Here is a 57,671-nt window from a genome sequence, read left to right as displayed (position 1 = left end):
CCGGTGACCTCGGCAAGCTCGACCGCAAGGACCGGCTCAAGATCGTCGGTCGGTCCAAAGAGGTGATCCTCTCGGCCTCGGGCGAGAACGTGTACCCCGACGACGTCGAGGTCATGCTCGGGCTGCCGAAATTCATCAAGGAGCTGTCGATCGTCGGGATCCCCGATCGCGAGAAAGAGGGCGCCGAGCGCGTCGCCGTGCTCGCGGTCCCCGACTACGCCAACCGCTCGCTCGACGAAGACAGCGAAGACACGGCCAGGGTCGACCGCGGCCAGCGCCGCCGCGAGGCCGAGTTCGAGCTGCGCAAGGACATCGGCGAGCTGCCCCGGCACATGCGCCCGACGGTCATCCACTTCACCGACGTCGACCTCCCGCGCACGGCCACGCGCAAGGTCAAGCGCAAGGAGGTCCGCACGATCCTCGAGACCCTGCGCGAGGCGTCCGAGGCCGTCGCCGCGGCCAAGGCCTCGGCCTCGGCCAACGACGGGGTCGGCTTCGTCCGCAGCGCGATCGCGTCGATCGCGAGGCGGCCCGTCGACGAGCTCCTGCCCAGCCACGACCTCCAAAATGACCTCGCGTTCGACTCGCTGATGGTCGTCGAGCTGACCTCGATCCTCGAGGCCGCCGCGCCCAAGCTCAGCAACGTCAACCTCTCGGATCTGCGCACGATCGCCGAGCTCGAAGACGCCGTGCGGACCGCCAACGGCGCCAAGCCCGAGCCGTCCGCGACCCGCCAGATCGAGAAGGACGACGAAGACCTCTACGTCCCCGACTTCATCCGTGATCCGGCCAAGGCCGCGCTGACCGTCGGTCAGCTGTCGTTCTACGACCGCTTCATGAAGGTCAAGATCAGCGGCAAGGCCAACATCCCGCACAACCGCCACACCCTGATCGTCGCCAACCACGCCTCGCACCTCGACATGGGCCTGGCCAAGTACGCGCTCGGCGGCTACGGCTCGAAGATCGTCGCGCTCGCGGCCGAGGACTACTTCTTCAAGAACAAGTGGATGCGGGCCTACTTCGAGAACTTCACCAACATGGGCGCGCTCGATCGGCGCTCGGGCCTGCGCAAGGCGATCGAGCAGGCGGGTGAGCACATCAGCCGCGGGCGCACGGTGTTGATCTTCCCCGAGGGCACCCGCAGCACCGACGGCGTCATGAAGGAGTTCATGCCGCTGATCGGCCACCTGGTCCTCAACTACAACGTCGACGTGCTGCCGCTGTGGCTCGGCGGCACCCACAAGGCCCTGCCCAAGGGCGCCTCCGTCCCGCGCAAGCGCAGCGTCGAGGTTCGGATCGGGCCGCCGCTCACGATCGAGCAGCTCGAGACCCGCGTGGCCGGGATGAAGCGCTCCGACGCCTACCGCGAGGTCGCCCACCTGGCCCACCGGGCCGTCGCCGCCCTGCGCGACGGCTGGCAGCTCGACCTCGAGCGCGAGGCCCTCGACGCCGCGGCCGCGGCCGAGGCCGGCAGCGGGGACGCCAAGCCCAAGCAAGCGCCCAGCCAGGCCAAGGGCAAGTCGGCGATGACGCAGCTCTTCGAGGGCCTCGAGGGCCGCTTCGTCCCCGGCGCGGTCGACAAGCCGACGAGCTTTTACTTCTCGCTCGGCGGCGTCGCCGACGGCAAGTGGACCCTGGCCCTGAGCCCCGAGGCCGCGAGCTTCCGGCCCGGGCGGCCCGAGGGCGGCAGCGCCGACTGTGTGCTCAAGACCTCGGTCGAGATCTTCGAGAAGATCGTGCGCCACAGCTACACGCCCTCGGTCGCCGAGTTCATGGCCGGCAAGGTCAAGAGCAACGACATCGCCCTGCTCCAGGTCTTTCAAAAGGCGTTCGATCTATGACCGAATCATCGGGGAGCAAGTCACCCGAGACTGAGTTCCAGCGCGTGTTGGTGACCGGCGCGACCGGCTTCCTCGGCGCCCACGTCGTCGCTTCGCTGCGCGAGCAAGGTCGCGAGGTCGTCGCCCTGGTCCGTGACCCGGGCACCGCGGCCGCCAAGCGCGTCGCGGCGCTCGGGGCCGAGCTCGCAACCGGCGACATCCTCGACGAGGCCAGCGTCGAGGCGGCCGCGCGCACGGGCGGCGGCTGCACGGCCGTGTTGCACTGCGCGGGCAAGGTCTCGCGCGACGGCGCCGAGGCGGTCTTGATGACCAAGGTCAACGTCGACGGCGTCGCCAAGGTGCTCGAGGCCTGCGAGCGGGCGGGCATCCGCAGGGCCGTGGTCGCGAGCACCAGCGGCACGATCGGCGTGAGCACCGACCCCGACGCCGTCGCCGACGAGACGACCCCGGCGCCGCTCGAGCTGATCAACAAGTGGCCCTACTACCGGACCAAGTACTACGGCGAGCAGGTCGCCCTCGACCACGACAAGCCCGGCTTCGAGGTCGTGATCGTCAACCCGGCGCTGCTGCTCGGGCCCGGCGACTACCAGGGCAGCTCGACCGAGGACGTCCGCCGCGCGCTCGAGCAGCGCACGCCGCTGGTGCCGGCCGGGGGCTACACCTTCGTCGACGCCCGAGACGCCGCCCACGGCATGACCCTGGCCCTCGACAAGGGCCGGGCCGGTCAGCGCTACTTGCTGGTCTCGTGCAACTGCCCGATCCGGACCTTCTACTCGCGCATCGCTCGGGTCGCGGGTCTCGACGGCACGGTCTTCTCGCTGCCCGATCACGCCGTGGTCGAGCGCGCGACTCGGTGGCTGGTCCGCCGCGCCCACGAGGTCCTCGGCGAGGACGACGCGCTGCCCGACGAGGTCAGCATCGAGATGGCCCAGCACTATTGGTATGTCGAGTCGACCCTCGCCGAGCACGAGCTCGGCTGGCGAGCGCGCGACCCCATGATCACCCTGGCCGACACGGTCGCGGACCTGCGCGCGCGCGGGGTCGTGATGATGCGAGCCCCGGACTGAAGCGATGACCGCCGCCGCCGCCTCGCCTTCGCCGCCCGAGTCTGGGCCCAAACCTGGGCCCATCGAGGCCCTCGGCAAGACCACGGCGATCATCAACCCGATGGCCAGCAGCGGCGCGGCCAAGAAGCGCTGGGAGCAGGTCCGCGAGGTCCTCGAGATCCAGTTCCCCGGCCTCGACGCCCGCTACACCGAGGAGCCCGGCCACGCCAGCGAGCTGTGCCGCGAGGCGCTCGAGGGCGGGGCCGACACGATCCTCTCGGTCGGCGGCGACGGGACGACCAACGAGGTCTTGGCGGGCTTCGTCGATCAAAACGGCAACAACCGCTTCCCCCGCGCGACCCTCGCGATCCTGGCCGCGGGCACCGGGGGCGACTTTCAGCGGATGTTCGGGCGGGGCCGGATCCAGCGCCAGGTCGAGCGCCTCGTCGCCGCCCAGCCCCGGCTCATCGACTACGGCCTCGCGCGCTACACCGACGTGGACGGCCGGCTCCGGACCCGCCCCTTTCTCAACGTCGCAAGCGTCGGGGTCAGCGGCGAGGTCGTGCGCCGCGTCAACCAATCCAACGCCCAGCTCGGCGCGACCTTCAAGTACCTGGTCGGCACGCTCAAGGGTGTACGCATCTGGCGCAACGTCCAGGTCATGATCCAGCACGACGACGAGATCGACACCGTGCCGGTCGACGGCGAGCCGCCGGGCCGCCGCGTGGATCTGACCCTCGGGATCGTCGGCAACGGGCAGTACTTCGGCGCCGGAATGTGGGTCTGCCCCGACGCCAAGATCGACGACGGCCAATTCGACTGCATCGAGGTCACCGGCATGTCGCGGACCAAGCTCACGGCGACGCTGGCCAAGGTCTTTCGCGGCAAGCACCTGCGGACCAAGGGCATCGCCCACCATCACGCGACGCGGGTCGCGTTCACGCCGATCTCGGACGACGCTGACGTGCCGATCGAGATCGACGGCGAACAGGTCGGCCGTCTGCCCGCGCGCTTCGAGCTCAAGGCCGGGGCGCTGAGGGTCCGGATCGGCTGAGCACCATCACCTGAGACTCTCCCATCGATCGGAGCACTCGCCATGTCCGACGCCATCTCCCATAAACGCGACGACCGGATCCGCTGGGGCGTCTGGAAGGTCCTGTGGACGATCGCCGCGGCCACGATCGCGCCGACGATCCGCGTCAACATCATCCGCACTGTCAAGTTCCCACGCCGCGGCCCGGTGCTGCTGGTCAGCAACCACCCGTGCCCCTGGGACGTGATGATGGTGCCGTGGTCGAACAACCGTCAGACCCACATCCTCGGCACCGACCAGCTGCTGCGCGTGCCCTACTTCGGCTGGATGATGCCCTACTTCAGCATGATCCCGTTCAAGAAGGGCATGAAAGATCCGGGCGCGCTGGCCGAGGTCGAGCGCCGCATTCGGCGGGGCGATCCGGTCCTGGTCTTTCCCGAGGGCGACCGGACCTGGACCGGGCGGACCAACCCCGTCAAGCCCGGCATCGGGCGCATGGCCAAGCGCCTCGGCGTGCCCGTTGGCTTCGTGCGCGTCACGACCGGGCACATGCAGTGGCCGCGCTGGGCCAAGTACCCGCGCTCGATGCCGATCAACATCGAGTACGTCGCCCTCGTCAATTACCCCGACAACGTCACCGCCGAGCAGATCACCGCCGACGTCCAGCGCTACATCTCGGTCGATCCCTACGAGGTCGAGGTCCCGCCGCGTTCGTTTGGCACCCGGCTCGCGCATGGTCTGCCCGAGTTCATGTGGGCGTGCCCGCACTGCTTTCATCAAGACGGCCTCGCGCTCGTGCCCGAGGACGACGACAGCGTCCACTGCCACGCCTGCGCGGCTCGCTGGCGCGTCGACCTGGGCTGCTGGCTGCGCGGCGAGGGCGGGCCCGCGCAGGACATGCACATCGACGCTGCCTACCGCCGGATCACCGAGCACTTCGGCGAGCTCCCGGTCCTCGATAGCGAGCGCTACGCGGCCGACGGCGTCGCGCTCGAGGGCGAGGCCGAGCTTCACCGCATCCATCCGGGCCAGGTCGAGCCCGAGCCGCTCGGCCTCGGCCACCTCGAGCTCCTCGGCGACCGCCTCCTGTTCACCGACCACCGCGGTCACGACCCCCTCGTGCTCCCCTTCGAGCCGATCAAGGCCGTGCTCATGCAGGTCGGCAACAAGCTTCAGATCCGGAGCCCCGACGACAACTTCCAGATCTCGCCGACGATCCACTCGGTCAACATGTGGAAGTACTTCCTCGATCGGCACCTGCGCGCCTACCGAGAAGCTCAGCGCAGCCGAAACTGAACCACGAGATCGCCCCAGGGGCTCTCGACGCAGCCGACCCACCAGCCGTCGGCGCCCGGGCTCGCCGGGAGCTCGACGTCGGCGCTGACGACCCCGACCAGCGCCGCGTCCCCGGTTCCGGTCGGCTCGTAGAGCGGCGTCGCCCGGGGCACGGTGATCGCGTCGCGCCCGACCCCCGCGCAGCTCGACACGGGCGCGGCCGCGTCCTGGACCACGGCGTAGCGGGTCGTGCTCTCGATGATGTCGCGCGAGCTGACCCAGCCGCTCACGTGGACCCCGCGGCAGCGCAAGGTGATCGGCTGGCGCCCGCGCTTGGCCGGACCGTCGAGGCTGACCCGCTGGGCCGCGCTCATCCGCTCGCCGTGGCTCGGGGTCTCGGGATCGAGGCGCAGGACTGGCGTTCGCGCGTCCTGCTCGGCGAAGATCTCGGCCCCCGGCGCGAGTCGTCGCGCGATATTGCCCGCGCCCGCGTCGCCTGGGAGGTCGCCGGGGACGTCGCTCGGTGGACCGGCCGGGCCCGGCTCGTACAGGGGGCCGAAGTCCTCGGTGTCGAGGGCCAGCTCGAGGCCAAAGCCGCACGCCGGGTCCGACCAGCTCACGCGCAGATCGTCGCCCTCGCGGCCGAGCGGCGTCAGCCCGACCCCCGCGGACACCGTTAGCCACGGCGTCGGGCGAAGCTCGCGGGTCAGGCCGGTCACGAGATCACCGGCCGAGAGCACCGCGACGATCTGGACCGCCGACCAGCGCTCGCGCAGCTTTGGATCGCCGACCAGGGCGTCGAGGGGCAAGAGCACCCGGGGACCCTCGGGATCGATGACGACCGCGTCCAGCGGGCGCTCGAGCGCGCCTCCGCGGAGGTCTGCGCTCGGGCGATCGGGGAGCTCGGGCCCCTTGGCCAGCCACCGCGCCGGACCCAGGCGCCAGATCCTGGCTCGCGCGACGTGGAAATCGCCGGGGTCTTCGGCCAGCAAGCTGGCGAGGAGCGCCTCGTCATCTGCGCTGAGCACAGGTGCAGGGGAGGGTCGCAGGCTGGTCGCAGGTGCCGCAGAGGGCTCGGGGTCGCGACAAGCGAGCAGCGAGAGCGCGGCTCCCAACCAGGCGAACCAGCTCAGATGCGCGCGCTCCGGCATGGTGAGCTCGCTCTAGCATGGTGACCGGCAACTGCCTCGAATGTCGCGCATCTCGACGCGTGAACAACGTCCGCGCGAGGCTGGGGCCGCGCTGCAGGCCCCGAGGGTGCCCAAGCTGTGCCCGCGCCCACGTCCGCGAGCTCGAATTACGCCAATCTAGCCAGTCTATCGGGGGTTCTGTGACTCTTGGCAGGTCGTTTTTTCTTGACGCAATCGTGGCCAAGCGCGATTCTCCATTGGTGATGCGCCGGTTTGCTTTCGTCCTTACACCTTGCTTGGTCCTCGGTCTGCTCGCGTGCGCCCCTGATCCACAAGAGCCCAACGCGTTCATGACTCAGGGCTACTCGACCCAACAGACCGGCGCAGACACGGACACCTCGGGCGACTCGGCCGAGTCGGGCGACTCGGCCGACACGGAGGTGCCCCAAGACCTGCCCAGCGGCGACGGCGACGGCGACGGCGACACGGACCCCGGCGACACCGGGACCGGCGACGGCGACGGCGACACGGGCCCGGGCGACGGCGACACGACCGGCAACCCGATCTGCGGCAACGGGCTCATCGACGACGGCGAGCAATGCGACGGCGGGAACCTCGGCGGCTTCACCTGCATGGACCTCGGCTACTCCGGCGGGACACTGGGCTGTGATCCGATCACCTGCACCTACGACGCCGCGGCCTGCGTGACCGACATGGACGGCGGCGGCGGCACCACCGGCTGAGTGACCCCGGTCTCCCGAATCCGCGAGACGACCGCGTCCGGGGGCCAAGGTCCCGTTTGAGCGACGAGCGACACAGGCGACGAGCGAGGCTCCTCGCCGGGCTGCCATGGCTGGCGCTCGTGCTGCTGTGTAGCTGCGTGTTCACGTGTACGGCGCCGGGGCGCATCAGCTACCCCGACGACGAGATCGTGTTCCAGACGACCCAGAGCCTGGTCGAGGATCACGATCTCACGATCGCCGGGATCCCCAAGCGGACCGGTGAGCGCGCCGACCGACAAAGCGGCACCTTCGGCTGGGCGCCGGGCCGCGACGGCCAGCGCTACGGCTTCTTCGGTCACGGCCTGTCGATCGTCGCAATGCCCCTTTACGCGCTCGCCAACGCGAGCGTCGACGAGGTCCCCAAGCTGTGGCGCTACGCCGTGCGCTCGGACCTGTTCACCTTCCACCGCCGGACCCACGAGGCCGACTGGCAGCGCCTGGTCGTGAGCCTGACCAACTGCTTGATCACGCCGCTCGCGGCCCTCGTGTTCGGGCTGTGGCTCCGGGTCCTCGGTCACGGACCGCGCGCGTCGCTGCTGACGGCCCTGATCTACGCGCTCGGGACCACCGCCTGGGCCTACGCCGGGACCCTGCTCAGCGAGCCCCTCAGCGCGCTCGTGCTGCTTGGATCGGCGCTCGAGATCAGCCGCTGGCGCGAGAGCTCCAAAGCTCGACACCTGTGGATCGCGGCGTTGCTGGCGGGGATCAGCGTCCATGTTCACGTGCTCAACTTCATCGCGCTCCCCTGCCTGCTCGGCTACGCCCTGGCGGGGTCCGGGTCGGGTTCGGGCTCGGGTTCAGGTTCGGGCTCGGGGCCCGAGCTCGCAGCCCACGATCACCGTCGGACCTGGCTGATCGCCCTGAGCCTCGGCGCCGCCGGCCTCCTGCTGCTCGGCTACTCGCAGTGGTGGCGCTTCGGCTCGCCCTTCGAGACCGGGCGCTTCGATCACTACGGCCACTGGGTCTGGCCCTTCGAGGGTCTGGCCACGATGTTGATCGCCCCGGGTCGCAGCTTGCTGTGGTACTCGCCGCCGCTGATCGTGGCCGGGCTGGCGTGGCCGGCCCTGCGCCGCCGCGACGCCGCGACGGCCTCCTTCGTGCTCGCCCTCGCGCTGACCCGGCTGGTGTTTGTCGCGTGCCGCAGCGACTGGCACGGCGGCTGGGCGATCGGTCCACGCTACCTCGTGCCGACGGTGCCCTTCTTGCTCGTGCCGCTCGCCGGCTGGCTCGAGCGCTGGTCGAGCCACGCCTGGCCCAAGCGCGCGGCGGCGCTGACCGTGCTCGGCGGGAGCGTGCCCCTCCAGGCCTGGCTGGCCAGCCACTCGGTGTTTCAGCTCTACTGGCAGCTCAATCAGGACTACGGCCGCGACCGCTACATGTCCGTGTCGGACTGGCGGCTCGAGGCGACCCCGGTGTTCAGCTTTTGGGCGCTGCAGCAGCCCGCGCTCGAGTTTTGGCGCGCGGGCAAGGCTCGCGCGGCCTGGACCGCGGCGCAGTTCGACACCCTCGGCTTCGGCGCCTGGCGGCTGAGCAAGGCGACCGAGGCCGACGGGCTGTGGCAGATCGCGCTCGGGCTCGGCGGCGTGGCGGTGCTCGCGGCCCTCGGCCTGGGCGGATGGTTACTCGGGCTGGCGAGGCGGCCTCGACGGACATGAGCCGCGGCGCTACGCTTGGGCCGTGCTCGAGCTCCCGCAGTGGTTCCACGAGCTGGCGACGATGACGACCCTGGTCGCGGCCGCCGTGTGGCTCATGGTTCGCTGGCTGCGTATCGGCAAGCCCGCGCAGGTCGGGTGCGCGCGCTGTGATCACAATCAAGCGAACTCGCTGGCGCCCGCGCGCGCCGCTGACCCAGACCGCGGCCTGCGCTCCCCGCGACTGCGTGTGATCCGTTGACCAAGGCCACCACGCGCCGGGCCAGCTTGCGCGTGGAGCTGATCGCGATGCTGGCGATCGTGCTGGTCATGGCCGTGGCCTCGCTCTCGTTCACGGCCGAGTGGCTGGGCCAGCGTCGCCACGACCAACAGGAGGTCGAGCGGCTCCAGACCCACGCGCGCGGGCTCGCGGTGCTCGCGTCGCGCTCGTTTCGCGGCGGCGACTTCCAGCCCGAGGCGCTCGACGAGCTCCTGCATGACTCCGCCGCCCAGCTCGGCGTGTCCTACGAGGTCCACCGCGTCCGCGGCGACGGCGAGCTCGAGGTCCTCGCCAGCGTCGGCGTCCACGCGGGCTTCGAGGCCTTGCCGACGCCCGCGACCGAGCTCGGCTCGCGCGTGGACGACGAGCTCCTCGACCGCTACCAGCTGCTGCTCATCGACGAGCCGATCCCGACCCGCGACAGCCAGCGCGTCAACTTGCGGATGATCGCCGAGCACTCGCCCTGGGCCTCGCGCCACGACTGGCGCGAGACGCTGATCGTCGCCGGGGGCGTGGGCCTGCTGCTGCTCGTGCTCGGCGGCCTCCTGCTCGAGCTCCAGGTGCTCCGGCCGATGCGCGCGCTCGAGCTCGCGGTCGCGCGCGTGGCCAAGGGTGAGCTCGACGTCGAGGCCCCGACCGACGGCCCCGCCGAGCTCGCCGAGCTCGCGCTCGCGTTCAACAACATGATCACCGCGCTGCGCGAGCACCAGTCGACGCTCGCGAGCCAGGGCGAGCGCCTCCAGCGATCCGAGCGCCTGGCCGCGATCGGTCGCCTCGCCGCCGGGGTCGCCCACGAGGTCGGCAACCCGCTCGCGGCGATCGTCGGCTACACCGAGCTGCTGCTCGACGAGCCCGCGCTCGCCGACGACGACCGCGATCTGCTCGAGCGGGTCCAGGCGCAGACCCAGCGGATTCAGGCCATCGTCGGCCAGCTCCTCGACTACTCGAAGCCGGCCAAGAAGCAGACCGTCGCGTTCTCGGCCGTCGCCCGGGCCCAGGAGGTCGTGTCGCTGCTGCGCGCCGACCCTCGCTGCGGCGGCGTCGCGCTCGAGGTCGCCGGCGATCCCGAGCTCGAGGCCCTCGCCGACCCGGGGCTGGTCGAGCAGATCCTGATCAACCTGGTGCTCAACGGCGCGCGCGCGGCCGCCGAGGGCGAGGCCGACGAGCCGCGGGTGCGGATCCGGGTCCGGGAGCTCGGGACCGAGCTGGCGATCGACGTGCGCGACAACGGCAAGGGTGTGCCCGACGACGTCCGCCCGCGCCTGTTCGAGCCCTTCTTCACCACTCGCGGCCCCGGGCAGGGCACGGGGCTCGGGCTCGCCGTCTCGCAGGGCCTGGCCGAGAGCATGGACGGGTCGCTCGAGCACCTCGACAGCGCCGACCCTGGCGCGGTGTTTCGGCTCCGGGTCCCCGCTCAGGGGCCGACGAGGTAGGCGCGGTTGAGGTCGTAGTCACCCCAGCCGGCCTCGATCGTGCTCGGATCGAGGCTGCCGGGCGCGCCCACGAACACAGGCGCCTGGTTCTCGGCCCAGCTGTCCCATATGAACGCGCCGTCAGCCCGGTAGACCTTGCCGTTGTCGAAGCCTTGCCAGGAGGTCCACCATTCGGCCTGACCCAAGAGCTCGGCATTGGCGAGGACCACCGCCCAGTTGCGCCTCGAGCTGCTCTGCGGCGGTCCGGGGAGCGGCTCGTCCATCATCTCGATGCTCTGGTCGTAGGTCGAGGACCCATCTTCGAACACCTCATAGACGTACGCAGTCGGCAGCGAGGTGAAGACCAGGACGGCGCTGCTGGAGCCGTTGAGCGGCGGCGTGTAGTGGACCGAGTCGAGGGGGAGGTCCGCGATCACTGCCCAGCGGTCGGCGATCGGCTCCGGCGGCTGCCAGGCCCCACCGACGCGTCGGTAGAAGAACCCGTCTGCGCCCCAGACCAGGAGCTGATCCCAGATCTCGAGGTAGTTCGTGGCCATGGGCTCGACGCTGCACGGCGGCGCGTTGGGTCCCGTCCACACGGCGTCGAGCGGCTGCGTGTCCCAGCTGTTGTTGTCGAGGTGGTGGACGTAGAGATTGCGATCGCAGACGTCGCCGTCGCCGGAGTCACCGTCGCCGTCGCCGTCGCCGGAGTCGCCGTCACCGTCGCCGGAGTCACCGTCGCCGTCGCCGGAGTCACCGTCGCCGGAGTCACCGTCGCCGGAGTCGCCGTCACCGTCGCCGTCGCCGTCGCCGACCGTGTCGCCGTCACCATCGCCGGAGTCGCCATCGCCGGAGGTCTCGGCGTCCTCGTTGTCGAGGGTCGAGAAGGTGTCGGTGCTGAGGGTCTCCTCGCCGGTCGAACACCCGACGAGGCACAAGGCGAGAACAGTGGCACGGCGATGCATGCCGGGAATCTACCTCACCTCGGATCGACCTCGGGCCATGGCGAACGCTCAGCTGTCGGTGTTGGCAGCCTCGGCGGCCTCGTCGGCTCGGCGCGCGTGCTCCATCAGCAGGTAGGTCATCGGGGTCGGATCGCCGGCGGGCGCGGGCATGTCGTGCTCGTCGGCCTGGGCGAACTCGAAGCTGCCGTTGGGCCAGTCGAGCAGCTCGAACACGCGGTCGTGCGCGTGCGCATAGTTGCCGAGGTTCTCGACCCCCGACAGCGCCCCGTTGACGATCTCGAGCACGGCCTGGTCTTGGCCGTTGTCGAGCAGCAGGCGGCCGCTGCGTTTCTCGGACTCGAGGAAGGACATCAAGCTGCCGAGCTTGACGTGGACGAGGTCGCCGCGCAGACCCTGGGCCTGGCTGGCGGCCGCGGCCGCGGCCGCGCTCGGGCGGTTCTGGTGGCGGGCGAGCACGCCCTGAAGGCGAGCGAGGACCTCCTCCGGTCCGGTGTCCTTGGACAGGAAGTCCTCGACGCCCATGCGGTAGGCCTGGAGGCGCGAGAGGTCGTCGGTCAGACGGGTGAAGAACACGAAGGGGATGTGGCTGAGCCGCTGGCGGGCCCGGGTCATGCGGAGGAAGGTCCAGCCGTCCATGACCGGCATCTCGACGTCGGACAGGATGATGTCGGGCGGCCGCTTGAGCGCGGCGGCGATCGCAACCAGGCCGTTCTCGGCCACGCGGACTCGCAGCCCGCGGTCGCGCAGCGCGTCGCCAAGCTCGATCCGGACGCCGACCGAGTCGTCGACCAGCAAGAGGTTGATCGGGCCGGTGGCCTCGGGCTCGGCTGCCTGCGCAGGCTCGGTCGAGATCGCCCCGCTCACGCAGCTCTCGAGCGCCTGGGTCTGCTCGGCCGAGAAGCCGACGAGCTGGACCTGGATCTCGTCGGTGTTGGCCTTGGACCCGAGCGTCGCGTAGGTCCCAGACGTTTGCTCCCGAGTCGTGCCCTTGATGTAGAGGACCTTCTCGTTGGGCAGCACGAGCTTGATGCGCACGTCCTGACCTGGACCTAGGCCCGTCTCACCAGGCAGCATCAGCACCCCCTTGCGGAGGTGGTCGCCGTACTCGACGAGAAAATCGTCGTAGGACTCGAACCCGATCTTGAAGATCGGTGGCTTGGCGCTCGGGGGCCCGGGCATTGGAACCGGTGGATCTTAGTGTGAAGCACACCGCGATCCAACCAATTGGTACGCCGCGTTGCTGACGATCTCGGCAATTCGCGCATCTCGGCGCCGCTCGGCGCGGGCGCCGGCGAGGCCGCGCAGGACCGGCCTGACAACCGGAATTGGACCAAAGGAGACGAGAAGGGCTTGGCGAGCGCCCGAACTGCTACATTTTGGTCCACGTGACCGAGCCCAGCCCACGGCAGGTGGCCTCGAGCCGTCCGGTCGACCCGATCCGCCCGCTCCGCCCGATCATGGTCGCGCTCGGCTGGGTCGTGCTCAGCTTGCTGTCGGTCGCCGTCACCGTGGTCGCGCTGGTCACCGCGTTCTCGCTCGCACACAGCGCCAACGAGGGCACGCACCCGGCGTGGCTGTGGCTGCTGGCGATCGCGCTGACCTTTGGCCTGCCCTTCGTGATCGCGGCCTGGAAGCACCACGACCGGCCCAAGCGCATCAAGGCCGTGATGGCCTGGCTGCCCGGGGTCTGGAACGCGAGCGCGATGATGATCGCGGTCTTGCTCGTCCCGGATCTGGTCGGAACCGCGCTTCGCAGCTGCGAGTGGGTTGTCCAGGGTCGCCTCGGTGACACGCACCCGGCGACGCGGGCGCTGAGCGCGTTCGGGCATGAGGCCGCCGACACGATCGACCCCGGCGGCGGAGAGTTTCCCGTGCCCGAGATCGAGAACACTCGGGTGGCCCTCGACGGCGACATCGTGGTGCCGTTCACGGAGCAGGGCGCGGCGATCTTCTTGTCGGTCGAGCTCGAGGGCGCGGACGGCCAGACCAAGCAGCTCGACTACCTGTTCGACACGGGTGCGTCGTACACGACGATCACGTCCGCGACCGCGCGCGAGCTCGGGATCGAGGTGCCCGACGACGCCCCGAGCCTCGAGTTCAACACCGCGAGCGGCCTGCGCGAGTCTCGGATGGTCCACCTCCCGGCCCTGAGCCTCGGCGGCACCCGGGTACCCGGCTTGCTGGTCTCGGTCTGCGACTCGTGCGCCACCGATCGGACCGGGGGCCTGCTCGGGCTCAACGTGATGCGCGAGTTCCTGGTCCAGATGGACTACCAGGGCAACCGCATGCGCCTGCTGCCGCGCATCCACGAGGGCCGGCCCAACCGCGCCTACGACATCGGGCCGATGCTGAGCATGCAGGTCGAGGGGCGGCCGGAGATCTGGCTCGGGCGCATCCGCTGGGTCGTGACCATGACCAACAACGGCAGCGTGGCGATCGAGGACGCCATGCCGCGGGTCGACTTCAAGGACGGGCCGCGGCTCTACGGCGAGCGGGTCGCGCGGATCGAGCCGGGGGAGACCGGGCGCTCGCTGCTGATCGGCCAGGTCGTGGAGGACGGCGAAGACACGGGCCCGGTCGAATTCACCCTGATGCTGGTCGAAGCGCACTGGTAGCAAGGCAGCGCGAACATGCTCATCTCTTGTCAACTCGCCCCGGCCTGGATCGCCGCTCGAGTCCTGACCCTCGCCTCGGCCCTCGGCCCGCCGGACCTCGGCGGCACCCCGGTCCCCGACGACGAGGGCGAGATCAACTGGCTGCTCGACGCGCCGTGGGCCAAGGTCGCGCTGCTGATCACCCTCGCGGTCGGGGTCATGATCCTGACCAACTCCTTGATGCGCAAGAAGAAGGGCGCCCGCGGTCTGCGGCGCAAGCCCGACTTCGACCTGCGCGTGGCCAAGCTCGAGGAGCTGCCGATCACGACGATCGCCGCGGCCAGGGCCGGCGAGGTCCACCTCGCCGGGGACCTGCGCGTCGGCGAGGGCGCGCTCGGTACCGGGGCGCACGCCTGCGTCTACCAAAACCGCGCCCGGTCTTCGCGGGCCACGGCGATCGCCGCCGAGCTGATCTTGCTCGAGGACGAGAGCGGCCTCGTCGGTCTCGAGCAGCTCGAAGACGCCCGGGTCATCGCGCCCAAGGAGGAGCGCGGCGCCCACGACACCATCGCGCTCTACGCTGGCGACCGCGTGGAGGTCGTCGGCGAGCTGATGATCTTCGACCAGCCCCAGACGGTGGCCGGGCAGCCTCTACGGGGCATGCTCGGGTCTCTCGGCCAGATCCAGGTCCGGGTGCTCGAGCGGCCCGAGCACGAAGACACCCGCCTGGCTCGACACCGGGCCCCAACCCGACGACTCTCCAACCCCGAGGCTTTCCCCTCGACCGACGACTTCGAATCCCAACCTGACGACACCGGGACACCATGAACACGCGCTCCTCTCACTCGACATGCCTCGGGCTCCTCGCCCTCGGCGCCCTGGTCCTGACCCCCGCCTGCAAAAAAGAACAAGAGACCACCAACCCCGACGAGGTCGAGACCGCCGCCGAGGGTGGTGACGAGACCCCCGAGGAGACCCCCGAGGTCGACGCGCTGCCCGAGCAGGAGCCCGACCCCGAGGAGATCGCCGCGCTCTACCAGCGCTACCTTCAGGGGGACTACGAGGCTGTCCGCCAGGAGGCCGACGCCCTGCGCGAGGGTCTGACCGCCGACACCCAGATCCGCGCCCGCGCGCTGGCCTCGTCGCTCGCCGCCCTGGCCGCGGCCGAGAGCGTGCCCGAAGACGGCAAGGCCACGTCAGAGCAGGCCGTGGCCGACGGCGAGCGCCTCGACGACGCCGAGGTCCGTCAGCTCGCGCTCATCGCCCACGCGACCTACCTCGTGCGCGTTCACGAGGCCGCCGCTGGCCAGGCCGAGCTCGAGAGCGCCCTCGAATTGGGCGGACCCTACGCCAGCCTCAATCAATTGATGCTGGCCGAGGCTCACCTGAACCAGGCCTTTGGTGTGGGTGAAGAAGACTCCCAGCTCAAGCACCCCGAGCGCCTCGACGACGCCAAGCTGGCCTACGAGGCCGCGATCGACGGCAGCACCCCCATCCTCGCGGGCCACGCCCACGAGGGCCTCGCCGCGATCGCAAAGTATCAGCGCGAGACCGAGCTGATCTGCGAGCACGCGCAAAAGGCCGAAGACGTTTACGCGGCCGAGGGCGCGACGGATTACATTCGCGAGGTCCCGTCGCTGCTCGCGAATGACGCGCGCTGCAAGGACTTCAAGAAGGCCGAGTAGCCTTCGCTTCGCGATGAAGAACAGCTCCGCCCCCATTTGGGGCGGAGCTGTTCGAGTTAAACGGGATTTGTGCGGTCCTACGCGTGGTCGGTCACGCGACGTCCGCCGAGCACGCGGCGCCGGGGTTTGCGGCGCAGGTCAAAGGAGTACCCATCTCCACGGAGCATGACGACAGCTCCGGCAATGAGCATGAGCGAACTGGCAACTGCAGCGATATTTCCGATGTTCGACATGAGTCGTTCCTGGTGTTGGCCCCAGGTAGTAGCGAATCCCACACCAACTCCCATCGCCCTACATAATTGAGCAAATTCAATCACTTGGGAGAGAGTCGCCAAACCCTCCTTGGTGGGGAGAATTCCCCGATGGCCACGAATGAAACCACCCCACCGGCCATAGCGCTATCCGTGCGCCTCGATGCCGCCGCGGTTGCGCGGGGGGAGCGGCCCCGGGTCAGCGTGAGCTGTTGAAGGTGTCGACCGCGAGCTTGCCGTTGCTCGCGAATTGCTTCTCTGCGGCCCGCGCCTCGGCCAGGCCCGAGGTCCGCAGCACCCACATGCGCTCGACCCCGGTGACCTGCTCGTTCTCGCGGGCGTGGATGTCGATGATGTTGTTGCCGGGCTGGAGCGGGACCTCGGCGGAGAACTCGAGCCGGCCCGTGGTCGGATCTTGCGAGGCCTCGTAGTAGACCTTCTCGGCGCTGCCGAACAGGTTGCGCGAGGGGTTGTAGACGGTGATGTAGACGTCGCGGACCTGCTCGCCGTCGACGGCGGTGCCGCTGACCGTGATCGTCTCGGCCGCGGTCTGACCGGCGATCCCGCTGCTCAGCTCGATCCGCGGGGGCGAGACCGCGTAGACGGCGGCGGCCTTGCCGGGCTTGCGCGGGGCGCTGCCGTCGAGCTCGACCTCGCTGTCTTTGACGTAGCCGAGCTGCCCCTTGCCGAGCTCGACTTGATGCCAGCCGTCCTTGGTCGAGCCGGTACAGGTGAAGCGCGCGCCGTCGCTGGCCTCGGCCACGACCGGCGCGCCGTCGCGGGGGCTGGCGTAGATCGTGGCCGAGCCCTTGGTCAGCGCGCCCTGCTTGGTGTCGTTGAACGCGAGCGGCGCGCTGATCGGGAACACGATCTCCTCGGTCACGTACTCGCCGATCTTGTTGTCGCTGACCGTGAGCTGGAGGTCGACCTCGCGGGTGGCCTTTTGGACCTCGAAGTCGAGGTCGACGTAGTCGGACTTGCCGACCGCGAGCGCGCCGATCTTGGCCCGGCCGTCGTGGAGGAAGACCGCGTCGCCCGAGCCATTGCGCATCTGCACGCGGGCGTCTTGGGCGTCGCCGGGGCCGGAGTTTTGGACCCACACGCGCAGGTGCACCCGCTCGCCGACCTGAAGCAGGCCGTCGCCGTTGCCGCTGATCTCCTTGTCGAGGCTCGGGTCGTCGAGGATCTGGTAGCCGTAGGCGAAGCCCGGGCGCGGGATGCCCTCGGCGGCGACGTCGATCCAGGTGCGCGCGTTTGGGGCCAGGGCCGCGCCGTGCTCCGAGAGCACGTCGAAGTCGATGCGATCGACGCGCGAGAGCTCGTGGGCCGAGACCGAGAGCTTGAGCGTGGCCTTCTTGGTTTCGCCCGGCTCGATCTTGCCGAACAGCAGCTCGCGCTCGTCGAAGTAGTTGTAGTCGCTGTCGGAGATCGCGCGGACCCGGTAGGCGGGGGCGTCGCCCGTGTTGGTCAGCTCGACCGTGAGCACGCCGTGCTCGCCGCCGCGGATCGTGTGGCCGGGCTTGTCGGTGGTCAGGCTGATCTCGAGGGTCGCCTGGGTTCCGGCCGCGGGCGCCTGGCCCTCGGACCAGTCGATGCCCTTGGTCGCGAGGCTCTTGGTGATCCGCGCGTCCTCGATCTGGGCCTGGGCGTCCATGAACTGGGGCAGCTTGGCTAGGATGTCGCTGCGCCGGGAGCTCGGCGCCCAGATCACGAGGTCCCGGGCCATGCGCAGCTCCGGGTCCTGAAGCAGAAGGTCGACGCGCTTGTCGGTGTTCTCCTCGAGCTCGACGCGGGTCGGCGCGTCGTTGCCGTCGGCGACCGAGCCCTGCTGGAGGAAGTACAGGGGCCCGGCGGTGATCGACTGGGCCGTGGCCTTGTTGCTCTCGAGGTGCGAGGACAGCGACTCCTCGCGGACCAGATCGAAGCGCTTGCGCCCGTAGTAGGCCAGGTACTCCTCGCCGACGAAGACCGGCACGGTCTCGAGGTCGGGGCTCACGCCGACCGACTGGATCGAGACGTCACCGGGGGTCAGGTACTGGGCGATCGTCAGCTTGAGCGCGAGCTCGGTGTCGGCCACGCGGCGGTCGTGCAGGACCTGGACCGAGCCCTTGCCGAAGGTCCGACGCCCGACGATCACGGCCCGGTCGAGGTTGCGCAGGGCGCCCGCGACGATCTCGGTTGCCGAGGCCGAGCCCTGATCGACGAGGACGACCAGGGGCACGTCGGCGACCTGGTAGCGGCCGTCGGCCTTGCTCTCGTCGCGCGGGGATGACTCGCCGACCGTGGCGACGATCGTGCCCGCGTCGAGGAACGCGTCGGCGACCTCGACCGCGGCGGTCAGGAGCCCGCCGGGGTTGTCGCGCATGTCGAGCACGATCCCGCTGACGCCGGCCTTCTCGAATTTGACGAGCTGGTCGCGGAGCTCCTTGCCCGTGGTCTGGGCGAAGTTGCGCGAGATCTGGACGAGGCCGATCTTGACCGGGTTACCCTGCTCGTCGACGCCCGGGAGGATCTCGCCGACGACGCTGTCGAGCTTGATGATCGCGCGCTCGATCGGGACGCGCTTGGGCTTCTCGAGCCCCTCGCGGCGGACGTAGACGATGATCTCGCTCCCGGCCGGACCGCGCATCAGGCCGACGGCCTCGTTGAGGGTCATCGTGACCGTGGACTCGTCGTCGATCTGGACGATGCGGTCGCCGGCCTTGAGCCCGGCCTTGCCCGCGGGGTTGCCCGGCAGCACCCGGATCACGGTGATCTCGCCCTCGCGGATGCCGACCTCGATGCCGAGGCCGCCGAAGTGGCCCGAGGTGTTGGTCCGCATGTCCTCGAAGGCCGCCGGGCGCAGGAGGTTGGTGTGCGGATCGAGGGTCGAGAGCACGCCCTCGACGATCGCGTACTCGGCCTCGCGCTGCTCGTCTTCGGACAGCGCGGTGTGATCGTTGATGAACGAGTACACCTCGCGGACCTGGGGCCCGACGGCCCACAGCGCGTCGGCGTCGGCCGAGAACTCGTGCTCGGTCGTGCCGACCCGGACCTTGACCTTGCCCTCGGCGGCCGGCTGGACCAGGACCTCGGGGATCGCGGCCTCGAGCGCCTCGAGCCCGGCCATGGCCATGGCTGAGGGATCCACGCGCTTGGACTCGACGTAATATTTGCTGACGTTCCACAGCGTCCAGTCGAGCACGCGCAGATCCGTGGGATCTTCGTCGGTCGTGAGCCGGGCGTGTTCGCGCAGATCCCCCCGTCCGGCCAGCGCGTCGGTGTCGCCGACCGCGGTCAGGCCGAGGGCGAGGGCCAGCGATCCAAACACGATCGCAGAGTTGGACCAGCTGCGTCGGACACGAGGGCGAGTACGCTTCGGCACCGCACCAGTCTAGGCCACCCATCGGCTCGGTTCCACGCGTAGATCCCGAGAGGTGTTGATCTGGGCCGAGTTTGGCGAGTTTGGCGGGGTTGGCGATCGCGGCGACCGAAACTGCGCGCGGTCAGATGCGGGGTCGGGCGGACTAGCTTCGTCCCCCGATGCACTCTGGCGTAGACTCCGCCCCGATGGGCAAGCGAAAGGCCAAGGCGGCAGACGCAAACCCGGAGACCTTGCCGGCCAAGCGCGGGCAGACGGCCCCGGCCGTCGTCGATCGACGGATCGTCGACAGCGAGATCATCGAGGGCGGCGAGGAGGCCGGCGACGAGGGCGAGGGCAAGGTCGAGGGCAAGGTCGAGGGCGACGAGGCCCTCGACGACGTCACCCCCGCGACCGACGAGGAGCTCGACGCGATCGAGGCCTCGCTGCGCGGCAAGCTCCCGCGGGCGGCGCCGGAGGGCACCCGGGCCCTGGCCCTGCGCGATCCGATGGCGGCCTACATGGCCGAGGTCCGGCGCTACCCGCTGCTGACCCGCGAAGAAGAGCACGAGCTCGCGGTCCAGTGGGTCGAGCACGGGAATCAGGACGCGGCCAAGCGCCTCGTGACCTCCAACTTGCGCCTCGTCGTCAAGATCGCCAACGAGTATCGGCGCGGCTACCAGAACCTGCTCGACCTCGTGCAAGAGGGCAACGTCGGCCTGATGAAGGCCGTACAGAAGTTCGACCCCCACCGCGGCGTCAAGCTCTCGACCTACTCCGGCTGGTGGATCCGCGCCTACGTGCTCAAGCACATCCTCAACAACTGGCGCCTGGTCAAGATCGGCACGACCCAAAACCAGCGCAAGCTGTTCTTCAACCTCCGCAAGCAGCGCGACGCGCTGATCCGGGCGGGCGTCGATCCCACGGCCGAGAACATCGCCAAGGAGCTCGACGTCTCGACCGCCGAGGTCGTCGAGATGCAAAAGCGCATGTCGGCCCCCGACGCCTCGCTCAACGCGCCGCTGCGCTCCGACGACGAGGGCGGCGGGCGCACGCGCATGGATCTACTCGAGGACGACGGCGGCGGGCCCGAGGACGCCGTCTCGGGCGACCAGTTCAAGCGCCTGCTCCACGACAAGCTCCGGGCCTTCGGCTCGACCCTCAGCGGGCGCGAGGCCGAGATCTTCACGGATCGACTGGTGTCCGACGAGCCCGTGACCCTGCAGCAGCTCGGCGAGCGCTGGGGCGTCAGCCGCGAGCGCGCGCGGCAGGTCGAGAAGCGCATGGTCCTGCGCCTGCGTGGGTTCTTGCAGGAGGAGCTCGGCGACGCCGTGCAGATCGCCCTGGGACAAGAGTAGGGTGGGGCTGTGTCCTTCAAGACCCCCGCAGGCACCCATGACCTCGCCACGCACGGCTCGGTGGCCCCCTGGGAGGGGGCTGTGTTTCTCATGACCCCCGGGCGGGTTTGACTTGGTGGTTGGCAAGCTGGTGTTGGTCGGGACGCCGCTGGGCAACCGCGAGGACCTGTCGGACCGGGCGCGGCGGACGCTGCTCGAGGCCGACCTGTTGCTGTGCGAGGACACCCGCTCGCCGCAGCGACTGTTGCCCGAGCGCGAGCTGCCCGAGCGCGTGAGCTGTTTTGTCGGCAACGAGCACGCGCGTGTCGGCCTGTTGCTCGAGCGGCTCGGGGCCGGGCAGACCGTCGCCTTCGTGAGCGAGGCCGGGCTGCCCGTGTGGAGCGATCCGGGCCGCTTGCTGGTCGCGGCCGCGGTCGAGGCCGGGTTCGAGATCGACGTGATCCCCGGGCCGACGGCGGGGACCTGCGCGCTCGCGGCCTCGGGCTTCGTCGCCGAGGGCGCCCGCTTTTTGGGTTTCATCGCGCGCGCGGGCAAGCGGCGCGACGCGGCGCTCGAGCAGCTCGTCGGCGAGGCCGGGGCCGTCGTGATCTACGAGGCCGGCAACCGCACGCCCGCGCTGCTGCGGGATCTGAGCAAGCGCGTCGGGGAGCGGCGGGTGCTCGTCGCCCGCGAGCTGAGCAAGCTCCACCAGGAATTCCTGCGCGGGACCGCGTCGGAGCTGGCCGAGCGCGTGACCGAGCCGCTGCGCGGCGAGGTCACCGTGGTCATCGAGGGCCGCGCCGACGAGTCCAACGAAGACGACCCGTCCGAGCAGGCGGCCCGAGCCGTGCTCGACGTGATGCTGGATCCCGCCCTCAAGCCCCGCGCCCGCGCCAAGGCCCTCGCCGCCCTGACCGGCCTCGACGCCCGCGAGCTCTACAGTCGCCTGAGGCCGTGAGCCCCAGGCCGTGGGGGCAACCGGACTCGGAGTCTGCAATTTGATCCTTTCGAGGCTCCGGGCAACCGGACTCAGGGGCAACCGGGCAACCGGACTCGGAGTCTGCAATTTGATCCTTTGATCAACCGGCGGGGGCAACCGGACTCGGAGTCTGCAATTTGATCCTTTGATCAGCCAGCCGCGGGCGATCGGGGGGCAACCGGACTCGGAGTCTGCAGGGGGGCAACCGGACTCGGAGTCTGCAATTTGATCCTTTGATCAGCGAACGGACTTGCTGACAACCGGGGGCAACCGGACTCGGAGTCTGCAATTTGATCCTTTGATCAGCGAACGGACTGGAACCGGGGGCGGGCAACCGGACTCGGAGTCTGCAATTTGATCCTTTGATCAGTGACTGCGGGCGGGCAACCGGACAACGGGGGCAACCGGACTCGGAGTCCGGTGGGCCCCGGTGGGCCAACCAAAATCCTGCAACACCGTCACCCGGGGGCCGACACCCTCGCGTGGCTATCTCCTCCGCCCGCAAACAAGCCAGCTCCGACCGCCGGGCCGCGAACCGGGCCCGAGGCCAGGCACGGCCCCACCCGCGGGTCCGCGCGCGGCCGATTCTCCCGTCGACCAGCTACAAGGTCACGAGGCGGTGCCTCGAGCGTCGCATGTTCCTCGCCCCCGGCCGCGCTCCCGACGAGATCGTCAACTTCATCGGCTACTGCCTCGCGTACACCGCCGCCAAGTTCGGCGTTCAGATCCACGCGGCCGTGATGATGTCGGACCACTACCACATCGACCTCACCGACCCGCGCGGCGATCTCGTCCCCTGGAAGCAGCTGTTCAACAGCTTGATCGCCCGTGGCATCAACGCCCAACGCGGGCGCTTCGACTCCGTCTGGAGTGGCGACGGACCCTGCGACACCTGCCGCCCGAACGATGACGAGACGTTCAAGGATCTCGTGTACACCATCGCTAATCCGGTCGATGCGGGCCTCGTGAAGTGGGCGCGGCTCTGGCCGGGATTCACCACCGCGGACTGGCGTTTTGGCGAGACGCGGACCTTCAAGCGGCCCGAGGGGCTGTTCGACCCTGACGGCAACATGCCCGAAGAGGCGGCGCTGACCCTGGTCCGACCGCCGATCTTCAGCGAGCTCGACGACGACGCGCTGTACGACAAGCTCGCTGCAGCGGTGCGCGACGTTGAGCTCGAGATTCAGGCCGACTTTCGTGCCCAAAGCCGACGGTTCATGGGGCCGCGCAAGCTCGCGCGACAACACTGGAACCGGGTGGCGATGAGCTTTGAGGAGCGCTTCACTGTCGCGCCCAAGGTTGCGGCGTCGTCCGTTTGGCGACGCTTGGCGCAGCTGCAGCGGGACCGCGACTGGGAGCGCAAATACGCGGAGGCGCGAGCGGCGTGGCGGATGGGGAAGCCTGCTGTGTTTCCGGCGGGGACCTACTGGCTGCGTCGATTCGCTGGGGTCAGTGTGGCCCAACATCCGCCCTCGTGAACCTGCGACATGGGGAAAGGCGGGGTGGCTCGAGGCGATCCCGCGGGATGGTAATTGTGTCGTGGCCACGGGTGGGTGGTGGGGTGTGCGCGTGACCGGAGAATTGGCCTTCTCAGGCCGAAGATGGGCGTGAATTTTCGAATTGTCCGTGCTCGCGAGGCGACTCGGGCCTCGGGCGGACGACGTTGCTGGAAAGACTCCCCGCCCGGTTTTCCGGAAAGACTCCCCGCCCGGTTTTCCCCCCGCCCGGTTTTCCGTGCTCGCGAGGCGACTCGGGCCTCGGGCGGACGACGTTGCTGGAAAGACTCCCCGCCCGGTTTTCCCGCTTCCCGCCCGGTTTTCCGACGAGGGAGTTGCCCGGTTTTCCCGGGCGCAGCCACCCAACGGCCCGACCAACCGCTCAAGGCCGTCGAGGCCCCACAGACGACGGCGAGGGAGTTGGCGAAGCCAACCAACGGCCCGACCAGGGGGAGGGGGCCCCGCGTTAGCGGGGGAGGGACCGGCTACGGTCCCTCCCAAAAACTAAAACGTCACGATGAAGTTGAAGTACGCGTTGACGTTGAACACGTCGTCGACCGCGTAGCGCCGACCGATGTTGTCCACGACATCGCGCCGGACTGGATTCACGTCGGCGCTGTCGGGCTCGACGAGATCCGGGTCACCGCTCACCGCACCGTCACCGCGGCTGGCCGTGGTCACGAAGTGGCGGGTGTCGGTCGACATGTCGACGCCGAAGTTGAGCCGCGCGACCTTGCTCATGTGGAAGTTGAGCCCGGCGTTGAGGCCGAAGGTGCTGTAGTCGTCGATCGTGGTGATGCCGTTGAAGGCGGCGCAGTCCTGCCCGCCCGCGGCGACGTAGCCGCCGTTGGCCTCGGGATCGAGGGGGTTGGCGGCGGCGTGGGCCAGCGAGTCTGCGGGGTTGCAGCCCTGGCCGTTGCCCGGGCTGTAGTCACCGACGAGCGCCGGGCTGTCGGACAGCAGCTCCCACACTTCCGAGTAGGCGCGGCCGTTGTAGTGAAGGACCGCCGAGCCCGTGAGCACGATCGAGAATTTTTTGTTCTGGGTCTTGTTCTCCCACGGGATGATCTCGGCGCCGAAGTAGGCCCCGGTCTCGGACTGTGGGTTGACATCGCCCTGGGTCGAGCCCCAGTTGTCGAACTGGGTCGAGCCCGCGCGCAGCGACTGGCGCCAGTGAGCGCCGAAGAAAGGCTCGAGCCAGCGGTAGCGACGGCTGAGCGCGGTCCACACGCCGAGCTCGTGTATGCCGCGGCCGACGCGGTGGTTGCCGGCGGGATCGTCGGTCTGGATCGACCGGCTGAAGGTCATCGGCTTGCCGATCGCAAAGCGACCCTCGAGGCCGAGGAGCCAGTTGGGCAGGTGCGACTTGCGCGCCTGGCTGAGGAGCCCGATCTTCATGCCGACGTGGAGCTGATCGAGGCCGCGCCGCGTGGGCGAGCGGAAGATCATGTCGGTCTCGGGGTCGGTGAACTGGCTGTAGGGGCTCGTGTCTTCGAACGCGTCGAAGCCGTCGCGGGGCACGATGCCGTCGCGGATGCTGGTCGAGTTGGTCTTGTTGACGCAGGTCGCGGAGCCCGGATTGTAGTTGGTCGTCGAGGGGTTCTGGGGGAACACGCAGTCCCCGCCCTCTTCCTGGTCGAACTCGTAGTTACGGTTGTCCGACACGACGACCGGCAACGACACGTAGACCGACAGATCGTGCCACAGGCCGATCTCGATCGTGGGCGTGACCGTGTGCCGGAACTGCCGGTACACGAGGTCGCGGGCGAGGTTGTTCTTCCCGCCGGCCCCCCACTCGCGGAGGATCGCCGCTTTTTTGAAGTCGAAGTCGTAAGAGACGCCGAAGTGAAGGTCGAAGGCGTTGCCGTTGAAGTCCTGATCAAAGGACGAGGCGACGCGCGTGACCTCGGCGGCGTTGGCGACCTGACTCAGACCCATCACCAGGCCGAAGACAGGCAAGAAACCGAAGAGCTTCCGCATGGGGTTCCGGGAAGAGAGAGGCACGCTCACGGCGGAGGCCGAAGCCACGGCACGCTACCAGCGCACGCGGCCGAGCGTCAAGATTCCTGGGTAGCTTCGCACACTTAGGGCCCAACCAGCACGGGTTTCTCGGACCTTTGAGTCCAAGAGAGGGTCTGCGGCGGCACCGCGTGGCTCTGAGGGTGCACAGCTGAGCACCCATACCGGGCCAAAGAAGGCGCTCGCGCGCCCAAACGCGGCGAACGCACCTGTGACGACGGGGGGCCACGGAGCTCGGCGCCGGGAGATCTCAAGCTGCGCGCTCGACCGTGAGCAGCTCGCACACCCCCTCGGCGAGGCGCTCGACGCTCTCGACCTCGGACGCGCCGAGGCAGCGACGGTTGCCGACGACGAAGATCCCCTCGCCGCGTCCTTTGCGAAGCATGAGGCCGTGCTCCTCGACGAGCTCGTCGAGCTCCTTCGGCCGGCTCGCCAGCCGTGGCAGCCGGAGCCTCGCGCTCGCGCGCAGGCCGGTGCCGACGTTGCTCGGGCAGCTGGTCAGGAAGCCGAGGCGGTCATCGTGGTGAAAGCCGAGCAGCTCCTCGAGTGCCGCGGCGAGCTTGCGGACCCTCGCCAGACACGCGGGCAGGTCGCCGCTCGGGCTCGTGCTGATGATGCGCAGGTGATCTTCTTCGTTGACCCACACGACCAGGCGGCGGTCGACGCTGCACCACAGGCCGCGGCCCTCGGGCCAGTCCCGGGTGATGCCCGCGGCCACGAGGTAGCGATCGTCGTCGTCGAACACGAGGTCTTGGGCGTCGAGGGTCCGTCGACGCAGGACCGGGAGCTCGGCGAGGGGGTGGTAGCGACCTTCGAAGCGGGGACCGAGGGCGTCGAGGGCCGCGGCGATGCGGCGCTCGGCCTCGAGCCGACCGCGGCGCCCGATCAGCGCGGGGAACTGAGCGCTGCGGAGGTTTCGCGTGACGCGGACCGTGGTCGAGAGGACCGCGAGGTCGTCGCGGAGGTGAGCTGCGACGCGCGCTCGCTCGCTGGACCCGCGGACCGGCGCGGCCGAGCTGCGCCCGTGGACGTGCTCGATGATCGGGTTGAGCAGGGGCGCGAAGACCTCGTAGGAGGCGGCGTCGCCAGCGTGCACGCCGATCGTGCAGTTCGGGTACGCGCGCCCGCAGCGGGTCAGATCGCTCAGGGTCCAGCCAGCCGGGGTCGCGCGCGTGGCCAGCCGACCCTCGAGCTCGGGGGTGAGATACTTCGACAGCAGCGAGTTGCCCATCGGATCCTCCGCCGGACCGCGGCCGCTCGCGGACGCGGGGCCGAGGAGCGGCCGCGGGCGCGAGAGCGGGTGCGGGTCGGACCCACGAGTGTGATCCAAGCGAGGCGCGTTGGGACCGGCTCGGGGGTTGGCGGCGGAGCCATTTGTCGAGGATTTTGTCGGCCGAAAGGCAGTCCTCTAGTTGGGTCGCGAGGGCCGGTGAGGGCGGCGCGAGCGTCAGGCGTCGGCCAGCAGGGACTCGCTGATCTGCCACAGCTTCTCGGCCGACTCGTCGCTGCAGGCGTAGTCGTTCACCCCGGCGTAGCGCGCGGTGGGGGAGCTCGGATCGGTGGGCTTGGCGACGTCGCAGTCTTCGCAGTACACGCCGGGCTTGCCCACGAGTCGCTCCGTCGTCGCGGCCCACAAGGTCGTGGAGCAGCCCTGCTCGGGCGTCTTGAACCCGGCCTTGGCGAGGGCGGCGGGCTCTCCGTTTTCGTCGATCCAGCCGAACGCGACCATCTCTTCTTTGGTCAGGTGGCGCTGGAGCGGGGTGAAGATCCCGCCGGGGTGGACGGCGAAGGCGAGCCCACCCTTGTCACGAAGGCGGCGCGACAAGGCGTTGGCGAACAGGGCGTTCGCGGTCTTCGCCTGCCCGTACGCTCGCCACTTTTCGTAGGGCTCGCGCTCGAACTGGATGTCGTCCCAGCGAACATCGCTGATCTTGTGACCGGTCGACGACAGCGCGATGACCCGGGCGCCCTCGGTCTTCTCGAGCAGGGGCAGCAGCGCCTGCGTCAGCGCGAAGTGGCCCATGTGGTTGACCCCGAACTGAGACTCCCAGCCCGGGCCGACCCGGGCCTCGGGGCAGGCCATGATGCCCGCGTTGTTGATCAACATGTCGAGGCGCTCGAGCTGGTCGAGCGCGGCCTGGGCGAAGCTGCGTACGGACGCGAGATCGGCGAGGTCGAGGGCCAGGGTTTTGACGTCGCCCTCGATGCCCGCGAGGCTCTTGGCCGCCTTGTCTGGCGATCGGACCGGAACGATCACCGACACGCCCTTGGCCGCGAGCGCGCGGGTCGTCTCCAGGCCGATGCCGCTGTACCCACCGGTGACGATCGCCGTCTTTCCTGTGAGCTCGAGATCCGCGATGACATCCGCGCCGTCGGTCTTGGCTCGGAACCCGGAGTTGGTGGGGACTTGGTCGGAGACAGCCATGATGCGCGGGACTATGGCACGTCGCGCGAGCGATCTGCCGGGCGAGCTCGACACCCGCGCGAGGGCGGTCCGCGGCGACCCGCGGGGCCGGTCGCGCTCGCGCGTGGCGAGTGAGCTGCGCCCAGTTACTCGACGATCACAGCCATGGCGAGGAGCGTCGGTCGTCCCGCGGGCGTCAAAAAATTGATAGGCTGTGCGAATGCGTACTCCGGGAACCTCGAGCGCGGGTCGGCGCGCCACCGTGCTGATGCTGGGTCTGTTGCTGTCGACCGCGGCGTGCAAGGACAAGCTCGAGGAGCTGCCCGAGGTCGATCCTCTCGACGATCCCTGGGTCGACGCGATCGATACCGGTGAGGGCGGCGCCGCGGCCGAGGTCGCGGCCGCTGTGGAGCCGGCCGCCGTGGATGACCCGAGCGTCGAGGCCGACCCGGCAGACGCGGTCGCCGTCGATGGCGAGACCGATGGCGAGACTGATGGCGAGCCCGCGGGCGAGCCCGCGGCCCCGAGCGATGACGCGGCGGCGACTGCCGAGGCCCCGAAGCTGGCCGCCGCGAACGCGCCATCGCCCCAGTCCGGGCAGGGCGGCAGCGGCGAGAAGGCGGTCGCCGCTTCTGCCGACGAGCCGGCCCCGGCGGATCCCGAGCCCGGCGCTGAAGAGGCTGGCTCCGAGGCTGGCTCCGAGGCTGGCTCCGAGGTCGAGCCGCCGCCCGAGCCGGCCCCCTTGGCCGAGCCGGAGCCGGAGCCGGAGCCCGCCAAGCCCGCGCCGCCGCCACCGATCACGATGGCCGACTTCTCGGGCACCTGGACCTACTCGGGCGGCAGCGCCCAGCGAGCGAAGCTCGCCGAGGCGATCGAGGCCGCCGCCATGGAGGTCGCGGGGATCATCCGCGGCATCGCGCGCAAGCGTCTGGCCAAGACCCAGCTCATCGAGGACCCCGTCAAGATCTCGGTCTCGGGTGACAAGCTCGACATGACCTGGAAGATGACCGGGAACTCGATGAGCGTGGTCATCGACGGGCCGACGACGACGATGAAGTACAGCGGCGACAAGTACAAGGTTCGCGTCCGCCAAAAGAAGGGCAAGATGATCCACGTGTTCCAGGCCCCGGACGCGACCAAGACGATCGTCTATGTGCTGTCTTCGGACCGCAAGAAGCTGACCGTGCACCACAAGCTGGTCGCGGATCAGCTCGAGACCCCGATGACCTACAAGGTCAGCTACACCCGCAAGTAGCCGCGGCTCCAAGAAAAGTATCGCGCTGCGAGCAGGCGCACGTGGCGCTGATGGGGGACTTCTCTTGAAGGCGAGCTGTGATCTCGCTCCGCACGCGAGCCCAGCGCCAGTGCTACGGTCCCCGGCTCGGCGCGGTGGCGCCCTCACACCATGGCTCTGCACTCCATCCTGATCGCGGTCCTGTCGGCTTCGGCGCTGGTCCAGGCCCTGCTCTACATCCTCTACATCTCGCGGGCGAGCGACGGCTACAAGATCTACCCGCTCAAGGCCAAGAACTACGGCCGGATCGTGCGCCTCGTCGTGCCCAACACGCTGCTCTCGGGCGCGCTGGTCGTCGGGCTGAGCTACCTGGCCTCGCCGTGGTTGTTTCACGCCGAGGAGACCACCGCGCTCGAGCTCGTCGCCGACGTGGTCGTGACCCTCGGCGCCTACGACCTGCTCTACTATTGCCTCCACCGGTTCTTGTTTCACGAGTGGCAGCTGCTGCGCTCGGTCCACGTGCTCCATCACACCGTCAAGTACCCGACGGCGATCGAGAGCCTCTACGTCCATCCGGTCGAGAACAGCCTCGGCGTGATCTTGTTGATGGTCTGCCTCGCGCTGGTCGGGCCGGTCTCGCTCCCGGCCTTCGCGGTGATCTTGCTGGTCTACTCGTGGCTCAACATCGTGATCCACTCGGGCCTCGACTTTCGCAGCCGCTGGCTGCGGCCGGTCGCGTACATGGTCCGCAAGCACGCCCGTCACCACCGCAGCATGCGCGGGGGCAACTACGCGTCGATCACCCCGCTGCCTGACATCCTGTTCGGGACCGCCGAGTAGAACGGCCACATGTTCATCGTCGCGATCACCCGCTGGGGCCCGGGCTTCGCCGCGCAGCTGCCCGAGCTGGCCAAGATCCTCGACCTGTTCCCCTACGACCTGCGCATGCGCCTGAGCGGGCCGCTGCCGGTCGTCGTCGCGCGGATGCCCGAGCGCGAGGCCGCGTCGAGCCTGATGGCCAAGCTGCGCGAGTGGGGCCACGGCGCGGTCGGCTGCAGCGCGAGCACGGTCCCCGGCGCCGACGCCATGCACCAGCCGCGCGAGTTCGAGTTCGACGGCGAGGTCCTGCGCACGCAGGGGGTCGGGCGCGAGCGCGCCGAGCTCCGGGCCGGCGAGGTCTACGCCCTGTTCCACGCCATGGTCCTCGCCGACCACCAGACCACCGAGCAAAAAACCGTCAAGAAGCTCAGCGTCTCCCAGACTCTGCTCGCGGGCGGCGTACCCATGACCGCCAAGAAGAGCTCGACGGTACGCGCGACCGAGTCGGAGTCCGAGGAGCGCATCTACCTGATCCGTCATGGCTGGGCTGACCCGATGGTCTTTTGCCAGCACCACCTGCGCTACACCGGACTCGGCGAGGCGATGGGCCACTCGAGCCACGAGAGTTTTGCGGCCCTGTGTGCGCGGCTACGGAGCTTTTGCCCGGGCGCCTACTACGACGATCGGCTGCGGACCTCGCGGCGCAAGAGCTCCACGAGCACCAGCGGCGGCGAGGCCGGCAGCAAGTCGCGCACGGTCACGACTTCGAACGCATCGGGCGTCGATCTCGCTGTCCACCTGCTCCTCGTCGCGCACGCGCGCGGGCAGCTGTGATCCGCTTTGGGCCCTGTGTGTGCGTGGTAGCGTCTCGCCGTGCCTACTGACACACCCGACCTCTTTTCACGCGTGTTCGAGAACAATCGCCGCTGGGCGAGGCAGCGCAGCGAGAGCGACCCCGAGTACTTCAAGCGGCTCGCGAGCGGGCAAAAGCCCGAGGTCCTCTACATTGGCTGCGCCGACAGCCGGGTTCCGGCCAACGAGATCATGGGGCTCGACCCCGGTGACGTCTTCGTTCACCGCAACATCGCCAACCTGGTCGTCAACACCGACTCCAACGCGCAGTCGGTGATCCAGTACGCGGTCGATGTCCTCAAGGTCCGCCACGTCGTCGTCTGCGGTCACTACGGCTGCGGTGGGATCCAGGCCGCGATGCGCTCCGAAGACCTCGGCCAGCTCAACGGCTGGCTGCGCGAGGTCCGTGACGTGTTTCGGATCCACCACGACGAGCTCATGGCGATCCCCGACGAGCGGGAGCGCTACCGCCGGCTCGTCCAGCTCAACGTCGAAGAGCAGTGCGTGAACGTGATCAAGACCTCGTGGGTCCAGCGTAACTACCGCGAGCACGGCTTCCCGACCGTCCACGGGTGGTGCTTCGGGCTCGAGGACGGGCTGCTCGAGGATCTCAAGGTGCCCTTCGTGGACATCCTCGAGGGCATCCGCGAGATCTACCACCTCGACTGATCCGCGTCGGCGCCGGCCGCTGGCGCGAGGGCTTGCTACTCGCCGGGCTGCGACGCCCGAACGCTGGCCGCGCGGGCGAAGTCGCGGCCAACCATCACGCGCTCGAGCTCGATCTCGCGTCGAACCCCGCGTTGATCGATCCGACTGATCCGACTGAGCCGACTGAGCGGGGTGACCGCGTCGAGCTCGAGCCCATCCACGGCCAGCGGCGCCGTGACGACCATCGTCTGCTCATCACTGAGCATCGAGACCTCGGCGTACTCCATGCCGACCAGCTCCCCGTCGCGCCAGTACTCGAGGGCCTGCGAGCTGCTGCGCGCGCTCGGGGCCACGGCGTCGTAGACCCACCAGTCCTCGGTCCCGTCGGCGAAGAGCATCCCGACCAGGATCTGCGAGGTCTCGGGCCCGGGCGCCGGGGGAGCGCCGTAGTCCCACGAGGTCAGCGTCGAGATCCGCGAGTAGGTCTTGTTCCACGTCCAGTCCGAGACCCACGAATTGCCGCAGTAGCTCATGTAGTCGTGGGCCGCGCCCGGTGTGTACATGTGAAAGTCGCGGATCCCGAACCCGTGCACGCCGATCTTCCCGTCCATGTAGGGATACGAGGGATCGTCGCCGGCCGAGTTGCCGCCGGGGCAAAACACGTGGCTGAGGCCCTGGTTGTGGCCGAGCTCGTGGACCCAGGTCCGCGCGCTGCCGGTCGGTGGGAAGGTCTGGGGCTCCTCGCCCGTCTCCTCGTCGCCGGGATCGTAGTGCTTGAAATACACGGTCGCGGCCACGCGGCGGTCGCTGTCGTTCATGCTCGAGTCGGCGATGTTGGCGATGCCCGCGACCATGTTGACCCCCGAGCTGCCGACGTCGACGAGCGCGTGATAGTAGACGTTGGCCGGGGCCCCGTCGTCGATCTTGAGCGCGCGGGTTGGCCCGAGCAGCGCGCCGAGGTTGGTCAGCTGGTTGTCCCAGACCAGCGGCTGCTCGCGGATCTGGATGTCGATGGTCTGGACCGGGTTTTGTTGGAGCAGCGCGTCGTGGAAGAGCTGGACGTCTTCCTCGGTGATGTCGGGGTAGCGCGGCGGGTCGACCCACTGATAGTCGACGGGCACGATCATGACTTTGAACTCGAGCGGCGTGTTTTCGAAGCCGATCGGCGCGGGCTCGGCAGGGACGGTCGTCAGGCCCTCGCTCAGGCTCGACACGTCGATCGAGTCGTCGGACTCGCGCAGCTCGAGCCAAAAGCGCGAGCCCGGCCGGGCCTCGCTCGCGAGCAGGCTGAAGTAGAAGTTGCTCGCGATGTCGCGGGCGTCCGAGTCGCCGGTCACGAACAGCTTGCGCTCGCGGATGATCTCTTCGCCCCCGTCGGCCGGGTAGACGTGCAAGAAGCCGGTCAGATCCCGGGCGATCCACGCGCTCGGATCGTCGATCACGTGCTGGAAGCGGATCAGGGTGTCGCGGTCGCGGATCAGGTAGGCGTTGCGCTCGTCCGGCTCGATCCAGGTGCCGCCCTCGGTCAGCTGGATGGCGGTGCCCTGGTTGGCCTCGACGGCGACGATCGAGATGCCCCTCGCGGGTCCGCCGAGCTCGGGCTCCGGTACGGGCTCGCCCGTGTCGACGCTGCCGCCGGTCTCTCCGGGGCCCGTGTCGGCGTCGCCGGCCTCGGCGCTGATGGTGTCGTCGGAGCAGGCCGACGCGCACAGCGTCAGCGCGAGCGAGGCCGCGCCCGCCAGCGGGATCACAAAGCGCGTGGAGCAGGTCACGGTCCAGAGTCTACGCTCTTTCCCTCCTTGGGTCTCGGCGGCGATCTTGACCGACGTCGAAGACAACTTCGAAGCGGCGGCCCGCGGCTTCGGCGGCGCCAGCGCGCGCGGATCGTCAGGCCTCGACACCCTGCCCGCACGGGACGACCCGACGAACGCGGTAGCGGCTGTTCGAGGTCTCGATGAACATGAGGTCGATCGACACCGGTTCGATACTGCGGATCATCGATGTGACCAGGCGGCGGCGGCCGCCGAGCACCAAGACGAGGGGCACGCCCACACGCAGTTCGCACAGGAGATTGCCACTCGTAGCGGCGCTCATGGTCCATCCGACGCCCGCGCGAGTGAGTGCGTGTTACGCATGCGCACGACTCGATCTCTCCCCTGCGAACGAGACCGAGGGAATTGACGTTGTTGGTCATTCGGCCCGGCCGAAGCAAGGCACGTGCCTTGGGATCGAGGCGCTGTGGATTCGCTGAGGCCAGGGACTGCGTCGAGACCGGTCAGATCGGCGCACCTCAGCTGGCTCGGATCGCGTCAGGCCCGAGTCTGACCGACCCCGCGTCACCTCCGATCGACTCGTGTGGCTGGTTTTGCGTCACTCCCGTCGTCAGACCGGGCTGTGCTTCCTTCGGAACGTGGCACGGCGCTTGCTCAGGTGGGCGACGGTCACTGACCGGAAAGGTGTAATCAGAAAAATGGCAGAAACCGTCCACGTGTGGCTCAAGGCCAACGGCATCGAAGTTGCTGGCGAGAGTACACAAACCAGCATGGGTCGAGAGGACACGATCGAGTGTCTGTACTTCGCAGACTCGGTTCGCACCGCGCGGGAGAAGGGCTCCGGCGTCGCGACGGGTCGTCGGACCTACGAACCGATCGTGCTGCGCAAGCGCATCGACAAGTCCTCGCCCCTGCTGGCCAAGGCGCTGTGCAACAACGAGAACATCGAGGCGGTGTTCAGGTTCTATCGACCGAGCCCCGATGGCGATGGCACGACGGAGCAGTTCTTCACCGTCGCGATCTCGGGCGCTCGGATCTCGCACATCAAGCGTGTGTCGCCCGACGCGATCGACCCCGCGAGCTCCGAAGAGCCGCCCACGGAGGAGGTCGCGATCGTGTTCCACACGATCACCTGGACCTACGAAGACGGGGGCGTCGAGCACACCGATAGCTGGCGCGAGAGCGCCTAACAAGAGCCGGGGGAGGGCCCGGCCCGGTCCCGACCGGGCCGTCCCTCCCCGCTCATTTGTGTGGTTTCCATGCAGATAGATCCACGAATCCACGACCTCGGCGAGGCGTTGACGGTCGACCGGCCGCTCCCACGCGTCGAATATGACTTCGTCTGCGAAGCGGTGCCCGACATGCCATGGCGAGTTCGACGCATCGAACTCAATGAGGGGCTGTCACGGCCCTACGAGCTGACCGTCGACCTCTTGGCTGACGCCGTCTCGCTCGACCCCGATGTCCTGATGGCGTCGAACTGCGAGCTCACCATCGACCGCGACGGCGTCATGCGCAGCGTGTGCGGTGTGATCTTGGCTATCGAACTGCGTGAGCATGTCGAGGGCCAGCGCTCGGTCCGTGTCGTTGTCGTTCCGGCGCTGCGCTTGCTCGAGCAGCGCGTTGACACCCGGCTGTGGCAGCAGATGTCGGCTCTGGCCATCGTCGAAGAGATCCTGAGCGCGCCATTCGTGGACTACGGCCGTGAACTCGAAACCTGTGGTCTACGCGAGCGCTACGAGTCACGAGAGTACGTGGTCCAGTACCAAGAGAGCGATCTCAGCTTTGTCTCGCGCTTGCTCGAAGACGAAGGCATCAGCTACCACTTCGACCACGATCGAGGGACCGGGCGCGAGGTCATGGTCCTCGAGGACAGCGCCGAGCGCTGGCCCGAGGTCGCGACCCTCGACGATGAACCGACCCTGGCGATCATCGCTACTGGAGAGCACGAGGCCGCGGTCGAGAGCATTCAGCGCCTGACTTGGGCAGGCTCGCTGCGCCCGACCACCGTCGTTCGGCGGACCTTTGACTGGCTCAGCCCGTCGACGCCAACGACCGCGCGAAGGGGTGAGCCCGGCGGTGGTCTGAGCGCGCGCGAGGTCTATCATCACGGTCGGATCGTCGAGACCGACCCGGAGCCGCGGGTGAATCGGGAACTCGCCCACGCGCGACGGGGTGACCGGTCAATGCGCGGTGTCGCCAATGTGACCGGTCTCGCGCCCGGTCGCCGGTTCAGGGTCGTCGCCGACGGTCGGCCCGAACTCGACCACGAGTTCCTCGTGATTCAACAGCACGCCCGGGGCGATTGTCCCGACGTCGAGCGCGGTGAGATCGGCGGCGCGCTCGCCGTCGAGGTCGTGAGGAAGTCTGCGTATGACGGCGTACTCAAGTCGTTGATCCTCGACGCCAGCCTGAAGATGCCCTATGGGCTCTTCAGCTACAGCGTCGCCGACGGCAAGGGCACCATCTTGTGGTGGGGTGAGTTCGACGGAGTCCCTTGCGCGATCGAGACAAAAGGGTTGCGGGGGGTGACGACGAACGCGTTGAAGGAGGCGTTCTACCAGCCCGAGGTTGACGAGATGCTCACAGACAACCCAAATTACGCGACCGCGGGGGAGGCCACGGCGACATGATCCTGCTCAATGAATCCCCGCTCGAGGCCTACATGCTGCGGACGATCTTGTCCGAAGACCTCATGGTCGCGACGATCGTCGCGAAGGCGACCTACGCGATGACCGACGCCGGTCGTCTCGAGCTGCGCGGGCGTCAGCGACCGGTGGCGCTCAAACCGTCGAGCATCGATGGCGTGGAATTTCCGCCTGACGCGGGCTACGGCAAGCTCGGCGTCGATCTTCTCGCGCTCGCAACGGCGTTCGCACCCGGGGCAGGCCAACGTCAGCGCTGATGGCGGGGATGTCGATCGACGACGACTACTTTGGTCTGGCGGTGATCGGAGATCGACAGTGGCAAAAGCGCTGGCCGGGCTGGACCGCCAGCGATCCTGCCCCCTTCGTGGAGATGCCGATCACGTGGGCGCGAGCGTTTGGTGGCCACGCCGTGGTCAACGGCAGTGAGGTGCCGTGCGTCGACAACCAGCTCGGGAGGGGCTACGTGCTCGACCCTCGCGCGGCGGAGGGGGTCGCGCTGCCCAACATCGAGAATCCCGGCGAGCTGATCCAGGCGATTGAGGATCGGCCCCGACCGGTGTCCTTTTGTCCCCTGCCGCTCGGGACCAGCTACACTGCGGACGCGCTCGCGGAGGTCGGCGTCGACGGCCGGGGCTTGACCCGGGAGATCTACAACGTCGCGGTCCCGGCGCACAGGCTGACTTGCTACCCGCCGGGGGCGACCTTGCGGCTTCACAACCTGACGCCCGAGCGCGAGGCGGGCCGGGAGTATTCGCTGCCTGGGACTGGGGTGGTCGCGCAGGTATCGCTCGGCGCGGCAGACCACACCTTCGTCGGCGAGATCGACACGATCTTGGTGCTCCCGACCCAGCGCGAGCTCGTGCTCACCCACCGAGTTGTGTTTCGCTACGACTACGCCCGCGAGGTCCCGAGGGTCGTTCGCCTCCGTTGCTCCGAACTCGAGTGCGGCGCCGCTCGCCTGGAGGCGATCGCGTGAGCACCGAAGCCTCGCAAAAGACGATGCTGTTCGACGGCCCCGGTCGCGAGCAGCGCCTCGCGGTTTTCATCAAGCTGACCCACGTGCTGCCGAGCCACGGTCCGATGCGGCGCGCCGAAGGTGATCTGCCGTTGACCCTCGACACGGTGTCCGAGGGGCCCAACGAGCAGTTCGGCGTCGGCTGCACGGTCCAGGAGACCGATCTATGGGAGCTCAAGCCATGGACCGACGTCGTTGTTCGCGGTCACGTGCGGTCGCCAGCTGGTCGCCCGATCCAGACGATGAACGCGGGCGTCGTCGTCGGGCGGCGGCAAAAGTGGATCCGTGTGCTCGGAGACCGACGGGTCCTGCATCGCGGCGGTCGCTTGCAGTTCAGCGAGCCCGAGCCCTTCACCGCGCTCGAGCTGAGCTGGCGCCGAGCGTACGGCGGCATCGATCTGAGCCTCCCACACGCGCCCGTCGAGGACATGCTCGATCTCTTCCGCTTGTTCTCGCCCGAGCAACATCCGGGGGCCTATCCTCGCAATCCCGCCGGGCGCGGCTGGGTGCTCAACAACATCCCGAGCATGGTCGACGGCATGGCGCTGCCCAATTTCGAGTCGCCGTCGCACCTGCTGAGCCCGTCGCGATTGATCATCGGTGATCGGCGGCGGTGGGCCCAGGCGCCGATCCCGGCTGGGTTCGGGTGGTGGCGACAAGGATGGTTTCCTCGCTCGACCTTGCTGGGCCTGGCGCACCCGGAGTTCGCAGGCGCCGCGCACGAGCTCCCCGAGGTTCGCGGGGGCTGGGTGGACGCCGAGCAGGTCGAGTCGCCGCGGCCCGATCCTCGGTTTCAAAGCGGCGCCTCACCGGGCTTGCGCTTCGCCGAGCTCGGCGAGGACGCGCGGATCGAGCTCCACGGTTTCTCGGACCAGGGCTCGATCGCCACGTGCCTGCCCGCGCTGAGGCCCGAGGTCCTCGTCGCGTTCGAAGGTCGGCGCCTCGAGCATCGCCTCCACTTGGCGACTGTCGAGCTGCTGCCCGACGAGGGCCTCGCCAATCTGGTCTGGGTGGGCCACGCTCGCCCACCTGTGCGCTTGCCGATCGCGATGCCTCGACCGGGTCAGCGAGACTACGACCTGCTCGCTGGCGTCGACGTGTTGGTCGAGGGGCGGCGCGTGCCCACCGAGACAGTCAGCTTGGCCCAGCCGTCGGACGGCTCATCGGTCGCTGGCGTCGTGTAGGCCCAGGGCCTTGAGCTTGGCTCGCAGGCGCCCGCGCGTGATCCCCAAGCGCCGCGCGCTCGCGCTGATCGTCTGGCACTCGGACAGGACCGTCGGCAGGTAGATGCTGTCGACGAGGGTGTGGAGGTCTTCGTACTCGTGACTCTTGGCGTCATCGAGGGCCTTGGCCAACTTGTAGCCCCATCCGTCGGGGCGTCCGAGGAGCAGGTCCTCCGAGCGAATCACCCGATCACGACAGACGAACGCTGCGCGCCGAATTGCGTGCTTCAACTCGCGCACGTTGCCGGGCCAGTCGTAGGTGACCATCAGCGTCTTGGCGTCGTCGGCCAGCGTGATGCGCTCGCCGTGCTTCTCGGCCAGCGCGGCCAAGAAGCCCTTTGCGAGCGCGACCATGTCCATCCCGCGCTCGCGCAGGGGCGGCAAGCGCAGCGACGCATGTACGACCCGGTGGAAGAGATCCTCACGAAAGCGCCCGGCGCGGACATCGGCGCTCAGATCCCGGTTGGTCGCCGCGACCACCCGGATATCGACGGTGCGGAGCTTGCCTGCGTCTCCGAGCCTCGCGACCTGTCGACGATCGAGCGCGCGGAGAAACTTCAGCTGCAGGTCCGCCGAGAGCTCACCGATCTCATCGATGAAGAGCGTGCCACCGTCGGCCTGCTCGAACAGACCCGGCTGATCGTGGTCGGCCCCCGTGAACGCGCCCCGGCGGAAGCCGAAGATGGCTGCGTCGGCCAGGGTCGAGGGCAGCGTGCTGCAGTCGAGGACGACAAAGGGCTGGTCGCGTCGGCCCGAGAGGTCGTGGAGCGTGCGCGCGGTGAGCTCCTTGCCCGTGCCGGTCTCGCCCTGGACGAGGACATCGAGGGGGGCCGGGGCCAGCTTGGCGATCATGGCGAACAACTCGCGCATCGCCACGCTCTCGCCGAACAGCAGCCCGCACTCGGTGTCGGCGGCGATCTCGACGTCGACCTCGCCGACCTCGAGCAGCTCGACGCCGCACTCCCCGGCCCAGAACTTGTCGCCGGGCACGAGCACGAGACGGCGCACGCGTCGGCTCGCGTACCAGGTCCCGTTCTTCGAGCCCAAGTCCTCGAGCTCGACGCCGCCGTCGACGACCCGCAAGGAGAAGTGGACCTTGCTCACCGACTGATCGCTGATGACCACGTTGGCGGCGCGGCTGCGGCCGAAGGTGATCGTCGAGCCGTTGGCGAGGGGGAACTCGGCGCTCTCTTGGTCGAACAGGCGGACCCGCAGCTGGCCGGGCCGCCGGGCGGTCTTGGTCTTGTTGGAGCCTGTCGTCGGCTCGGTCAGGTCGGCCTTGGGTGGCTTCGCGCTCATGGTGGATGTCTCGAATGAATCCGCGCTCAGAAGCGGCCGTGGATCGTCAGCCCGGGGCCGTCGTGAGCGCGCAGGCCGATCCCCGTGAGCTCCGCGCGAGCCTTGGTCCGGCGCTCGCGCAGGACGCTGAGATCGAGCGCCAACAACACCTTGCCGATCACCAGCGCGCCGAGGCCGACGCCGACGAGCGCCGCGCCAGGGGGGCGGTAGTCGATGGAGTCGACGCTCGGGCCTCCCAGGGCGTCTGTCGAGATCTTTCCACGCGAGAGCAGCACCGCGCCAGCGATCGTCGCCCCGAGCCCGAGCGCGCCAGCACCAATGCCCACGTAGGCCACCGGGCCCAGCGCGGGCGCGGGCTCTTCGAGCACGCCTGCATCGCACGCTTCATCGGCCGGCGGGGCGGGAAGAGGAGGGCGGGCCGCCTCCGCGCGAGCGTCCCGGGCGTGCGCGACGGCGCCCGGCAAGATCGAGAGGCTCTCCATGGCGACGTCCTTCGCCGTACAGCGCAGGCAGACGTCCTCGGTGGCGCTGCTGATCGTGGCGCCCTCGAATTCGACCGACGAGGTGATGAGGAAGACCGAGCTTTGACCTTCGGGTTGAGACACTGCGATTCGCATCGAGAGATCGGGGCGGTCGCTACCTTCGAAGACGAACCCGTGCTGTTGCCCGAGGGTCTCTGCTTCGGCTTGGATGAGGTCGGCGACCTGCGAGTCCAGCTCGTCGGGGACCTTGTCGGTGTCGACCTCGAGGGTGATCGTGAGCGGCGCCCCGATCGATTGCGTGCTTTCGGCCGGAGGATCCTGGGCGTGGGCGACCGCGGGCATCCACGGCAGCCCGGCCGTGATTCCGATCGCGGCGACGATGTTGCGTGGTGTCATTGCGCTGCTCCTCTGACCGCTTTGCCGCGGGTGAGGTTGGACCACGCGATGATCCTCGCCGTGCGCAGCAGCGGACGTGGTTCGGTGATCGTAGATGCCGCCAACAGGTACGCATCGGGGTCCTCGGCTTGGGTACAATGGTCTTTGCCGGCCACCGCGGGCCGCTCGGCGACGCAGCCTGCGACGGCGCTCCCGCAGCCGTCGCAAAAGGGGGTGGTGGGGTCGAGGGCGAGGCAGGTGGCGTCGCCTTGCTCGTTGGCGCAGTGACCGGGGGGCGGGGTCTCGGACACGCAGGCGGGCGCGGCTCCGGCGATGAACGCGATGACCAGGGCCGCAGCTTGCAAGGTTAGTGTGGTGTGGGAGCGGTTCATGGTGTCACGGCTCGGCTGGGTAGTGCCTTCGGGCCCTGAATCCATCACGGAACTCGGTCGGCGCCTGCGAAGTCGGAGCTGTTGTCGGTCATCGGTCGTGGGTCGCCGTCGATGTCGGTGCCTGGGTCGCCGAGCTGCCAGGTGGCGGCAGAGTCAATCCCTTCGGGGTGCGAGTCTGACAGGTGAAAGTCACCGGTGGCGTAGTCGACGAACCACTCGTTCGGGTTGAAGTTGACAGCGGTATTGTTGGGAAAGCTTTCGTTGTCTTCTATGACATTGTCTTCGATGGTGGCGTTGGTGCATTGTATTTCGGGATCGGCAGCGCTTGCGACAAGTATGCTGTTGCGAGCGGAGGTGTCGCTGCCGTCCGTGCAGCGTAATGCGGCTGGCATGCCAAAATCATTAGCTCCTGCAACGATTGTTGAGAATGCGGCGTCCATCGAGCCGTCGAGGATTTCAATGGAAACAGTGTTCGGGATGTTGCCCCCGACAAAGCTGTTCTCGAGCACGAGCGTGCCGCCGCCGTCGACGAGGATGCCGCCGCCGTCGTTGTTGACGATGTGCGAGCGGCGAATGGTGGCGGAGCCGCCGTTGATGCTCACGCCGAGGGTGGTGTTGGAGTTGATCCGGCACTCGTCGATCCAGGCTTGGCCGCTCAGGGAGATGCCCGCTGCGTCGCCGCCTGATATTTCGAGCCCCTTTGCGTATAGGGTTCCGGACCCTGCGACGCTGAACGCGTTGCCGCCGGAACCCTGAAGTTTCGGGGTTTCGCCGTCTGCTGCGAAGATGACTGTAGGGGTGGAGATCATGTTGGCCTCCGCATAAATTAGGGGAATCAAATTTCGTTCATGCAAAATGATCATTGCATCCCCGGTGGCCGCAAGGAGTGCTTCTCCGATTGTGCAAAATGGCATCGCTTCGCTGCCGTCGCCAACGTTGCATTCATTGTCACCATCCACATGAACCACGCTCGCCGGGTCGAAGCAGTTCCCGTCCGCGAGGTTGCACGCACTCTCGGGGCACTGCGCGTGGTCACTACACCCGACGCACACCCCCGCGTCGAGGTCACAGATCGGCGTCGTATCCACACACGCGTCGACCTTGCCCTCGGCACACTGCACGCAGACCCCGCCCTCGCACACGGGCGTGGCGGGGGCGAGACCCACACAGGAGGCGTCGCCATCGGGCGTCGCGTCACACGCCACGCATTCCCCACTGGCCATGTCACAAAAGGGCAGGTCTGGGTCGGTACAGTCGGCCGGTCCCATGCACGGGCCGTCGCCGTCGCCGTCGCCATCGCCATCGCCGTCGCCCATATCGCCGTCGCCGTCGCCATCGCCGTCCCCGGTCATGACGCAACTATCGTCGTCGAGGATGTTGTTGTCACCGCCGCACGCGTAGTAGCACGAATCGTCTGCGGGCTGCTCGGCGACGCAGCCTGCGACGGCGCTCCCGCAGCCGTCGCAAAAAGGCGTCGTGGGGTCGAGGGCGAGGCAGGTGGCGTCGCCTTGCTCGTTGGCGCAGTGACTGGCGGTCGGGGTCTCGGACACGCAGGCGGGCGCGGCTCCGGCGATGAACGCGATGACCAGGGCCGCAGCTTGCAGGGGCAGAGTGGTGTGGGAGCGGTTCATGGTGTCACGGCGCGGTTGGGTAGTGTCTTCGGCCCCTGAATCCGTCACGGAACTCGGTCGGCGCCTGCGAAGTCGGAGCTGTTGTCGGTCATCGGTCGTGGGTCGCCGTCGATGTCGGTGCCTGGGTCGCCGAGCTGCCAGGTGGCGGCAGAGTCAATCCCTTCGGGGTGCGAGTCTGACAGGTGAAAGTCACCGGTGGCGTAGTCGACGAACCACTCGTTCGGGTTGAAGTTGACAGCGGTATTGTTGGGAAAGCTTTCGTTGTCTTCTATGACATTGTCTTCGATGGTGGCGTTGGTGCATTGTATTTCGGGATCGGCAGCGCTTGCGACAAGTATGCTGTTGCGAGCGGAGATGTCGCTGCCGTCCGTGCAGCGTAATGCGGCTGGCATGCCAAAATCATTAGCTCCTGCAACGATTGTTGAGAATGCGGCGTCCATCGAGCCGTCGAGGATTTCAATGGAAACAGTGTTCGGGATGTTGCCCCCGACAAAGCTGTTCTCGAGCACGAGCGTGCCGCCGCCGTCGACGAGGATGCCGCCGCCGTCGTTGTTGACGATGTGCGAGCGGCGAATGGTGGCGGAGCCGCCGTTGATGCTCACGCCGAGGGTGGTGTTGGAGTTGATCCGGCACTCGTCGATCCAGGCTTGGCCGCCGTTGACGGCGACCCCCGATGTCGGTCCAGAAACCACCGCGATTCCTTGCATGAAGAGGTTGCCCGAGTCAGCGACCGTTAGCGCGGGTTTCCCATTTGATCCTCGAAGAATCGGGTTTTCCTCAGCCGCAGAAAATGTTGCTGTGGCGCCTTGGACAACGATGTCCTCTTGGTAGGAATTGTTGCCGTCAATCTCGTGGAGGATAACGACAGCTTCTAGCCCTAGAACCCCCAGCGCCTCGCCGACCGAACAAAATGGCATCGCTTCACTTCCATCACCCGTCCCGCATCCATAGTCACCATCCACATGAACCACGCTCGCCGGGTCGAAGCAGTTCCCGTCCGCGAGGTTGCACGCACTCTCGGGGCACTGCGCGTGGTCACTACACCCGACGCACGCCCCCGCGTCGAGGTCACAGATCGGCGTCGTATCCACACACGCGTCGACCTTGCCCTCGGCACACTGCACGCAGACCCCGCCCTCGCACACGGGCGTGGCGGGGTCGAGACCCACACAGGAGGCGTCGCCATCGGGCGTCGCGTCACACGCCACGCATTCCCCACTGGCCATGTCACAAAAGGGCAGGTCTGGGTCGGTACAGTCGGCCGGTCCCATGCACGGGCCGTCGCCGTCGCCGTCGCCATCGCCATCGCCGTCGCCCATATCGCCGTCGCCGTCGCCATCGCCGTCCCCGGTCATGACACAACTCTCGTCGTCGAGGATGTTGTTGTCACCGCCGCACGCGTAGTAGCACGAATCGTCTGCGGGCTGCTCGGCGACGCAGCCTGCGACGGCGCTCCCGCAACCGTCGCAAAAGGGCGTCGTGGGGTCGAGGGCGGCACAGGTGGCGTCGCCTTGCTCGTTGGCGCAGTGACTGGGGGGCGGGGTCTCGGACACGCAGGCGGGCGCGGCTCCGGCGATGAACGCGATGACCAGGGCCGCAGCTTGCAAGGTCAGAGTGGTGTGGGAGCGGTTCATGGTGTCACGGCTCGGCTGGGTAGTGTCTTCGGCCCCTGAATCCGTCACGGAACTCGGTCGGCGCCTGCGAAGTCGGAGCTGTTGTCGGTCATCGGTCGTGGGTCGCCGTCGATGTCGGTCGCGGGGTCACCGGTCTGCCAGGTCGCGGCGGACTCGATTTCTGCGGGGTGCGTGCCCGACAGGTGGAAGTCACCCCCTTCGAAATCGACGAACCACTCGGATAGATCATCGAACATCATACCTGAGCCATCTTCCGTGAAGTTGGCTACCTGCTGCAAGTTCGGACAATCGATCTCGGGTTGGTCACTGTAGGAGACGATCAGACTGTTTCGTACCACTGAGTTAGCACCGTCGACGCATGCGATGGAACGCGAGGTGTTGCCGAACCCTGCGCCGATTGTACTGTAGCCGATGGTTGCCTGACCATCTGCAATGTCCAGGACTCGCTGGTTTTGCGAGCCCCCGATAAAGCTGTTCTCGAGCACGAGCGTGCCGCCGCCGTCGACGAGGATGCCGCCGCCGTCGTTGTTGACGATGTGCGAGCGGCGAATGGTGGCGGAGCCGCCGTTGATGCTCACGCCGAGGGTGGTGTTGGAGTTGATCCGGCACTCGTCGATCCAGGCTTGGCCGCCGTTGACGGCGATGCCTGCGTTGGGGCCACCTGACACTTCAATTCCTCGTATGAATAGTTGTCCCGTGTTCGACACAGTGATGCCGGGGCTTCCGCCAAGACCCTTTGTTATTGGTGATTCTCCTGGTGCTGAGAATATCGCCGTGGATTTCGCTATGTTAGTCATCTCCGAGTACTCGAGATCGTTCAGTCGCTCGTGCAAGATGATGAACGCTTCAACACCCGAGGCTCCGAGCGCTTCCGCAACCGAGCAGTACGGCGCACCATCGCTGCCATCACCCGTCCCGCATCCATTGTCGCCATCCACATGAACCACGCTCGCCGGGTCGAAGCAGTTCCCGTCCGCGAGGTTGCACGCACTCTCGGGGCACTGCGCGTGGTCACTACACCCGACGCACCCCCCCGCGTCGAGGTCACAGATCGGCGTCGTATCTACACACGCGTCGACCTTGCCCTCGGCACACTGCACGCAGACCCCGCCCTCGCACACGGGCGTGGCGGGGTCGAGCTCCGCACAGGAGGCGTCGCCATCGGGCGTCGCGTCACACGTAACGCACTCCCCGCTGGCCATGTCACAAAAGGGCAGGTCTGGGTCGGTACAGTCGGCCGGTCCCATGCACGGGCCGTCGCCGTCGCCGTCGCCATCGCCATCGCCGTCGCCCATATCGCCGTCGCCGTCGCCGTCGCCGTCGCCGGTCATGACGCAACTATCGTCGTCGAGGATGTTGTTGTCACCGCCGCAGGCGTAATGGCACTCGGCCGTCGGCTCCTCGGCCACGCACCCGCCAAATCCATCGCTGCCAGGATCGCACGCGGGAGTCGTGCAGTAGGGCCGAGTGTCGCCATAGCGGCTCGCACAGACCGAGTCTCCGTCAGACCGAGCGCAATGCCCGGGATCCGGCTCGACAAAATCTCCGCAAGCGGCAATGCTCAAGCCGATAGTGAAACCGGCCACGACTGGGATGAGTGATTTATGCATGGCTGTACTCCTGCGTGCTTAGAAACTACCGGAGACGCCGAGGCTGAATCCAGTGGGAGAGACGAGTGGGAAGACGAGGGCTTGCGCCCGAGCCTGCTTGCGTTGTTTCGCTCGGCGCCCGAGATCGACACCGAGCATGACGAGGCCAGCGGTCGTGACCGCCGCGCCCACGCCCAAGAGCGCATAACCTCGTGGCGCGTGGTCGGCGCCGGTTCGCTCATAGTAGTCGCCAGCGGGCTGATCGTAGACCCGCCCGCGCGACATCTCGACGGCGCCCCAGATCACTGCGCCAATGCCCAGGACCGACACCGCCGTCCCGGCAAAGCCCAGCGGCCCGATCGGCTTGGGCGTGGTCACGACGCCTCCGTCGTCCTCACCACCCTCGTCGTCGCCAAGCTCATCCCCGCTGTCTCCGCTGTCGGAGGCCGGCTCCAAGCGCTGCCGCGCCTCGATCGCCGCGAGCAGATCCGGCTTCACGGAGTCGAGCTTCTGCAGCATCCGCGCCTCGGTGCAGAACACACAATCCGTCCATTCGACCGCAGCCTCCACCGTGTCACCGTCGACGAATTCGAAGTGGATCCCGTAATTGCGATCCCCCGCCTCCATCAAGCGCAGCCGAACCCTCAGCACCGTCGCGTCGTCGACGTCGTCGGTGAGCTCGAAGCCGCCATCTTCCACGAGCGCGCGCACCTGGTCGAAGATCACGGGGGCGACGCCGCGCTCGTCCTCGGGGAGCTCGTCGACGTGGACCTCGAGCGCGACCGGTGGGGTCGCCGTCTGCGAGGCGGGCGGTGGGGCCGAGTGCGCGGTGGGGAGGGGCCAGCCCAAGAGGGGCAGCGCGCTCAGAAACAGGGCGAGGATGGGTTTCGTCATGGTGAATTCTCGGGGGTTGCGAACATGCGACAACCGTCGACTTTGGCGCGGACCTCGAGATCCTTGGCTCCGGCCCCCGCCTCGACGCACTTGGACCACTCGCCGAGCTCGGAGAACGCGGACACGCGCAGCGCCGCGCGCTCGGCCTGTGAAGACCAGCAACTTCGGTTCGCCGACAGTGACACTGCGCGTCGCCACTTGCGGTCGGCGAGGGCCTTGCGAGCCTGCTCGGCGGCGCCGTCGCAGAGGTCGGGTTGGATCTCGGGTTCGGGTTCGGGGTTGGGTTTGGGTTCGGGTTTGGGCTTGGGCTTGGGCTTGGGCTTGGGCTTGGGTTGAAGCTCGGGCACGAACTCGGGCACGAGCTCGGGGACGACTTGGTCGGGGTCTTCGGGGCCTTCGGGCTCCGGCTGGGGCTCGACAAGGGCCCTTGGTGCGTCGCTCTCGGCCTGGGCATGCCGGTCGCGGGGCCAGGCGGCCGAGGCGATCGCCCCCGCGAAGAGCAGCAGGGCAGCGGCCGCGAGCCACCGTCGGCGCGGGGGCCCGCCGTCGAGCGGAGGAGCTGCTTCGGTCGGCTGCGTGGGCGGGCGCTCGGGTTCGGGCGACGCTGTGATCTCACTGGGAGCCGCCTCGCCCTGCGCTGGCGGAGGACCCCCTGTCTCGAGGGCGGCCCCCCGCTGCTCGGCAATATGTGCGACCGGAGGCACCCTCACGGTCGTGTCCGGGACCTCCTGCGGAGTCACGCGAGCGCCGTTCGTCGCTACCGCGACGCGCGGAGCGATCCGATCGAGCTGCGCGAGGAGCTGCTCCATCGTCGGCCGCTCGTCGCTCGCGCGCCGCGTACAGTCGTGAACTAGCTCGGCGAGCTCCTCGGGCGCGTCGTAGGCCCAGGCGTTCAGCCGCGGCGCCTCGAGCGTGCCCTCGCGCTGGGCCTTGATGTACGCGCCGCGGTCCTCGATGTTCGGGTAGGGACGCTGGCGGGTGACCAACTCGAACAGCAGCACGCCGAAGCCGAACACGTCCATGGTCGGATCCGGCGGGCTCTGGCGCACCTGTTCGGGTCCCATGTAGCCCAGCGTGCCCGGGACATCGTGGACGCCAGTGATGCGGCCGGGCGCGCCGACCTCGATCTTGGGCGCGCGCAGATCGGCGGCGTGGCCGAAGTCGAACAGTTTGATCGCCCCGTTTGAGTTGTCGAGCACGAACACGTTGGTTGGCGTCGCGTCGCGGTGCACGACGCCCGCGGCGTGGCACGCACTCAGGGCCTCGGCGACCTGCCGCGCGATCTCGATGATCCTCGGGATCTCGAGCTTGCCGCGGGTGAACACCCAGTCGAGGGTGTGGCCGGTGAGCACCTCGGTGGCCAACCAGGGCCAACCGCTGAGATCGTGGAGACGCCCGACGTCGACGTACTCGATGATGCGCGGGTGACCCCGGAGCCGACCCAGATACTCGGCCTCGTTGAGCAGCCGCTGCTCCCGCTCGGGGCGGCCGACGTAGCGAGGCAGGAGCAGCTTGAGCGCGACCTCGCGGCCCAAGCTGTGATCGTGGGCGTGATAGACCACGCTCATGCCACCTTCGCCGAGGCTCGAGAGCAGCTCGAAGCGGCCATCCCCGACGAGCTCGCCGACGCCAGGGGCCTCGCGGATGGCGGGCATCATTTGGCCGATCCCTTCTCGCCCTTGGTCGCGATCAGCTTGGTCTCGCTGAGCTTGACGTCGTAGAAGGCGCCCGGCTCGAGGCCGTCCTCGATGCGCAGGGTGCCCGGGGTCTTCCAGGCGGCCTGGTCGCTCTCGCGCCAGCGGACCGGATACTTGCCCGGCCGGAGCTTGGTCATCGCGAAGGAGCGGTAGGACAGCGCGCGCTTGCCGATCTCGAGCTGGGCGTTGGAGACCCCGGAGATCACGAAGGTGACCTCGACCGTTGGCTTGGGGCCGGCTTTAGGCTTTGGCTTTGGCTTTGGCTCGGGCTTGGGCGCGGGCACGACCTCGGGCTCGGGCGCGGGCACGACTTCGGGCTCGGGCTCGGGCTCGGGCGCGGGCGGGACTTCGGGCTCGGGCTCGGGCGCGGGCGCGACTTCGGGCTCGGGCTCCGGGACTTCGGCCGTGGGCTCGGCTCCGACCGGCGCCTCGGGTTCGGGCCCAGGCTCCGACGAGGGCGGCCTCGGTTGCGCTTCGAGCCCGGCGTCGTGACCCGCGGCCACGGTCGGCGACCGGAGCTCGGCGGTCGATTCGTCGGGCTCTCCGAACGCCTCGATCGCCAACCACACGAAGACGGTGCCCAGGAGCAGGGCGACGCCCATGGCCGCGACCGCGGTCCGTGCCGATTTCGGGCCCGCGCTCGGGCTCAGGTCGACCGCGGAGGGCACGGACACCAGCTCGGGGGCGACGGGCCGCTCGGGCATGGACTCCTCGAGCGGAGGCAGTCTGACGGTCGGATCACAGACAGGCGGCTCGTCGAACCACGGCGCCGCCGCGCCAGTGTTCGTACGGTCGGTCGTCACGTGATCGGGCAGCTCGTCGGCTGTCCCCGCGCCCGCTCGGCGAAAGATGGCAGGGGCGTCGGGCTGGGCGGGAGCGTCGGCCTGGGTGCCCACGTCGGGCTCGGCGGGTGTCGGCTGCGAGTCACCCTGGTTGAAGAGCGACGCCGAGAAGCCCAGGTTGTTCTTGTGGAGCTCGAGTATGTCGGTGAAGCCCGAGCGCGGCTTGCCGACGAAGCGCGTGTAGAGCACCTTGAGCTCGCGCGCGGCGACCTGGTAGCGCGACGCGTTCTGGACGATCATCCAGTGGGCGTCACCCGCGCTCGGGCGGTCCTCGGGCCGGGTCTGCAGCATCCGTCGCCGGAGCTGGTCGACCCAGACCGGGACGTCGCGCTGGGTGAGCTCGGGGATGTGGCCGCCGAGGACTCTGGCTTGAAATTCGTTGACCGAGCAACCCGCGAGGAAGCGCTCGCCCTCCAACAGCTCGTGCAGCACGACACCGAGGCTGTAGATGTCGGTCTCCATCCGAACGCGGCCGGTCATCTGTTCGGGCGACATGTACCTGGGAGTCCCGACGGAGCGCGACATCGTCGCCTCCGAGGTCTTGGCGAAGCGCGCGATCCCGAAGTCGGTCAGCTTCACCTCGCCGCTGGAGGAGATCAGGATGTTCCCGGGGGTCACGTCGTAGTGGACGACCCCGGCCTGCTCGCCCGCGACGGTTCTGCCGTGGGCGTACTCGAGCGCCGAGAGGATCTCGCCGACGATGTACAGCGAGATGTCGACGCCCAGGCGCCGACTCCCGGCTGACTCCGACCGCTCGAACAGATCGCGCAGGTTGACGCCGTCGACCCACTCCATGACCAGGCACGGCGAGCCCTGGACCTCGCTGGTGTCGATGACCTTGACGATGCGCCCGTGGTCGAGCTGCGCGGCGATCCGTGCCTCGCCGAAGAAGCGCTCGCGGTCCTCTGCGGTCATGGCCAGCGCGGGGTACAGGACCTTGATCGCGCAGGGCATTCTCAGCCCGTCCTCGCCATGCTTGATGGCGCTCCAGACCTGACCCATGCCCCCGGCGCCGAGTCGGGTCGTCAGAAGGTACTTGCGGGATTTGTCTCTCATTTGGCTTGGCTCGAAGGCTACCACGGGGCCCGACCCAAGATCGGCCCGAGCGAGCGCAGGAGTCCCAAGCACGCCACGTGCCAACCGACGATCCCACCACGACCCCACCACGACCCCACCATGAGCCGCCACGAGGCCCGCGTCCGGGGCCGATGACTCGATTCCGACCAGTCCCATTGGCGCGGGGGTGGTCGACGATCGACCAGGCTGCCTCACGTTGGGGTCGCGAGCAGGGCCAGGGGCTACGGACGGCTGCCGTCGACGCGATAGCGGGCCAGATCCACGTGGATGTGGTTGCGGTGGAGGTGGTCGAAGTAGGGCGTGACGACGACCGAGAACACCTCCTCGTCATAGAGCCGGTTGGCGAGGCTACGCAGGAAGAGGGTCTTGGGGTCACTGGGATTGTCGACCGTTGGCCTGAAGTCGTCGAGCACGGTCAGCGACTCACCGCTGGTGAAGGTGAAGGCCTTCAGATCGATGCCGTTGGCGAAGCTGTGCTCGCTCAAGAGGTCGAAGTTGACCATCTCGCGGCAGTTGTAGGTGCCCATGTGCTCGATGGTCTTGATCCGCGCGCCCATGATGCGCTCGGCCTCCTCTTGGGCGACGCGCTCGAAGTCGGCCATCGCCAGGGCCATCGTGCAGGTCAGCAGCGGGTTCTTGCTGTACGCGATCTTGCCGGGGCCCCGCTTGATACGCACGACCTGGTGGGCGCCGCAGGTGTAGACGCCGTCGCGCTTCTTGCCCACGCCGATCCGCGCGGGCTTGAACGACACGCCCGCGGCCTCGAGTTGCTCCTCGCAGTCGTCGAGGGGCTCGGGCGGGCCGAGCTGGTCGTCGTTGTCGGGGTCGAGGTCGGCGTGGCCCCAGGAGATCCGCGCAGGCTCGGGCTCGGGCTCGGGCGCGGGCTCGGGCTCGGGCGCGGGCTCGGGCGCGGTGTCGACCTTCGCGCTCGGGGTCTTTGGCTCGCTGACCCCGCTGTCGCGGGGGGCCGCCGTCGCGGAGCCATCGCAGCCGCTGGTCGAACTCGCCAGAGCGAGAGGCGCGAGCAGGACCATCCAAAGGCGCGGCGTAGCCATGTGTGGGCACCAACGTGCCACACACGGTGATGGTTCGCTCGCCTCGCCCCCCCGCGAAGGTTTCACGCCCGACCTCGCTGCCGCTGGGGGTCGAGATCCGCTAGGATCCCGGCCGTGGCCGACCTGATCGTCAACGGAAGCGCCCTCTCGATCGACGAGGCTGGCGTCGATCCCCACACGACCGTGCTCGACTTTCTGCGCGATCGCGGCCTCGTCGGGACCAAAGAGGGCTGCGCCGAGGGCGAGTGCGGAGCCTGTGCGGTCGCCCTGGTCCGCGAGGGCCCGGGGGGGCGGACCACCTACGTGCCCGTGAACAGCTGCTTGACCCTGCTCGGCTCGGTCCTCGGCGGCGAGCTGATCACCGTCGAGGGCGTGCGCCCGAGCGCCGAGGCGCTGCACCCGGTCCAGGCCGCGATGGTCGAGGCGGGCGGCTCGCAGTGTGGCTACTGCACGCCCGGCTTCGTCGTCAGCATGTTCGCCGAGTACTACCGCCACGAGCGCCCGGCCTGGGACCCGGAGGCGATCGCCGGCAACCTGTGTCGCTGCACGGGCTACCGGCCGATCCGCGACGCGATGCGCAGCCTCGGCGCGCCCGCGGGCGACGACCGCTTCCTCGCCCGACTTGAGCAACCTGCGCCGCGCCTCGGCGGGCTGACCCAGCTGCGCACGCGGACCGAGGGCCCGCGCCGACTGCTGCGGCCGGCGTCGCTCGCCGAGCTCCTCGACCAGCTCGCCGCCACGCCCGAGGCCAAGATCATCGCGGGGGGCACCGACGTGGTCGTCGAGGTCAACCAACGCCACGCGCGCTGGCCCGTGCTGATCTCGCTCGAGGCCGTGGCCGAGCTGCGCCGGGTCGAGCTCGGCGACGAGCAGGTCGAGATCGGCGCGTGCGTGAGCCTCTCGGACGTCGAGCATCGCCTCGATCACGCGCTCCCGCTGCTCGACGAGCTGTTCCCGCTGTTCTCGTCCCGGCTGATCCGCAACCGCGCGACGCTCGGGGGCAACCTCGTCAACGCCTCGCCGATCGGCGACTCGCCCCCGGCCTTGCTGGCCCTCGACGCCGAGCTCGAGCTCGTGTCGCGCGCGGGCTCGCGGGTCGTGGCGCTGGCCGAGTTCTTCACCGGCTATCGCAAGACCGTGCTCGCGCCCGGCGAGATCGTCGCGACGATCCGCGTGCCTCGCCGCGCGCCGACCCACGCCCACTTCTACAAGGTCAGCAAGCGCGTGCTCGACGACATCTCCACGGTCGCGGCCGCGTTCGCGCTCGAGCTCGATGACGGGGGCACGATCACCAAGGCTCGCCTCGCCTACGGCGGCGTCGCGGCGACCCCTGCCCGCGCGCGGGCGGCCGAGGACGCCCTGCTCGGCCGGCCGTGGACCCGCGAGACCGTGGCCGCCGTCGAGCCTTTGCTGGCCAGCGCGTTCACGCCGATGACCGACCACCGCGGCAGCGCCGACTACCGCCGGGCGATGACCGCCCGCCTGTTCGAGAAGTTCTTCCACGAGACCGCCGCCGGCCGACGCCTCGGGCCTCAGCCGCCGCCGGTTCAGCACCGCGTCCACAGCCAGGGAGTGAGGTCATCATGACCCAGGTAGGTAAAGCCATCCCCCATGAGAGCGCCGCCGGTCACGTCAGCGGCGAGGCCCTCTACACCGACGATCTGCTCGCGCGCTTCGCCGCGCCGCTGCACGCGTGGCCCGTGCTCTCGCCCCACGCTCACGCGCGCGTGGTCTCGATCGACGCGGGCGCGGCCGAGGCCTTGCCCGACGTCGTCAAGGTCCTGACCGCCAGCGACGTGCCGGGCGAGAACGAGGTCGGGCCCGCGCGCCACGACGAGCCCCTGTTCCCGGACGAGGTCCAGTTTCACAACCAGGCGGTCGCCTGGGTCCTGGCCGAGTCCGTCGAGGCCGCGCGGGCGGGCGCGGCGGCGGTCGCCGTCGACTACGAGCCGCTGCCCGCGATCGTGACCATGGATCAGGCCCTCGCGGCGCAGAGCTTCCTGACCGATCCCCTGACGATCAGCTCGGGCGAGCCCGCCGAGGCCCTGGCCGCGGCGCCGCACAGCTTCTCGGGCGAGCTGCGGCTCGGCGGCCAGGAGCACTTCTACCTCGAGACCCAGGCCACGATCGCGGCCTGGGACGAGGCCGGCGAGGTCTTCATCCACAGCTCGACCCAGCACCCGTCCGAGACCCAGGAGGTCGTCGCGCGGGTGCTCGGGGTCCCGCTGCGCATGGTCACCTGCCAGTCGCTGCGGATGGGCGGCGCGTTCGGAGGCAAGGAGACCCAGGCCAACCCCTACGCCGCGGTCGCGGCGGTCGGGGCCCACGCCACCGCTCGGCCGGTCCGCGTGCGCCTCGATCGTCAGCTCGACATGGCCCTGACCGGCAAGCGCCACCCCTTTTGGGCCCGCTATCGCGTCGGTCACGACGACGAGGGCCGGATCCTGGCCCTCGATCTCGAGCTCTACAGCGACGGCGGCTGGTCCCTCGATCTGTCCACGCCGATCATGTATCGGGCGCTGTTTCACTGCGACAACTGCTACCGGATCCCGAACTTGCGCGTGGTCGGCCGGGTCCTGCGGACCCACAAGACCTCGCAGACGGCCTTTCGTGGGTTCGGTGGGCCCCAGGGGATGGTCGTGATCGAGGACATCCTCGATCGCGTCGCGCGGGCCGTCGCGCGGCCGGGCCACGAGGTCCGCGCGCTCAATTTTTATCGCGAGGGCGACCGCACCCACTACGGCCAGCTCGTCCGCGACGCCGGGCGGATCGAGCGGATCTGGACCTCGCTGCGGGCCCGGGCCGACTTCGGCCGACGCCTCGCCGAGGTCGAGGCCCACAACCACGCCAACGAGCACGAAAAGCGCGGGCTCGCGATCACCCCGGTCCGCTTTGGCATCTCGTTCACGGCCAGCTTCTTCAACCAGGCGGGCGCGCTGGTCCTCGTCTATCGAGACGGCTCGATCCAGGTCAACCACGGCGGGACCGAGATGGGCCAGGGCCTCCACACCAAGATGCTGCAGATCGCCGCCGACGGCCTCGGCGTCCCGCTCGAGGCCGTGCGCCTGATGCCGACGCGGACCGACAAGGTGCCCAACACCTCGGCGACCGCCGCGTCGAGCGGCTCGGACCTCAACGGCGCCGCGGTCGAGCGCGCGTGCACGCAGATCCGCGAGCGCCTGGCCGGGGTCGCCGCCGCGGCCTTGGGCGTGGCGCCGGGCGACGTCGAGTTCAGCGAGGGCCGCGTGCGCCCCTTTTGGCAGGCCGAGGACCCCGAGGCCGGGCTGAGCTTCGCCGAGCTGGCCGGGCGCGCCTACATCCAGCGCGTGCCCCTGTTTGCGACCGGCTACTACCGCACGCCAAAGATCCACTTCGACGAGCAGACCGGCCGCGGCAAGCCCTTCCACTACTTCGCTTACGGCGCGGCGATCACCGAGGTCGAGGTCGACGGCTTCACCGGGCAATTCTCGATTCGCCGCGTCGACATCCTCCACGACGTCGGCGACTCGATCTCGCCCAAGGTCGACATCGGACAGATCGAGGGCGGCTTCATCCAGGGCCTCGGCTGGCTGACCTCCGAGGAGCTGGTCTGGGCCGACGACGGGCGCCTGGCCACGCGCGGGGCCTCGACCTACAAGCTGCCGACGCTCGGCGAGTGCCCCGAGCAATTCAACATCGAGCTGCTCCCGAGCGCGAGCGAGCCGAGCGTGGTCAAGGGCAGCAAGGCCGTCGGCGAGCCGCCCTTGATGCTCGCGATCTCGGCCCGCGAGGCCCTCCGAGCCGCCGTCGCGGCGTTCGCCGAGCCCGGCGTCGACGCGGTCGAGCTCGCCTGCCCGAGCACGCCCGAGGCCGTCTACTGGGCGATCGATCGCGCGCGCGCTCGCGCTGTCGGGCGCTCGGCCGCGGAGTAGGCCCGCGAAGTTTGCACACTGACCGAACGATCAAGCGCCCGAGCGCCCGAGCGCGCTCGACTCCAGGCGAGCTCGCGCTCGGACCACGACAGCCCCGCCACACAGCTGTGCCAGGGCTGACGCGACGCCGCGAAAAGTCGCCTGGAGTCGAGAGCACGCAGTTTTGGTCGCGGCGCCTGGCCTGACACCAACGTCAGCGTGGCGCCGTGCGAGGACCGAGATCATGTTCGAGACATGACCGCTCTTCGAACCTATCGTCCCCTCATCGCTCTGTTTGCTGTCGCAACTTTGGCCGCTGGCTGCGCCGACGACGAATCCCCCATCGATGGATCTGACGAATCCGCCGGAGATGAAGAGGCCGAAGGAGACACGGCCGAGGGCGGCGAAGGTGAAGGCGGGGAGGAGCTCAACGAGTGCATCGAGACCGTCAACGTGCTCGCCGATGCCAAAGCCGAGAGCCCCGAAGGCCATAGCCTCGCCGCCACGATCGACGTAATCGCTGGGCCTCACGGCATCGAATTCGCGGCTGCGGAAGCCGGGGAGGGCGTCTCGGTCGTGATCAACGAGCCCGAGGTCACGAAGGCCGAGCTCGACATCGTCTACGAAGATGGCGAGGTCCGGTACATTGAGTCGGTCGCGGCCGACGGCTCGGAGGCGACCTGCGTCTCGCGGCTCGAGGCCGATGTCGAGGTGCGGATCGCCTCGGAAGACAAGTTCTTCGACGCGGAGTTCGCTGCCGTGCTCGTGGCCTCGCTCGGCGAGGAGGAGCTCGAGACGCCGATGATCATCCACGCGGTCGAGGACCTCGCCGAGCTCGGCGACATGGAGCTCGTCGAGATCGATCCGGCCGATCCGATCGACATCAGCTACGAGTTGAGCCTCATGTTCGCCGCCGAGGGCCTCAGCGGAGCGCTCAGTGGACTGGCGACCTACGAGGATGAGGGGATCGACGGGGACACCGTCGTGTCCGCGCTCGGGTTCGACATGTTCTTGTTCAGCGTGTGATCGTTCATACGAGAGCCTCGACTGCGCCGGCGCCTGAGCGTCGGCGCAGTCGCGTGGTTTGGGTATGGCACCGCGCGCCGGGCTTGGCTCTCGCGCGGCGCTCTTGGGTCGAGCGCCGCCCGCGAGCTCGCTCCGCGCGGCAGGGTGTCCGGAATTCGAATCTGCGCATTTTGCGATAGCTATGCCTACACTTACGCGTCGGAAAAGTTTGCAGTCTCGCCTCGTCAAACTCACGCCCTGTGCCCGAGCAACCCCCCGTGGGGCCGTGTACCAGGCGGCGAAATTTTCGTAACTCTGCGCTCGCATGTCCGAGGTCATCGACAGTATCGAGATCGCACCTGGCACCTTTTGGGTCGGCAAGCGGGAGCCAGAGGCCATCTTCTTTGCGAACCCCTATCTGCGCATTTTTCGCTCGGACGACGGCGGCAAGCAAGTCAGCATGCTGATCGATCCCGGCTCCAGCTCCGACTTTGCGGTCGTCAGCGCCAAGCTGACCGCGCTGCTCGGCAGCCTCAAGCGGGTCTCGGCGATCTTCATCAACCATCAAGATCCCGACGTCGGGACCTCGGCCCCGGCGCTGATCAACCGCTTCGCGCCCAAGGCCACGATCTTGTGCTCGGAGGCGACCTGGCGACTGATCGTCCACCTCAACCTCCCGCGCGAGAACTACGTCGACGTCGACCGTTTCAAGCGAGGCATGCGCCTGGCAACCGGTGACGTCCTGATGCCGGTCCCGAGCCCCTTTTGCCATTTTCGAGGCGCCGTGATGCTCTACGATCCGAGCACCCGCGTATTGTTTAGCGGCGACTTGTTCGGCGGTCTGACCGACGCGAGCGCGAGCGGCATCTGGGCCGACGAGAGCGACTGGCGGGGGATGCGGGCCTTCCATCAGCTCTACATGCCCGCCAACCAGGCCGTGCGCGCGACCATCGAGCGGATCCGGGCCCTCGATCCCTTCCCCGAGATCATCGCCCCGCAGCACGGCCGGGTCATCCGCGGGCCGCTGCTGCAAGAATTCATGGAGCGGCTCGAGCAGCTGCCCGTCGGCCTCGACATCATCGACGAGGGCGATGACAGCCTCGACGCCTGGAACCACGTGCTCACCCGCGTGCTCGAGACCGCGCGCATGCTGCTCGGTCCCCACGCGGAGATCCGACTCGCCGACGCGCGCGAGCTCGAAGACAGCCTCGACTTCGGCAGCGGAACGCCCCGCGTCACGCACATCGGTCGCTGGACGATCGGCAAGGTGATCGAGCACCTGTCTCGGGGCGAGCCGGCCGAGATCGCCAACCCGATCAAGTTCGAGGCGATCGCGGCGTCCGAGGAGCTGGGGCTCCCGGCGCCGGACATCGGCATCGAGGCCGAGTCCGAGGAGGTCGACACCGGCCTGTTTTGACCGGTCGAGCTGAGCTGAGCTGAGCTGAGCTGAGCTGAGCTGAGCTCAGTCCTTGCGGCAGCAGACCAGGCGCACGGCCAGGAACACCGTGTGGACCGGCTCGAGCTTGGTGTTCACGCGCAGGTCGTAGTCGACGCCCACGCGGATCATCGGCGCGCGGCCAAAGGTCAGCCCAGCCCCAGCCACCCCGCCGATCCCCGCGGCGGTCGAGTGCAGCAAGTGGGCCCGCGGCAGCCCGCCGACCGCCCCGAGCCCGGTCCGGAGGTACACGGGCCCGAGCACGGCCGTCGCGGTCACGTCGGCACCGAAGCTCGGCTTCTTGCGCTCGTAGTAGGGCGTGATGTGGGAGACCACGCCGAACGAGAGCGCGAGATCACGGTGGCGGTGCTCGAGGGTTCCGCCGAACTCGAACTCGAAGCGAGTGTTGGGGTGAAAGCCCTGGTCGTGCAGCGTCATGCCCGGGGCGATGCCGAGGCTGACGTAGCCCGAGTCGAGCTCCATGGGCGTGCGCGGCTCGGGCTCGGGCTCGTAGGGCTCGTCGTAGAAGGGCTCGTAGTCGTCGGGGTCGTAGTCGCCCTCGTCGAGATCTTCGATGGTCGGTGCCGCCCTCGTGTCGGTCGCGAGGGGCTCCTCGGCGGGCGACGGCTCGGGCGGGGTCACCACGACGAGGGCCTCTTGGGT

46 protein-coding genes, 1 pseudogene and 1 CRISPR repeat array (1 of these 48 running past the window's edge) are annotated in these 57,671 nt (G+C 68.7%); of the genes and pseudogenes, 27 read left to right on the top strand and 20 right to left on the bottom strand.

Annotation, left to right across the window (positions count from 1 at the left end; genetic code table 11):
* The 4 genes in view from ENSA5_RS05825 to ENSA5_RS05810 are tightly spaced (at most 42 nt apart) and all read left to right on the top strand, a layout consistent with a single transcriptional unit that may run on beyond the window.
* On the top strand, positions 1-1,841 hold the 3' portion of the coding sequence (locus ENSA5_RS05825; RefSeq protein WP_106390629.1) for an AMP-binding protein. The gene continues 2,953 nt to the left of window position 1, outside the view; the window shows 1,841 of its 4,794 coding nt (coding positions 2,954-4,794); its start codon lies beyond the left edge, outside the window; its stop codon occupies positions 1,839-1,841.
* Positions 1,838-2,908, top strand: coding sequence for an NAD-dependent epimerase/dehydratase family protein (locus ENSA5_RS05820; protein WP_106390627.1), 1,071 nt, complete (start codon positions 1,838-1,840; stop codon positions 2,906-2,908). Before ENSA5_RS05825 ends, ENSA5_RS05820 begins: the two co-directional genes overlap by 4 nt.
* A gap of 4 nt (positions 2,909-2,912) precedes the next feature.
* Entirely contained in the window at positions 2,913-3,941 is a 1,029-nt protein-coding gene (locus ENSA5_RS05815) for a diacylglycerol/lipid kinase family protein (RefSeq protein ID WP_106390625.1), read from the top strand.
* 42 nt (positions 3,942-3,983) lie between these two features.
* Positions 3,984-5,216 (top strand): lysophospholipid acyltransferase family protein, encoded by a 1,233-nt coding sequence (locus ENSA5_RS05810; protein WP_106390623.1) that lies wholly within the window; start codon positions 3,984-3,986, stop codon positions 5,214-5,216.
* Here ENSA5_RS05810 and ENSA5_RS05805 read toward each other — a convergent pair.
* Positions 5,198-6,223 (bottom strand): hypothetical protein, encoded by a 1,026-nt coding sequence (locus tag ENSA5_RS05805; RefSeq protein WP_106390621.1) that lies wholly within the window; start codon positions 6,221-6,223, stop codon positions 5,198-5,200. The genes ENSA5_RS05810 and ENSA5_RS05805 overlap by 19 nt on opposite strands.
* A gap of 398 nt (positions 6,224-6,621) precedes the next feature.
* Here ENSA5_RS05805 and ENSA5_RS05800 point away from each other — a divergent pair, with 398 nt between their 5' ends.
* The 4 genes from ENSA5_RS05800 (at position 6,622) to ENSA5_RS05785 (ending at position 10,451) form a co-directional block, all read left to right on the top strand.
* Positions 6,622-7,068 (top strand): hypothetical protein, encoded by a 447-nt coding sequence (locus ENSA5_RS05800; protein ID WP_106390619.1) that lies wholly within the window; start codon positions 6,622-6,624, stop codon positions 7,066-7,068.
* Between the two features lie 119 nt (positions 7,069-7,187).
* Positions 7,188-8,762 carry a hypothetical protein gene (locus ENSA5_RS05795; protein ID WP_106390617.1) on the top strand — a complete coding sequence of 525 codons (1,575 nt, stop codon included), beginning with the start codon at positions 7,188-7,190 and terminating at the stop codon, positions 8,760-8,762.
* Between the two features lie 22 nt (positions 8,763-8,784).
* Positions 8,785-9,000, top strand: a complete 216-nt coding sequence (locus ENSA5_RS05790) for an ammonium transporter (protein WP_106390615.1) — start codon at positions 8,785-8,787, stop codon at positions 8,998-9,000.
* Complete coding sequence (locus ENSA5_RS05785) at positions 8,997-10,451, top strand: sensor histidine kinase (protein WP_106390613.1); 1,455 nt, start codon at positions 8,997-8,999, stop codon at positions 10,449-10,451. The genes ENSA5_RS05790 and ENSA5_RS05785 overlap by 4 nt, the downstream gene beginning before the upstream one ends.
* On the opposite strand, the gene ENSA5_RS37095 is transcribed toward ENSA5_RS05785, so the two are convergent.
* Complete coding sequence (locus tag ENSA5_RS37095) at positions 10,433-11,395, bottom strand: hypothetical protein (protein ID WP_181197412.1); 963 nt, start codon at positions 11,393-11,395, stop codon at positions 10,433-10,435. The genes ENSA5_RS05785 and ENSA5_RS37095 overlap by 19 nt on opposite strands.
* Before the next feature lie 48 nt (positions 11,396-11,443).
* Positions 11,444-12,574 carry a response regulator gene (locus ENSA5_RS05770; RefSeq protein WP_106390609.1) on the bottom strand — a complete coding sequence of 377 codons (1,131 nt, stop codon included), beginning with the start codon at positions 12,572-12,574 and terminating at the stop codon, positions 11,444-11,446.
* Positions 12,575-12,780: 206 nt separating this feature from the next.
* On the opposite strand from ENSA5_RS05770, the gene ENSA5_RS05765 reads away from it, so the two are divergent.
* From ENSA5_RS05765 to ENSA5_RS05755, 3 genes are read left to right on the top strand one after another with little or no spacing between them, the layout of a single operon-like run.
* Positions 12,781-14,010, top strand: a complete 1,230-nt coding sequence (locus ENSA5_RS05765) for a retropepsin-like aspartic protease family protein (protein WP_146155368.1) — start codon at positions 12,781-12,783, stop codon at positions 14,008-14,010.
* A gap of 15 nt (positions 14,011-14,025) precedes the next feature.
* Positions 14,026-14,817: a hypothetical protein gene (locus ENSA5_RS05760; RefSeq protein ID WP_106390607.1), complete on the top strand. Its 792-nt coding sequence runs from the start codon at positions 14,026-14,028 to the stop codon at positions 14,815-14,817.
* Entirely contained in the window at positions 14,814-15,674 is an 861-nt protein-coding gene (locus ENSA5_RS05755) for a hypothetical protein (protein ID WP_106390606.1), read from the top strand. The genes ENSA5_RS05760 and ENSA5_RS05755 overlap by 4 nt, the downstream gene beginning before the upstream one ends.
* 450 nt (positions 15,675-16,124) lie before the next feature.
* Here ENSA5_RS05755 and ENSA5_RS05750 read toward each other — a convergent pair whose 3' ends face one another.
* Positions 16,125-19,289: an MXAN_5808 family serine peptidase gene (locus ENSA5_RS05750; RefSeq protein WP_106390604.1), complete on the bottom strand. Its 3,165-nt coding sequence runs from the start codon at positions 19,287-19,289 to the stop codon at positions 16,125-16,127.
* Between the two features lie 185 nt (positions 19,290-19,474).
* Between ENSA5_RS05750 and ENSA5_RS05745 the strand changes: the two genes are divergently transcribed.
* The 3 genes from ENSA5_RS05745 (at position 19,475) to ENSA5_RS05735 (ending at position 23,059) form a co-directional block, all read left to right on the top strand.
* Positions 19,475-20,623, top strand: a complete 1,149-nt coding sequence (locus tag ENSA5_RS05745) for an RNA polymerase factor sigma-32 (RefSeq protein WP_106390602.1) — start codon at positions 19,475-19,477, stop codon at positions 20,621-20,623.
* A gap of 115 nt (positions 20,624-20,738) precedes the next feature.
* Positions 20,739-21,560 carry a 16S rRNA (cytidine(1402)-2'-O)-methyltransferase gene (gene rsmI, locus ENSA5_RS05740; RefSeq protein ID WP_181197411.1) on the top strand — a complete coding sequence of 274 codons (822 nt, stop codon included), beginning with the start codon at positions 20,739-20,741 and terminating at the stop codon, positions 21,558-21,560.
* A gap of 14 nt (positions 21,561-21,574) precedes the next feature.
* A CRISPR array of direct repeats spans positions 21,575-21,945; the repeat unit is 36 nt; unit sequence GGGCAACCGGACTCGGAGTCTGCAATTTGATCCTTT.
* Positions 21,946-22,216: 271 nt separating this feature from the next.
* On the top strand, positions 22,217-23,059 hold the full coding sequence (locus tag ENSA5_RS05735; protein WP_106390598.1) for a hypothetical protein: 843 nt from the start codon (positions 22,217-22,219) through the stop codon (positions 23,057-23,059).
* A 522-nt stretch (positions 23,060-23,581) separates the two neighbouring features.
* Here ENSA5_RS05735 and ENSA5_RS05730 read toward each other — a convergent pair.
* The 3 genes from ENSA5_RS05730 to ENSA5_RS05720 all read right to left on the bottom strand — a co-directional run bounded on the left by ENSA5_RS05730 (position 23,582) and on the right by ENSA5_RS05720 (position 27,521).
* On the bottom strand, positions 23,582-25,057 hold the full coding sequence (locus ENSA5_RS05730; RefSeq protein ID WP_106390596.1) for a hypothetical protein: 1,476 nt from the start codon (positions 25,055-25,057) through the stop codon (positions 23,582-23,584).
* A 289-nt stretch (positions 25,058-25,346) separates the two neighbouring features.
* A complete protein-coding gene (locus tag ENSA5_RS05725; protein ID WP_106390594.1) occupies positions 25,347-26,327 on the bottom strand; it encodes an ATP--guanido phosphotransferase in 981 nt (326 codons plus the stop codon).
* A gap of 216 nt (positions 26,328-26,543) precedes the next feature.
* Complete coding sequence (locus tag ENSA5_RS05720) at positions 26,544-27,521, bottom strand: oxidoreductase (RefSeq protein WP_106390592.1); 978 nt, start codon at positions 27,519-27,521, stop codon at positions 26,544-26,546.
* Between the two features lie 199 nt (positions 27,522-27,720).
* On the opposite strand from ENSA5_RS05720, the gene ENSA5_RS05715 reads away from it, so the two are divergent.
* The 4 genes from ENSA5_RS05715 to ENSA5_RS05700 all read left to right on the top strand — a co-directional run bounded on the left by ENSA5_RS05715 (position 27,721) and on the right by ENSA5_RS05700 (position 31,074).
* Positions 27,721-28,755: a hypothetical protein gene (locus ENSA5_RS05715; RefSeq protein WP_146155367.1), complete on the top strand. Its 1,035-nt coding sequence runs from the start codon at positions 27,721-27,723 to the stop codon at positions 28,753-28,755.
* Positions 28,756-28,905: 150 nt separating this feature from the next.
* Positions 28,906-29,574, top strand: a complete 669-nt coding sequence (locus tag ENSA5_RS05710; protein ID WP_106390588.1) for a sterol desaturase family protein — start codon at positions 28,906-28,908, stop codon at positions 29,572-29,574.
* A 9-nt stretch (positions 29,575-29,583) separates the two neighbouring features.
* A complete protein-coding gene (locus tag ENSA5_RS05705; protein ID WP_106390587.1) occupies positions 29,584-30,387 on the top strand; it encodes a hypothetical protein in 804 nt (267 codons plus the stop codon).
* Positions 30,388-30,426: 39 nt separating this feature from the next.
* Entirely contained in the window at positions 30,427-31,074 is a 648-nt protein-coding gene (locus tag ENSA5_RS05700; protein WP_106390585.1) for a carbonic anhydrase, read from the top strand.
* 35 nt (positions 31,075-31,109) lie between these two features.
* On the opposite strand, the gene ENSA5_RS05695 is transcribed toward ENSA5_RS05700, so the two are convergent.
* Together ENSA5_RS05695 and ENSA5_RS37090 are read right to left on the bottom strand one after the other, a co-directional pair.
* Positions 31,110-32,825, bottom strand: coding sequence for a hypothetical protein (locus tag ENSA5_RS05695; protein WP_146155366.1), 1,716 nt, complete (start codon positions 32,823-32,825; stop codon positions 31,110-31,112).
* Positions 32,826-32,940: 115 nt separating this feature from the next.
* On the bottom strand, positions 32,941-33,099 hold the full coding sequence (locus ENSA5_RS37090) for a hypothetical protein (RefSeq protein ID WP_181197410.1): 159 nt from the start codon (positions 33,097-33,099) through the stop codon (positions 32,941-32,943).
* Positions 33,100-33,523: 424 nt separating this feature from the next.
* Here ENSA5_RS37090 and tssD point away from each other — a divergent pair, with 424 nt between their 5' ends.
* The 5 genes from tssD (at position 33,524) to ENSA5_RS05670 (ending at position 37,672) form a co-directional block, all read left to right on the top strand.
* Positions 33,524-34,015: a type VI secretion system tube protein TssD gene (tssD, locus tag ENSA5_RS05690; RefSeq protein WP_106390581.1), complete on the top strand. Its 492-nt coding sequence runs from the start codon at positions 33,524-33,526 to the stop codon at positions 34,013-34,015.
* Positions 34,016-34,084: 69 nt separating this feature from the next.
* On the top strand, positions 34,085-35,458 hold the full coding sequence (locus ENSA5_RS05685) for a type VI secretion system Vgr family protein (protein WP_106390579.1): 1,374 nt from the start codon (positions 34,085-34,087) through the stop codon (positions 35,456-35,458).
* Positions 35,455-35,730: a hypothetical protein gene (locus ENSA5_RS05680; protein ID WP_106390577.1), complete on the top strand. Its 276-nt coding sequence runs from the start codon at positions 35,455-35,457 to the stop codon at positions 35,728-35,730. The genes ENSA5_RS05685 and ENSA5_RS05680 overlap by 4 nt, the downstream gene beginning before the upstream one ends.
* Positions 35,731-35,738: 8 nt before the next feature.
* Positions 35,739-36,449, top strand: coding sequence for a DUF2169 domain-containing protein (locus tag ENSA5_RS05675; protein WP_181197409.1), 711 nt, complete (start codon positions 35,739-35,741; stop codon positions 36,447-36,449).
* Complete coding sequence (locus ENSA5_RS05670) at positions 36,446-37,672, top strand: DUF2169 domain-containing protein (RefSeq protein WP_106390574.1); 1,227 nt, start codon at positions 36,446-36,448, stop codon at positions 37,670-37,672. Before ENSA5_RS05675 ends, ENSA5_RS05670 begins: the two co-directional genes overlap by 4 nt.
* Here ENSA5_RS05670 and ENSA5_RS05665 read toward each other — a convergent pair.
* The 10 genes from ENSA5_RS05665 to ENSA5_RS05620 form a co-directional block, all read right to left on the bottom strand.
* On the bottom strand, positions 37,649-39,010 hold the full coding sequence (locus ENSA5_RS05665) for a sigma 54-interacting transcriptional regulator (RefSeq protein WP_106390572.1): 1,362 nt from the start codon (positions 39,008-39,010) through the stop codon (positions 37,649-37,651). The genes ENSA5_RS05670 and ENSA5_RS05665 overlap by 24 nt on opposite strands.
* 26 nt (positions 39,011-39,036) lie before the next feature.
* Positions 39,037-39,888, bottom strand: a complete 852-nt coding sequence (locus tag ENSA5_RS05660) for a hypothetical protein (RefSeq protein WP_106390570.1) — start codon at positions 39,886-39,888, stop codon at positions 39,037-39,039.
* The gene (locus ENSA5_RS05655) at positions 39,885-40,259 is read right to left on the bottom strand and encodes a hypothetical protein (protein WP_146155365.1); all 375 of its coding nucleotides are present in this window, start codon (positions 40,257-40,259) and stop codon (positions 39,885-39,887) included. The genes ENSA5_RS05660 and ENSA5_RS05655 overlap by 4 nt, the downstream gene beginning before the upstream one ends.
* A 44-nt stretch (positions 40,260-40,303) precedes the next feature.
* The gene (locus ENSA5_RS05650; protein ID WP_181197408.1) at positions 40,304-41,890 is read right to left on the bottom strand and encodes a right-handed parallel beta-helix repeat-containing protein; all 1,587 of its coding nucleotides are present in this window, start codon (positions 41,888-41,890) and stop codon (positions 40,304-40,306) included.
* A gap of 44 nt (positions 41,891-41,934) precedes the next feature.
* Complete coding sequence (locus tag ENSA5_RS35620) at positions 41,935-43,524, bottom strand: right-handed parallel beta-helix repeat-containing protein (protein ID WP_181197407.1); 1,590 nt, start codon at positions 43,522-43,524, stop codon at positions 41,935-41,937.
* Between the two features lie 44 nt (positions 43,525-43,568).
* A complete protein-coding gene (locus tag ENSA5_RS05640; protein ID WP_106390562.1) occupies positions 43,569-44,933 on the bottom strand; it encodes a right-handed parallel beta-helix repeat-containing protein in 1,365 nt (454 codons plus the stop codon).
* Between the two features lie 219 nt (positions 44,934-45,152).
* The gene (locus ENSA5_RS05635; RefSeq protein WP_106390560.1) at positions 45,153-46,007 is read right to left on the bottom strand and encodes a hypothetical protein; all 855 of its coding nucleotides are present in this window, start codon (positions 46,005-46,007) and stop codon (positions 45,153-45,155) included.
* The gene (locus ENSA5_RS05630; protein ID WP_106390558.1) at positions 46,004-47,665 is read right to left on the bottom strand and encodes a serine/threonine protein kinase; all 1,662 of its coding nucleotides are present in this window, start codon (positions 47,663-47,665) and stop codon (positions 46,004-46,006) included. The genes ENSA5_RS05635 and ENSA5_RS05630 overlap by 4 nt, the downstream gene beginning before the upstream one ends.
* The gene (locus tag ENSA5_RS05625; protein WP_181197406.1) at positions 47,662-49,602 is read right to left on the bottom strand and encodes a serine/threonine-protein kinase; all 1,941 of its coding nucleotides are present in this window, start codon (positions 49,600-49,602) and stop codon (positions 47,662-47,664) included. Before ENSA5_RS05625 ends, ENSA5_RS05630 begins: the two co-directional genes overlap by 4 nt.
* Positions 49,603-49,844: 242 nt before the next feature.
* On the bottom strand, positions 49,845-50,678 hold the full coding sequence (locus ENSA5_RS05620; RefSeq protein WP_106390554.1) for an extensin-like domain-containing protein: 834 nt from the start codon (positions 50,676-50,678) through the stop codon (positions 49,845-49,847).
* Positions 50,679-50,792: 114 nt separating this feature from the next.
* Here ENSA5_RS05620 and xdhA point away from each other — a divergent pair, with 114 nt between their 5' ends.
* The 4 genes from xdhA (at position 50,793) to ENSA5_RS05600 (ending at position 56,990) form a co-directional block, all read left to right on the top strand.
* A complete protein-coding gene (gene xdhA / locus ENSA5_RS05615) occupies positions 50,793-52,265 on the top strand; it encodes a xanthine dehydrogenase small subunit (protein ID WP_106390553.1) in 1,473 nt (490 codons plus the stop codon).
* A complete protein-coding gene (gene xdhB, locus ENSA5_RS05610; protein ID WP_106390552.1) occupies positions 52,262-54,589 on the top strand; it encodes a xanthine dehydrogenase molybdopterin binding subunit in 2,328 nt (775 codons plus the stop codon). Before xdhA ends, xdhB begins: the two co-directional genes overlap by 4 nt.
* 234 nt (positions 54,590-54,823) lie before the next feature.
* Positions 54,824-55,594 (top strand): hypothetical protein, encoded by a 771-nt coding sequence (locus tag ENSA5_RS05605; protein WP_146155361.1) that lies wholly within the window; start codon positions 54,824-54,826, stop codon positions 55,592-55,594.
* Between the two features lie 304 nt (positions 55,595-55,898).
* Positions 55,899-56,990 (top strand): oxygen-binding di-iron domain-containing protein, encoded by a 1,092-nt coding sequence (locus ENSA5_RS05600; protein WP_106390549.1) that lies wholly within the window; start codon positions 55,899-55,901, stop codon positions 56,988-56,990.
* Between the two features lie 45 nt (positions 56,991-57,035).
* Here ENSA5_RS05600 and ENSA5_RS37085 read toward each other — a convergent pair.
* Positions 57,036-57,671 (bottom strand): annotated as a pseudogene (locus tag ENSA5_RS37085) (hypothetical protein); the annotation flags it as partial.

The sequence above is a fragment of the Enhygromyxa salina genome (genome assembly GCF_002994615.1).
In the GTDB taxonomy this organism is placed as follows: Bacteria; Myxococcota_A; Polyangia; order Nannocystales; family Nannocystaceae; genus Plesiocystis; species Plesiocystis salina_A.
The sequence above is the reverse complement of the archived record's forward strand: the minus strand, read 5'-3'. Positions and strand labels throughout refer to the sequence as shown.

Coding starts and splice junctions, on each gene's coding strand:
- ENSA5_RS05820 (WP_106390627.1), top strand. CDS start 1,838: ATGACCGAATCATCGGGGAGCAAGTCACCCGAGACTGAGTTCCAGCGC.
- ENSA5_RS05815 (WP_106390625.1), top strand. CDS start 2,913: ATGACCGCCGCCGCCGCCTCGCCTTCGCCGCCCGAGTCTGGGCCCAAA.
- ENSA5_RS05810 (WP_106390623.1), top strand. CDS start 3,984: ATGTCCGACGCCATCTCCCATAAACGCGACGACCGGATCCGCTGGGGC.
- ENSA5_RS37095 (WP_181197412.1), bottom strand. CDS start 11,395: ATGCATCGCCGTGCCACTGTTCTCGCCTTGTGCCTCGTCGGGTGTTCG.
- ENSA5_RS05770 (WP_106390609.1), bottom strand. CDS start 12,574: ATGCCCGGGCCCCCGAGCGCCAAGCCACCGATCTTCAAGATCGGGTTC.
- ENSA5_RS05760 (WP_106390607.1), top strand. CDS start 14,026: ATGCTCATCTCTTGTCAACTCGCCCCGGCCTGGATCGCCGCTCGAGTC.
- ENSA5_RS05755 (WP_106390606.1), top strand. CDS start 14,814: ATGAACACGCGCTCCTCTCACTCGACATGCCTCGGGCTCCTCGCCCTC.
- ENSA5_RS05745 (WP_106390602.1), top strand. CDS start 19,475: ATGGGCAAGCGAAAGGCCAAGGCGGCAGACGCAAACCCGGAGACCTTG.
- ENSA5_RS05735 (WP_106390598.1), top strand. CDS start 22,217: ATGTTCCTCGCCCCCGGCCGCGCTCCCGACGAGATCGTCAACTTCATC.
- ENSA5_RS05730 (WP_106390596.1), bottom strand. CDS start 25,057: ATGCGGAAGCTCTTCGGTTTCTTGCCTGTCTTCGGCCTGGTGATGGGT.
- ENSA5_RS05725 (WP_106390594.1), bottom strand. CDS start 26,327: ATGGGCAACTCGCTGCTGTCGAAGTATCTCACCCCCGAGCTCGAGGGT.
- ENSA5_RS05720 (WP_106390592.1), bottom strand. CDS start 27,521: ATGGCTGTCTCCGACCAAGTCCCCACCAACTCCGGGTTCCGAGCCAAG.
- ENSA5_RS05715 (WP_146155367.1), top strand. CDS start 27,721: ATGCGTACTCCGGGAACCTCGAGCGCGGGTCGGCGCGCCACCGTGCTG.
- ENSA5_RS05710 (WP_106390588.1), top strand. CDS start 28,906: ATGGCTCTGCACTCCATCCTGATCGCGGTCCTGTCGGCTTCGGCGCTG.
- ENSA5_RS05705 (WP_106390587.1), top strand. CDS start 29,584: ATGTTCATCGTCGCGATCACCCGCTGGGGCCCGGGCTTCGCCGCGCAG.
- tssD (WP_106390581.1), top strand. CDS start 33,524: ATGGCAGAAACCGTCCACGTGTGGCTCAAGGCCAACGGCATCGAAGTT.
- ENSA5_RS05685 (WP_106390579.1), top strand. CDS start 34,085: ATGCAGATAGATCCACGAATCCACGACCTCGGCGAGGCGTTGACGGTC.
- ENSA5_RS05680 (WP_106390577.1), top strand. CDS start 35,455: ATGATCCTGCTCAATGAATCCCCGCTCGAGGCCTACATGCTGCGGACG.
- ENSA5_RS05675 (WP_181197409.1), top strand. CDS start 35,739: ATGTCGATCGACGACGACTACTTTGGTCTGGCGGTGATCGGAGATCGA.
- ENSA5_RS05665 (WP_106390572.1), bottom strand. CDS start 39,010: ATGAGCGCGAAGCCACCCAAGGCCGACCTGACCGAGCCGACGACAGGC.
- ENSA5_RS05660 (WP_106390570.1), bottom strand. CDS start 39,888: ATGACACCACGCAACATCGTCGCCGCGATCGGAATCACGGCCGGGCTG.
- ENSA5_RS05655 (WP_146155365.1), bottom strand. CDS start 40,259: ATGAACCGCTCCCACACCACACTAACCTTGCAAGCTGCGGCCCTGGTC.
- ENSA5_RS05650 (WP_181197408.1), bottom strand. CDS start 41,890: ATGAACCGCTCCCACACCACTCTGCCCCTGCAAGCTGCGGCCCTGGTC.
- ENSA5_RS35620 (WP_181197407.1), bottom strand. CDS start 43,524: ATGAACCGCTCCCACACCACTCTGACCTTGCAAGCTGCGGCCCTGGTC.
- ENSA5_RS05635 (WP_106390560.1), bottom strand. CDS start 46,007: ATGACGAAACCCATCCTCGCCCTGTTTCTGAGCGCGCTGCCCCTCTTG.
- ENSA5_RS05630 (WP_106390558.1), bottom strand. CDS start 47,665: ATGATGCCCGCCATCCGCGAGGCCCCTGGCGTCGGCGAGCTCGTCGGG.
- ENSA5_RS05625 (WP_181197406.1), bottom strand. CDS start 49,602: ATGAGAGACAAATCCCGCAAGTACCTTCTGACGACCCGACTCGGCGCC.
- ENSA5_RS05620 (WP_106390554.1), bottom strand. CDS start 50,678: ATGGCTACGCCGCGCCTTTGGATGGTCCTGCTCGCGCCTCTCGCTCTG.
- xdhB (WP_106390552.1), top strand. CDS start 52,262: ATGACCCAGGTAGGTAAAGCCATCCCCCATGAGAGCGCCGCCGGTCAC.
- ENSA5_RS05605 (WP_146155361.1), top strand. CDS start 54,824: ATGACCGCTCTTCGAACCTATCGTCCCCTCATCGCTCTGTTTGCTGTC.
- ENSA5_RS05600 (WP_106390549.1), top strand. CDS start 55,899: ATGTCCGAGGTCATCGACAGTATCGAGATCGCACCTGGCACCTTTTGG.